Here is a 50,417-nt window from a genome sequence, read left to right on the forward strand (position 1 = left end):
CAGAAGCTGGACTTCGATAAACTCAACAACTCCGCCATTCTGCTTCGTTCGTTTCCGTCTATCTCGTCGGTATGGGTGCATTCTAGAGGATTTCAGAATCATTGCAACCCCCAATTCACTATATTTTTCACGTATGTCTTTTTTTTCTACAAAAATTACTGAAAAATCGCTTTTTTATCTAATTTTTAAGCGTTTTTATGCAATAAACCCACTAAACACGTCATTTTATTTTTATAACTGAAAATTCATTTAGACCTAAAAACTATCACAATAATATTTAAAACAGTATTTTTAGCCTTTTGACATTCAAATCTTATCTTTTATTTAAATTAGCTCATCAAAAGAAAACCAAAATTATTCTATCTCGTCCAATAAACTGATCTAAATCCTAGACTCCTCAATTGATGAGTTATTTTTTACGTACAAGGCTTTTATAAAAGCCTATTTTTAGGCTGCTATATAGCAGAGGTATTCATTTTTAGTTTTTCGAATCCCAAGACCATGCGTAGATCACTTATATATAGAAGATAAAGTCTGTTATTTTGCATTAAGCGACTTTTTCCTGCTGTTGCTGTCCACGCCAATGTTGCATGACCTCTACAGTCATGTCTTTCTTACCCTGATAATCCTCGGCAATAAAGAATAATTTCGCGCGTCGCGGTAACTGCTCTTCAATCAGGGAAAATAGAAAGTAATGCGCGGCCAGATCAAGCTGCATAAATAAAGTATAGACAGATCCATAGAGTTGCTGTTTTTGTTCGACCGGCTGGTATTCAAATAAGAACCGTAATATGCAATCGATTTGTTCATCAAAAATATTTTCTGTTGGAAAGCGATACATTCAATCACCTCTGCCTTAATTTTTTATGTTTTGCACTTTTCTTTTCGAGTCATTTTGGAGTCAATTGAAATGAACTCATTCTTAGGGTCATTCACCTAAGTTCAATTTACTGGTTAATTTTAAGTTTGATGGCTCAACGAGAAAAGCAGGCATGCAGATTTATATCTTGATTACGCAATAATAAAGAAAAAAGGAAGAGATCTCTCCCAAAATCTCCTCCTTAGAATTGAATCTTTACCCGATCCATTATGTCATTATTATAGTTATTCACATTATATTAACTTGTCTCTTTATTTAGAGACCTGATCAATTATGGAGTTGTCTGTTATTGATCATTACCCTCTAGATATGCTTTTCACGGAATCTCTAGACGAATAAATCTTATACACAAAAAACCAGAAATGCAAGCCAAATGGCAAAATTTAAATGTTGTTTTTATAAGGTTTTTTTTGAATTTCTATATTTATATAATTCATATACAACTTAAAAAATAAAAGCAGACCGAAGCCTGCTTTTATTTCAATAACTTATCCGTTTTTTAGTCAATAAAAGTGACTTTAGCGATTGCTTTTTTACTGGCCTGAACAATCAAAGTTACGTTCTCTTTCACAGAATAGGTCGTATCTACAGTCTGCCAATCCACTTTCACTGCACCACGGCCTAATGCATCCTTAGCCTGGGCTGCATTTTTGGTTAAGCCGGCTTCACGTAAAATCGAGGTAATAAAGATTTCCCCACCAAACTCGCCACGTGAAATAGTTACTTCTGGCGTACCTTCGGGTAATTCACCTTCAGTAATGATATTGCCCGCGCCTTTATGCGCATTGGCAGCCGCCTCTGCACCATGGAAACGCTCAACCAGCTCCAGTGCAAGAATCTTTTTGACTTCTTGCGGGTTACGGCCTTCTGCCACTTCTTTTAATAGTTGCTGAATTTCTTCAATGGTTTTGAAGCTCAGCAGATCAAAATAACGCTCAATCAATGCATCCGGCATTGAGAGCACTTTCTGGTACATCGCGCCCGGTGCATCAAATACACCAATATAGTTACCTAAAGATTTAGACATCTTGTTGACGCCATCTAAACCTTCAAGGATTGGCACTGTGATACAGACTTGAGCTTCTTGGTTATAGCGACCTTGTAAGGTACGACCCATCAACAAGTTAAAGGTTTGGTCTGTACCACCCAATTCAACATCTGCTTCCAACGCAACAGAGTCATAGCCTTGTACCAATGGGTACAAAAATTCATGAATCGCGATCGGTTGTTGATTGTTATAACGCTTGGTGAAGTCATCACGCTCAAGCATACGTGCAACCGTTTGCTGTGATGCCAATTGAATTAAATCAGCCGCAGTTTTTTGTGCAAACCACTCCGAGTTAAACACCACTTTGGTTTTGTTTGGATCAAGAATTTTAAATACTTGTTCTTGATATGTTTTAGCGTTCTCTAAAACCTGTTCACGTGACAATGGCGGACGTGTAGCACTTTTTCCGGTTGGGTCACCGATCATCGCAGTATAGTCACCAATCAGGAACAACACTTCATGACCCAAGTCTTGGAATACTTTTAACTTATTAATAAGAACTGTGTGGCCCAAGTGCAAATCAGGTGCAGTCGGGTCAAAACCCGCTTTAATTTTTAATGGACGATTCAATTTTAATTTCTTGAGAAGGTCTTCTTCAGAAATAATTTCGTGGGTGCCTCGTTGAATGAGGGCAAGTTGTTCTTCAGCCGGCAGGAAATTTGACATCACAAAATCCAATACATCAGTTACTCAATTTGTGCGATATACTAACACTTTTTCAGCATATTGCAGGCTTAAGAATAACCATGACAGCGATCTATATTGGGGTAATGACCGGCACGAGCATGGATGGTGTCGATATTGTTGCTGCTTCTTTTGATCCACTCCAGCTTCATGCCACACTCACTTTGGCATTTGATCCTGACCTTCGGGATGAGCTGATGGCACTGACCTTGCCAGATGACAATGAAATTGACCGCCTGGGCAAGGCTGATGTTGCACTGGCACAAATGATTGGTCATGGTATTAATGCGCTGATTGAAAAAAATAACCTGGATAAATCCAGAATTAAGGCGATTGGCTCGCATGGCCAGACTATCCGGCATCGTCCTGAACATGGCTTCACCCTGCAAATTGGTGACCCGAACATCATTACTGAAATTACTCAGATTCCGGTGATTTCAGATTTCCGTCGTCGTGATCTGGCGGCAGGTGGTCAGGGAGCACCTTTAGTTCCGGCATTTCATCAGGATATTTTCCAGCATGACAGCATTCACCGGGTAATTTTAAATCTGGGTGGCATTGCCAATGTCAGCCTGCTGCCTGCCGGGAAGCCTGAAGAGGTATATGGTTTTGATACCGGACCGGCCAATATCCTGATGGATGCTTGGTGTTCCCGTTATACTGGCCAGCCTTTTGATGAAAATGGTAACTGGGCAGCATATGGCACCCCGATTCGCAGTTTACTCGATCGCTTGCAGTCACACGAATTCTTCTCCAAAGAACCTCCGAAAAGTACTGGTCGTGAAGATTTCAATCTGGAATGGCTAGATGAACAGATTGCCGACTGGCGCAATGACCTACAATACGATGAACTGGAAGACACTCCGGAAAATGTACAGGCGACTTTATTAAAGCTCACCACCCGAGCCATTAAAAAAGCAATTTACCGCTCTGGCATGGATACCGGACAGGTTTTTGTTTGCGGTGGTGGTGCCTACAACTCACATTTACTGGAGCAGTTGCGCTGGCGCCTGCGCAAACATGAATGGAGCGTACAGACTACCGCCGATCTGGGCCTCAGTCCGACCTGGGTAGAAGCTACTGCCTTTGCCTGGCTGGCCATGCGTTTTATGAACCAGCTGAATGGTAACTTGCCTGCAGTCACTGGTGCCGCTGGCTATCGCGTCCTCGGCACCATTACTGCTGTTTAAATTCAGCGAATTACTATTATCTTGCATGACTATAATAGCTACTCAAAAACAGTCATCACAAAAGGTCTGCATGAATGCAGACCTTTTTTCGTTTTCAATATTTTTATTGCATCATGCGTTTGGCATTTTCATTTCTAAAAGCACGCAGAATCTGCTGACCGGCACGACCTGTAGGACTTAAGCCCAAACGCTGCTGTTCCTGACGAATCGCCTGACGGGTTTTATCTCCAATCAGACCATCCACTGCACCAATATCATAGCCACGGTTTAACAGAAATTGCTGGATCTCACGACGTTCTGCACGCGAAGTTCCCGGATCATCAGTAGGCCATGTGGCCATAAATGAACCTTTACCTTGCAGGCGATCGGATAAATGTGCAATCGCCAAGGCATAACTTTCTGCCGCGTTATAGCTATAAATGGCATCAAAATTTTTAAATACCAAAAATACTGGGCCACTCGGGCCTGCAGGTGCAAGTAATCCTGCTTGAGAGGATTGTGATAAATTCCCTTGAATTAATGCCGAACCATCGGCACGTACCACCCCTTGATTGTTCCAACTACTCAAGGATTTTTTATTTCTTCGGCTTTCACCGGAAACCGACATGCCTTGAGGGATCTTGACTTCAAAACCCCAAGGCTGTCCGCTCTGCCAGCCACGCTTGCTTAAAAAGTTGGCAGTTGATGCGAGTGCATCCGGAATGCTCGAAACTAGATCACGTCGGCCATCACCATCAAAATCAACTGCAAGCTCATCATAAGTCGATGGCATAAACTGGGTATGACCAAATGCGCCTGCCCAGGAACCCTTTAATTGTTCTTCACGCACATCGCCACGCTGTAACAGTTTCATAGTGGTAAAAAACTCACCACGGAAATAACTCTGGCGACGACCTTCACAGCTCAAAGTTCCTAAAGCCTGTAATAAAGGATATTTCCCCGAAATATCACCAAAATTACTTTCGACACCCCATACCGCAACTACCGTTTCTGCAGGTATACCATAGGTGGCAGCAACACGATTGAGCACCTCACGATGTTGCTGTAATTTTTGCCGGCCGAGCTGAACCCGTTCTTCATCCACCAAACCAGACAGATAATCCCAAATTGGGGTAGAAAATTCAGGCTGGTAATTCAGGCGTTCAATCACTGAATAATCAGGGCTTAAGTTTTGGGTATAACGATCATAGGTACTGCCGCTTACACCTCTAGCAACAGCTTGACTGCGCAAATTGGTGAGACAGTTTTGAAAATTATTTTGGGAGGCATAATTCGGGATATTTGAACTAGAGGTCAAATCAGTCGGCGTGACACGTTGACCATTAATAATAAGTTCAGCCTGTGCCTGTGAAGCAGCCAAGACCACAGAACCAATAAAAAGTGCAAGCCGTTGCATAAGACCCTTGAGTATTTAGATTTTGAATTATGTTTCTACCTTAGCAGCTCATGATGAAAATTAAAGCGCCAATGCGTAAATTTAAATCCATAATTCCTACACTTTTAAATTCATTTTGTAATCTTTAAATTTAAACATGAGTTATCCACAAGCCTGATTTAAATTCAAATCAGCGGGATTTTTAAATTCAAATTCAAAACACTTGCAATCAGTTTTAAATTTAAAAATTACTAGGGATAACTTGTTTCAGGAAAAGCGACTCTCGATCATCAACATGCTCTAATTACACTAGTTTTTCTTTTAAATTCATTTAAATAATGGGCTAATATTTTTAAATTCAAAACTTTGAATTTATTTATCCAGTTTTAAATTTGAATTCATATTTTTTTGAATTTAAAAGCGCAAGTTTAAATTCAAAGTCCGATTTAAATTCGAATTTGTTTTTATGAATTTAAATTCAAAACCACTTTCCAGTTTTAAATTCAAACTTTGATTTTAGGCTTATCCACAAATGAATATGACAAAATTCAGCGGTAAATAAGATTTTATTGAATTGGTATATTTATACTCAATTGATCAGTTTATAAGCAATTGATTTAAAAACTGATCCGACCAATGGCAGGTATTTTTGAAGAGGCGCAATCATGCCTGAAAGCAGACAAATAAAAAAGCGATCACCGAAGTGATCGCTTTTTTTATCAGCAAGTTAAAGCCTAGATGGTCATATCTTCGCTCAATGCCAATGGATTCGGTAAAATTTTCGCCAGTTGGCGGCAAAGTACAGACAATTGCGCGCTGTCATTTGGCATCAGGGTAATGTGACCAATCTTGCGGCCTTCGCGCTCTGACTTATTGTAAAGATGCAAATGTGCACCTTCCAGAGCAAGTACATCTGCAGATTTCGGATGCTGACCAATGATGTTCACCAAGACAGTTGGGCGGATCACTTCAGTTGAACCTAAAGGTAAACCTGCCACGGCACGCACATGGTTTTCAAACTGCGAACATACTGCACCTTCAATCGACCAGTGACCCGAGTTATGCACACGTGGTGCCATCTCGTTGGCATATAGGCCATTGTCTGTCACAAACAACTCAAGGGTCAGCACACCGACATAGTTCAGATGATTCAGCAGGCGAGTGATGTATTCTTGTGCTACCGGCTGCAAGTCAGTACTGTCCGGTGCTGGCACAATCGAGTGCGACAGAATGCCGTCATGATGATGATTTTCCGCCAATGGCCAGGTTTTAACATCACCATCTTGGCCGCGTACTGCAATGATTGAAACTTCACGCGAGAAGGTGACAAAGCTTTCTGCAATCAGCTCACCTGCAGGGCCCAATTCTGCCCAGGCCTGATCCATCTGATCGGTCGAACGTAAAACGAATTGGCCTTTACCATCATAACCGCCACGCGAGGTTTTCAGTACGATCGGCAAGCCCAGTTCAGCTACAGCAGCCTCTAAGCTTTCCAGTGAAGTGACCGCTTTGTACGGTGCAACCGGAATAGCCAGTTCATCAAACAAGGCTTTTTCAGACAGACGATGCTGGGCAATCGCCAAAGCCTGACGCGGCGGATGCAGTTGCTTGCTTTGCGTCAGTACATCAACATCTGTAAGTGGCGTATTTTCAAACTCAAGGCTAAATACATCTGCACTATTAATAAAGTCTTGCAGACCATTTTCAGCCTGGCTCGAAATCACCGGACCCAAAGCAGCAGAAGGACAGTCTGTGCTGGCTTCAAAAAATGTACATTGAATATTTAATGGAAGTGCCGCTTGCGCCATCATACGACCCAGCTGACCGCCACCAAAAATACCGATGGTTTTATCCATAATCTGTGTCTCGACTTAAGCTTGGCCTGGAATATTGTTACTTGCCACTTTATCTGTTTGCGCTGCACGGAAATCTGCAACATTTTTTGCGATTTCTGGACGGGTCAAACCCAGAATTTGCGCGGCCATAATGGCAGCATTGGTGGCACCGGCAGGACCGATGGCCAAGGTACCCACCGCAATACCGGCTGGCATTTGCACAATAGACAGCAATGAATCAACACCGTTTAAAATCGAAGATTTCACCGGTACACCCAAAACTGGAAGATCAGTTTTCGCTGCACACATACCCGGTAAATGCGCTGCGCCACCTGCACCGGCAATAATTACATGAATACCACGATCACGCGCTTGCTCGGCATATTCAAACAGGCGGTCTGGGGTACGGTGTGCAGAAACAACTTCGGCTTCAAATGGGACACCAAGCTGCTTGAGCATATTGGCAGTGTGTTCGAGAGTTGCCCAATCTGATTGAGAACCCATGATAATACCTACGAGAGGAGTATCTTGTGCAGCAGCCGCATTCATTGCAAATTTTCCAGAGATTAAAGTGAGATAAAGATAAATCTCGACGAGAGAGCCAAGCTTGAATAGGAGTGCGTATTATAGACTGAAAATTCAGCTTCATAAAATTTAACGGTCAAAGCAAGGCTCGATTTTTCTTGTTTTTTTATCGAATTTTCAAAAACTGTAATAAAAATAGGGTAGTAGTCACACTTGCAGCCATTCAGGAACTGCGGAATACAAAATAGACACATCCACACAGACATAAAGCAGCCCAGAGATAATCCAGTTTAAAGGGCTGTTTAAACATAAAAATCATAAAAGGAACAAAGACTAGTAAGGTCACGACTTCCTGGGTGATTTTCATTTGACCGACTGCCAGGCCTTGCTGCTCCAGTAATTTGGTCGCTGGAATCATCAGACTATATTCAAACAGGGCAATGGCCCAGCTGAACAAAATCGCTTGCCAGAGCGGTGCATCATGCGGCAAAAATTTTAAATGCCCATACCAGGCCAGGGTCATAAAACAGTTGGCAATTACCAGAAGAAATAAAGCCGGCAGCATTTGCATGCACTCTGCAAAAAAGTCGAACTTATTTTACGGTTTATTTGGCGAAAAGATATTGCATCGCTTTGAAATTTTCTTTGAATTTATCCGTGAAACAGGATTTAAAAAATCCCACAACAAGGCCAGAATTTTCACTATCTTTTCAGCTAAAGCCTTGCTATCGTTGCTTGCAAATTGAATAAATCATGACAACAGCACCAATATAAAGTGATGGGTCAGACAGGAACGGAGTAAAGTAGATGCATCTGCATATTTTGGGTATTTGTGGCACCTTTATGGGCTCGTTAGCGCTACTTGCACGCGATCTGGGCCACCAGGTAACAGGTTCAGACCTGAATGTGTATCCACCCATGTCGACCCAACTTGAAAATGCGGGCATCACTTTAATGCAGGGTTATGACCGCAGTCATTTACAGCCTCATCCGGATCTGGTGATCGTCGGCAATGCCATGAAGCGTGGTATTGATGCAGTCGAATATATGCTGAATGCAGGTCTGCCTTATATTTCAGGTCCGCAGTTCCTGGCTGATCATGTTCTGCAAGGTAAACACGTGCTGGGTGTCGCCGGAACACATGGTAAAACCACGACCACCACGATGCTGGCTTGGGTACTGGATCAAGCCGGTCTGGAGCCAGGTTTTCTGATTGGCGGTGTGCCATTGGGCTTTTCGGAAAGTGCGCGTCTCGGTGGTGGGAAATATTTCTGTGTCGAAGCCGATGAATACGATTCTGCTTTCTTCGACAAGCGTTCCAAGTTCGTGCATTACCATCCAAAAACCGCAATTTTAAATAACCTGGAATTTGACCATGCCGATATCTTTGATGATCTGGCCGCAATTCAAAAACAGTTTCATCATTTAGTTCGTACTATTCCAAGTGAAGGCCGGATTATCGCGCCGATTACTGAAAGCAATATTGATGAAGTGCTGGAGCAGGGCTGCTGGACGCCTGTAGTGCGCACCAGTCTAGATGCCAACGAAAAATCTGAACTTTATGCAGAACAATTGTCAGCAGATGGTTCACATTTCAAAGTCCTGCAACAGGGCGTAGTCAAAGGCGAAGTACAGTGGAATATGACCGGGCAGCATTCGGTGGCGAATGCCTTGGCCACCATTGCCGCTGCTGAACATGTCGGCGTATCGATTGAAACCGCCTGTGAAGCGCTGTCCAATTTTGGTGGTGTGAAACGCCGTATGGAACTGTTAGGCACAGTCCGTGGTATCGAGGTTTATGATGACTTCGCCCATCATCCAACCGCGATTGATACAACCTTAGAAGGCGCGCGCAAACGTCTGGGTGAACGCAAACTCTGGGCGATTATTGAACCGCGTTCCAATACCATGCGCATGGGCAGTCATAAAGATGGCTTGGCTCATTCAGCACGTCTGGCCGATGAAGTGATCTGGTATCAACCGGAAGGACTGGACTGGGATCTGCAACCTGTTATTGAGGCTGCGCCAAACAAGGCCAAAGTTGCACGTACACTGGATGACATCATTCAGACCGTGGTGGCAGAAGCAGGTGAGGGCGATGCCGTAGTAATTATGTCGAATGGCGGTTTTGGTGGTTTGCATCAGAAGCTGATCACTGTTTTACAAGCATAAAACAGATTTAAGTGAAGTGAAGAAGCCCGCCTAGCGGGCTTTTTTTAGCATATTAAAACCTTGCTTCAGCAAAAGTGAACAGTTGTTCTGATCCTGCAATCGTATGATTTAAACATTGACCCAAAGAGCAGATTTATCTCTAAACTATCTCGGATGATCTTTTGTTGCAATCTGTACACAAGACTGATTGCAGCGCCATATTACTCAAGGCACAATCGAGAAGAACACAGGTATCTATAGGCCTGAAAGCCAGATCATAAATCAGCCCATCGCTGTCACTGTATAAAAGCAATCGAGGCGTTCATTATTCTCGCTGAGTCAGGTCATTCTCATTCCTCACTCCATTAGGAGATGTGTCATGACAACGATGAAAGCGATGGTCTATTACGGCGCAAATGATATCCGCTTTGAAGACCGCCCGGTTCCCACCATTTTGCATCCCGGCGATGCCATCATTAAACTCGAAAAAGTCACCATTTGCGGTACCGATCTCGGGATCTGGAAAGGTAAAAACCCGGAAATTGAGCAAGAGGCCACGCGAAAAGAGGGCAGCTTTAAGGGGCGTATTTTAGGTCACGAAGGTATTGGCATTGTGGAAGAAGTCGGTTCCGCCGTTCAGAACTTCAAAAAGGGCGACCGGGTGATTATTTCCTGTGTCAGCCGCTGCGGAACCTGTGAAAACTGCCAGAAACAGCTGTATGCACATTGCCGCAACGAAGGCGGCTGGATCATGGGTTATATGATTGACGGCACCCATGCCGAATATGTACGTACGCCCTTTGCCGATACCTCACTTTATCATTTACCCGAGGGCCTGAATCAAGATGTAGCCGTATTCCTTTCAGATATCCTGCCAACTTCACATGAAATTGGCGTGCAATATGGCGATGTCAAACCGGGCGACAATGTCGCGATTGTCGGGGCAGGGCCAATCGGCATGAGCTGTCTGCTCACCGCACAGTTCTATTCACCTGCCAATATTATTATGGTGGATATGGATGATAACCGGCTGGAATTTGCCAAGACTGTCGGCGCGACGCATACCATCAACTCTGCCAAAGAAGATGCCATTCAAAAGATTCTAGAGATTACCGGTGGGCGCGGGGTCGACTGTGCCATTGAAGCAGTAGGTGTAGAACCTACCTGGAATATTTGCCAGCATGTTATGAAAGAGGGCGGGCATATTGCCAACGTCGGCGTGCATGGTAAACCGGTAAGTTTTGAACTGAACAAACTCTGGATTAAAAACCTGACCATCACCACCGGTCTGGTGAATGCCAATACCACAGGAATGCTGCTGAAAACCTGCTGTTCCGGAAAATTGCCCCTAGAAAAACTGGCGACCCATCATTTTAAATTTGCCGATTTTGAAAAAGCCTATGATGTCTTTAAACATGCCTCCGATGAAAAGGCCTTAAAAGTCATGATTGACATGAGCTAATCCACATCAGACAAAAAAAGTCCGCTATGCGGACTTTTTTATTTTCAGCATTTACCCCTCAGATCAGAAATAGGGGACATAACCACGCTGCTTATAGCCTTTTGGCGATGCCAGACTGGCCTGATTTTCTTCCAGGCGATACAGCACTTTGAGGAATTCGGCAATTCCTGACTGCTGCAAGGCATGTGGATCAAATTGCTTCAAACCTAAACGTGAAAATAAAGAAGAAATTTCACTGTGTTTATGCACATATTTCATTGACCATTCCGAGAAATGAGACTGCTCTACCATCGCATCTGCAAAACGCAAGATACTATGATGGCGGGCATCCTGACAAATGCTCTGAAATAAACTTTCCACTACTTCAGCCTGACCTTCAAGGCACTGGAAAAATTTGCCATGGGAATAATACAACACCCCATGAATCTGATGCTGAAGGTTAAACTTCCGGGCAGTGGCCAAAATATCGCTCAAATCTTGTAACAACTCTTGTTCAGATTCTATGCGTTCACTGGCATAGCAAAGCTGTAGCATCATGCCATCTCTCTAGAGGGAAGAATTAAAAACACAATTTAATCAATAATTTTAAATTAAGTCGACTATTTTTTAAGCAAATATCCGTTTTTGCTTACACGGTTTTCAGTTTGCATTTCTGGATTAAACTTTTAACAATAGTGCCTAAATTATTAAACGAATATTTTCATACACCTACCATGAACATGAGGATCACTTGATGTTAAAAGATCTGATTTTAACCCTCGCCTTGTTATGTGTGTGTTTTATCCTGATCATCACTTTAAATAATTGGCAATTCAGCGCTCAAACCAATCTGCTGATCAGTTCAATTTTTATTAGCTGGACGATCTTGAAATTTGTTGGGCATCGCATTTATTTTCATGCCAGTTATCTGCTGATCATGGCAATTTTAGTAATGCTGCAACAGTTTGAAGAAATTTTCTGGGGCATGACCGGCGTGATGGCAGGTTTCGGTTTATATACCCTGTTACAGGTTATATTGATTCCTGCCTTGAAAGAAAAACTGCATTTATCTTTCGGGAAATCCCCTTGGATGGTTAAATAGTCGTTGCTGCGACATCGGCCAGACTTCGGTCACGTTTAAACATGACATCCACATAGGAACATTGCGGGATAATGGTTAAACTTTTTTCACGGGCAAAATCGACCAGTACATCTAGCATTTTCCGGGCAATACCCTGGCCACGCAGGGAATCATCGACCCAGGTATGATCGGCAATGATGACGGCATCGCCCCGCCATTGATAAGTGATCTCCGCCAGGCGGCGTCCTTGAGCTTCCATAAAAAATACACCACCACGTTTTGAATCTTGATATTTAATTTCCATACGAATCTAAACCTTTGTTGTCATTTTAAAATTATAAAACATCATTAAAGCGAGGCTCTCGCTCGAACACGGATTTGGCAAAAGGGCATTTTGGAATAATCCTGATGCCGTGTTCACGGGCAAAATTCACAGCGGCCTCGACCAGATAATACCCGACGTGCTGTCCGCGTAGGCTGTCATCGACCCAGGTGTGTTCAATCGCTAATTGATCTTCATTTACTCTTGAATAACTCATTTCTGCCAGACGTTTTTCATTTGGCTCTACAAACCATAAACCTCCAGTGTCCTGTTGCTGATGCTCGATCAACATGCCGATCCTCTCCTTGTTTTTAAGCCAGACTGACATATTTTTCCCTGCTCTATTGTTAGATTTCTTTTAAAGGATTGTGAATCTGTCCTTCTGACCAATACCGCATTCTGCTCAACAGGTTTAAACTGCGAGCCGGTTCTTTTTATCAGATATGTATGTCCAGCTTTTCTTCCACCTCCTCGGTGACGCGTCAATGGGTCTGTGTGATTGCTTTAGCCTCTGCTGCCTTTATTTTCAATACCACCGAATTTATCCCGGTGGCGCTATTAAGTGATATTGGTACCAGTTTTGCCATGTCACCGACTCAGGTCGGGTGGATGCTGACAATTTATGCCTGGGTTGTGGCGCTGTTGTCTTTGCCAATGATGTTACTGACCAAGAATATTGAACGGCGCTTTCTGCTGATGGTTTTATTTGCGGTGTTTATTTTCAGTCATGTGCTGTCCTATTTTTCCTGGAGCTTTAGCATTCTGGTGCTGAGCCGAATTGGTATTGCCGTGGCACATGCACTGTTCTGGTCAATTACGGCATCGCTTGCTGTGCGGGTTGCGCCAAAGGGCAAAGAATTTCAGGCATTGGGCTTATTGGCTACCGGTACCGCCATGGCGATGGTCCTGGGAATTCCCTTTGGCCGGATGATCGGGGAGGCCTATGGCTGGCGCAATAGTTTTGCCTTGATTGGGATTGTGGCGAGCGTGGTGTGCGTATTGCTGGCCAAAACCTTGCCTTTATTGCCAAGTGTCAATTCAGGTTCACTCAGCAGTTTAAAAAGCTTACTAAAACGTCCCAGCCTGATGCTGGTCTTTGCGCTTACCGTGCTTGTGATTAGTGCGCAATTTACCGCCTATAGTTATATTGAACCCTTTGCGCTGAATATTGCACAATTCAGCTCTGCGCAGACCACCAGCTTATTGCTAATTTATGGCGGTGCGGGCCTGATCGGGTCTTATGTATTTGGTCGTTTTGCACCACATTTTCCCCGACTCACCATTCCACTATTTACACTGGGGCTAGGGATCTCGCTGCTGTTATTGCTGCCACTGTCTCAGGGTGTATTTCAACTTAATAGCCTGGCGTTAATCTGGGGCATCAGCATTATTGGGTTTAGTCTGGCCCTACAAGCCAAGACCTTAAATCTGGCCTCCGATGCGACTGATGTCGCCATGGCAATTTTTTCAGGTCTGTACAATGTCGGGATTGGTGGCGGTGCCTTACTCGGCGGTCTGGTAACGGCACATATCGGATTACATAGTATTGGCTGGGTAGGAGCAATCCTGGCCAGCTTGGGTTTTCTGATCAGCTTATACCTGATTCAGCGTCCGGATTTCTTAGGTAAGAAAGCGCCTTGAAGCATGATTTTTGTAAATGAAATTGTAGTCTTAGCAAAAATCTGTCATGCTTGCTGCACATTGAGCTACCGCTCAAATAAAATTTAGTTTGAACAAGGGGAGTAGCCTCCTCCAAGCGTTTAAGAATGAAATTTCAATTTTTAAACGTGTCAGAATATCGTCATTACACTTTGCAAAAAGTCGGTATCTGAGCATCTTGAAGTCACACTTTATATAAAAAAGTGGAACAGTAAGATGTAGGCAAGACCTTGATCATGTTGTTATAGATGTTTTTCATCTGGCAACTGGTCAAGGTTTTTTTATGGCTAGTTGTCCGATGTGGAGAATTCACATGGAAACCATTGGTACACTCTGGCTGTATCTCGTCTTTTTCGCGATTGTCGCAGTCATGCTGATAATCGATTTTGTCGGCTTTAAGCATCAGCATGGTCAGGAAGTTAAAGTCCGTACTGCTGCCTACTGGAGTATTGCCTGGGTCAGTGTCGCGACTTTATTTGGTGGCGGCTTATGGCTGTATCTGGAGCAGACCGCAGGCACGGCAATTGCCAATGCCAAGGTCATGGAATACTTTGCCGGTTATCTGCTGGAAAAATCCCTGGCGATTGATAACGTCTTTGTCTGGCTGATGATCTTCGCGGCCTTCGCCATTCCACCCGCACTGCAACGCAAGCTGCTGTTATATGGCGTACTGGGTGCGATTGTGCTCAGAACTATCTTTATTTTTATTGGCGCGTGGTTCGTGCAGGAATTCTCCTGGATTCTATATATCTTCGGTGCGTTCCTGGTGTATACCGGCTTCAAATTCCTGCGTGGTCAGCATGAAGAAGACAGCAATATTGAAGATATGGCGATTCTAAAATGGCTGCGTAAACATATGCGTATTACCCCGCAACTTCAGGGCGACAAATTCTTTGTCCGTCAAAATGGTTTGCTCTGGGCAACGCCGTTGTTCCTGGTCCTGATCCTGGTTGAAGCCTCTGATGTCATCTTTGCCGTCGATTCTATTCCGGCTATTTTTGCCGTCACCACCGATCCCTTCATTGTCCTCACTGCAAACCTGATGGCGATTTTAGGCCTGCGCGCAATGTTCTTCCTGCTCTCGGGCGCAGCCTCAAAAATGCATTATCTGCCTTATGGCCTCGGGATCATTCTAGTCTTTATCGGCTTTAAGATGCTGATGCTAGATGTGTTCCATATGCCGATCTGGATTTCTTTGAGCTTTATTGTGATTGTCCTGACTGTGACCGCGATCTTGTCGATTCGTCATAGCAAGAAATATAACGAAACCACCCTGTAAAAAGTAATCATCAAAAAAGCCTGCATCAGCAGGCTTTTTTTTATTGTTCTATCAGGGATAATTTGGGCCATTTTTGCAAAAACTGTTTGCTCAGCATGCGTTGTTCGAACACGGCATAACTGACTAAATTCGGATTCCAACGCAGCTTTAACTCAAATAAATCTGCTAAACCGAAAGGGGCAATCAACTCCAACTCATCATCTTTCAGGCGCAGTGCCAAGGCCGTGACAGTTTCTGGCCATAATGACAGCGCATGACTAATTGAAGTTAAAGGCTCAATACTTTCATTTTGATCGGTACGATACCACTCATGTACAAAGGCTTGATTGGTCACATCCCAACAGATATCTGGAAAATAGTCTTTTAACTGATCTGCAAGTTGCTGTTCTATAGCGCGAGCCTGCTTATTTTCGTCATAGAAAATTACATCGACCTCAGTATGATTCATTTCATATTCCCAGTCATGTAAATGCGCCCAGATCACATGACGTAACACACCCGCTGCGACATAAGCTTCAGAGTGCAATTGTGCTAACTGATGCAAGATGCGCATTAAGGTCGGCTGCGCACGCACGATCTGTTGAAATTGATCATGATAATTGGATGGGGTCATAAAAGAATCTGGATCACTATTTAAATATGAATGTTCATACAAACATGGCAATTTTTTCAGCTACAATCAATCGAAAAAATCAAAAAGCGTAGGTTTAAAATGTCTTCTGTAATTGCAACGACAGCGATCCGTGGTCGCTTCCTCGACATTCAGAATACAGTTGCCCAAGCACGTGATATACACGACCAAGTGCGATATGTAGAAGATGGTTTAGTCATCATTCACGAAGGTAAGATCCAGTGGTTTGGTCCTTGGCAAGAAGGGCAGTCACGACTTCCTACCGACCTTGAATTACAACACTATCCAGATCAACTGATTGTTCCCGGATTTATCGACACCCATATTCATTTCCCGCAAACGGAAATGGTCGGGGCTTATGGTGAACAACTGCTGGAATGGTTAAATACCTATACATTCCCCACTGAAATCCAGTTTCAAGATGCATCCTATAGCGAAAAAATTGCCGAATTTTTCGTGCAGGAATTGCTTAAAAATGGCACCACCACTGCACTGGTCTTTTGTACCGTTCATCCTGAATCCGTAGATGCTTTATTTAATGCGGCAACCATGCGCAATATGCGTCTGATCGCGGGTAAAGTCTTGATGGATCGTCATGCTCCGGAAGCACTAACAGATACAGCAGAAACAGCTTATACAGATTCTAAAGCGCTGATTGAAAAATGGCACGGACAGGGGCGGAACCTGTATGCGATTACCCCACGCTTTGCACCAACCTCAACACCTGAACAACTACAAAAAGCCGGACAGCTCAAAGCCGAATATCCGGATGTCTATGTACATACCCATTTAAGTGAAAATAAAAATGAAATTGCTTGGGTAAAAGAACTCTTTCCTGAACGTGAAAGTTATTTGGATGTTTATCATCATTATGGTTTAACCGGCAGTAAATCCGTCTTCGCGCATTGCGTGCATCTGGAAGATGAGGAGTGGGATTGTATGCATCAGACCGACTCCGCCATTGCTTTCTGTCCGACCTCAAATCTATTCCTTGGCAGTGGCTTATTTCCCCTGAAAAAAACTTGGGACAAAGGGGTCAAAGTCGGCTTAGGCACAGACATTGGAGCAGGAACATCATTTAATCAGCTGCAAACCCTGAATGAAGCCTATAAGGTGCAGCAGTTGCAGGGCGAAAAACTCTCCGCCTTTGAGGCCTTGTATCATGCCACTTTAGGCGGTGCCAAAGCCTTGAGTCTGGATGATCGCCTAGGGAACTTTAATATTGGCAAAGAAGCCGACTTTGTGGTGCTGAATCTCAATGCCACTGCCTTACAGCAGTTACGCCAGAGCAGAGCTAAAAATATTGAAGATGCATTTTTTGCACTGACCATGCTTGGCGATGACCGTAATATTGCAGCCACCTATGTCTATGGAGTAGCCGTCTATGTCAAAGCAGCAGCCAGTGAATAAAGCGACAAAACCCCGCCATCGTCAATACTTGCTCCTGTCTGCAATGGCGCTGGGCTGTGTTTTTTTACTGAAACGCGATTCAGCCGCGGCTAAAAAATGATTACATTTACAGCCAGCAAAACAGGTGCATCTCTACTAGGGATGTATTAAAATTGCGACGTATTCAGGTGTTGCAGGTCAACACCTTTTTTATTTTGCTATTTTTACTTTTTAGGTATCTACCCATGACCGTCCAAATGAGCGTAATGATTTCCGCTGAAGAAATTCAAGCTAAAGTCAAAGAGCTTGGTGCTCAAATCAATGCACACTATGCCAATAGTGACAAAGAACTTGTGCTCATCGGTTTATTACGTGGTTCAGTGATTTTTATGGCTGATTTATGTCGTGTGATTTCAAAACCGCATGAATTGGATTTCATGACTGTGTCCAGTTATGGCGGTGGCACGGTATCGTCACGTGATGTAAAAATCCTGAAAGATTTAGACGGTGAAATCCGTGGTAAAGATGTGTTAGTCGTTGAAGATATTATTGACTCAGGCAACACCTTAAGCAAGGTACTCGAAATCCTGCAAACCCGTGAACCTAACTCGATTCAACTGTGTACTTTGGTAAGTAAACCATCGCGTCGTGAAATCGATTTGAAGGTCGAATTTATGGGCTTTGAGGTTGAAGATAAATTTATCGTGGGTTATGGCCTAGACTATGACCAGAAGTACCGTCACCTGCCATTTATTGGTGAAATCGGTCTTTAAAATCAGGTTGAAAAAAGTGGCATAAGCCACTTTTTTTATACCTCAAATAGACAGAAAATCGGGAACAAAAAATAACATCTCGTTTCAGGATTCAACTTTTTATGATCCTGACTTTGTTTCAAGATGATTAAACAGATGTGAAAACAAAGACATGATAAGAAGGAGTATGCATATGTGGACAATTATTGTGGCGATCGTCATTGGTTTTGTAGCAGGTCTGATTGCACGTGCCATTCACCCGGGTAATGACAAGGCAGGTTTTATCATGACCACCTTGCTGGGTATTGCCGGCTCCTTATTGGCGACTTTTGGTGGCCGTATGCTCGGTCTGTATTCGGCAGATTCCGCAGCAGGTCTGATTGCTTCCGTGATTGGTGCTGTGATTATTCTGTTTATTTATAATATGGTGACCAAACGCCGCACGGTCTAAATCAAGCTGATGCTGACTGAATCACCTTAATAAAAAAGCACCCAATGAGGTGCTTTTTTTATATTGAACGACTGATATCATTATTTAATTTTTATAAATCGAATTCTTTAAAAATCTGCTCAATCTGCTCTGCTGGATAGGCGCCCATTACCTTAAAACCATTGGAAAAAATAATTGCAGGTGTCCCATTCACACCAATAGACTGAGCCAGTTTTTTATTCCGCTCAATCGGATTGGTACAAGTTTTTTTCGATTTAGGTTGAATCCCTTGAGCAATCAGATCTTCCCATGCCTGAGCTGGATTAGACTCGCAATACACCTGTTTTGAAGGAGCAACCGACTGGGGTTTTAAAGGAAGAATAAAGATATAAATGGTCAAGTCATTCAGTTTTTTCAGCTCTAGCTCAAGCTTTTTACAATACGGGCAATTTGGGTCAGAAAAGATCGCAATCTGACGTTTACCCGTACCTCTTACACTTTTCACAGCATCCTGAAGCGGTAATTTTTTCCAGTCGATACTATTTTGCTTCAACATTAAATCACGGGTCAGATTATGTTGATCCTGAATCCGCAGCATCGGACCGGCAATCAGATGTTTGGCATATTCATTTAGATAAACCACCTGGCCCTGCATGGAACCGCTATAGATGCCTTTCATCTCGGTGGTCTGAATATTTTCAATTTTTAAATCGGGACTGTTTTTTGCCAAATTAGCTTGTACCGTATCAATATTGGCAAATGCGAAGCTTGATACGAATGTACTTAAACTAATGATCAGTGTTTTTTTTAACATGAATGTTCTACATGAATTGGATAAGAATATGACTTGATTCTAATCGCTCTGCTTTTAAATTTCTCAAACATTTATGTTACTGTTTACACCCAGTTAAATATGCTCATAATGTTTCACGTGGAACATAATGCATAGAATTATATTTAACTTCAACATATCTAAAAATAACACCAATATTCATAATAAATAATTGTTTTATATAATTAAAATATCTTAAATGATAAACATCTTACTAATTCAACCTTGACCGATTTTCTGTATCCACTCTAAACTGCAGACACTTTCTATTTTCCTCGCTACGCCCTGACATGGATTGGCCAAGGATCAACACTATAACGGCATTTTCATGACAATAACGACCAGCTGGCGACCGTTCTTGATGGTCAGCCTGGCTTTAATGATGGGAACGATTGGCACCGCTTTGGCCAGTCCGCTTTATCCGATTTATCAACAGCTCTGGCATTTGCTGCCCAGCCAGATCACCTACATTTTTGTCGCCTATATGTTTGGCTGTCTCTCGACCCTGTTGTTTTTGGGCAGGACCAGTAACAGCATCGGATTTTTACGGACCCTGCAAATTGGTCTGGCACTGATCACGTTAGGTCTCATCATTTCCGTTTTTGCCCAGAATGCACTGATCCTCTCGATTGGCCGTTTTATTATTGGGATTGCATCGGGCCTGATGACCACTTCTGCCATGATGGGTTTGATGCATACTATCCCAGAAAGCCATAAACACACTGCACCACAATTGATTTCAATCATCACCGCAATGGGTTTTGGTTTGGGACCCTTGGTCGGTGGTGTGATTGCGCAGTTTTCCGCTGCCCCTTTGGTGATGCCATATTTACCGATTATTCTGGGTGCCGTGCTGTGTCTGATTGGCCTGTCCTGGATCAAAGCACCCAAGTTTGAGGCGCAGCCCTTTAGCATGGCGCCTAAACTGCAACAACCTGAAGTGCAGTTTCATCGTGTGTTTATGATTATTGCAGTGACGGCTTTTAGTGCCTTTGCCGCTTTTAGCCTGTTTGCTTCACTGTCGCCGTCCTTTGTCCGCAATATTTTACCTTGGCATGGCCCTCTGGTCAGCGGACTGGCCATTACCAGTATCTTAGTGGTTTCAGTGATCGTGCAATTTATGGCTAAAGCCGTCGCAGCCTCTAAATGTCTGAATATCGGTCTGATGATGATGTGCTTGAGCCTGATGATTTTGGCGCTATGTATGTATTCGAAAATCAGCCTGCTATTTTTTATCAGTGATATTTTCTTTGGAATTGGCCATGGTTTTGCCCTGATGGGTGCTTTTGCCCTGATTCATCAAATGACCAGCTTAGACAACCGTGCAGCAGTCATGTCGACCTATCTATTTATTGCCTATCTGGGCACTATTGTCCCCATCATTGCCGTGGGTTATCTGGCCGATCACTGGGGGCTGGATTTCGCCGTAATCAGCTTTTGTATCGCGATCAGTCTATTGTGTTTTGCGCTGTGGTGGGCTTATCAAAAATCCCGCCTACCAGCCTAAAAAAAGCCCTCAGTTGAGGGCTTTTTTGATGTTTTATTAAATAATTATTTACCAATACAAAATGAACCGAAGATCTTGCCCAGCAGGTCATCTGCACTGAAATCACCCGTGATCTCACCCAAAGCATTTTGCGCCAGACGTAAGGATTCCGCTACCAGTTCACCGGCGTTATACACCACCAGTTGCTCACGCGCTTCAGCCAGATAGAGCTGAGTGCGCTTCATTGCGTCTAAATGACGGGTACGTGCGATAAAGGTGTCTTCCTCAGGCTGGAAGCCTGCATGCGCTGTAATCGCCTCTATGAGCGCTTGAACACCGGTTTCCTGCTTGGCAGAGACTGCGATATGCCGGAAACCATTTAAATCGCCAATCACGGCTTCAGCACCGGTCAGGTCGCATTTATTGCCAATCAGCATCAAACGTTTTGGCTCGATATGTTCGGCAAAATATTCTTGGGCGAGTTGTAGCGGATCTTCACCCTGGCTTAAGTCATAAACCAACAGTAATAAATCTGCCTGTTCAATTTCCTTAATCGCGCGGCGAATCCCTTCCTTTTCCACGATATCACCGGTTTCACGCAGACCAGCCGTATCGGTCAGGGTAATCGGTAAGCCATTTAAGGTGATTTTCTCATGCAGCACATCACGGGTGGTGCCAGCAATATCGGTCACAATCGCGCGTTCAATTCCGGCCAGCGCATTCAGTAGAGAGGATTTACCGGCATTCGGTTTACCTGCAATTACGACTTGCAAGCCTTCACGTAGAAGCTGTCCTTGGCGTGCGGATTGCTGGACTTGAGTGACTGCACTGGATACGCCATCCAGCAGATTTAAAATCTTGCCATCTGCCAGAAAGTCGATTTCTTCTTCCGGAAAATCAATCGCGGCTTCCACATGCAGACGCAGATGAATCAGCTGCTCAAGGACTGCATTGACTTTGGTCGAGAAAGCTCCTTGCAGTGAACGCACCGCAGAACGTGCAGCCGCTTGCGAAGTTGCATCAATCAGGTCGGCAATTGCTTCAGCCTGCACCAGATCCAGCTTGCCATTTTCAAAGGCACGCATCGAGAATTCACCCGCTTTGGCTGCAGTGGCGCCCAGTTCCAGCAAACGGCCAAGCAGGGCATTCTGAATCACCGGACCGCCATGACCTTGTAGCTCCACTACATCTTCACCGGTAAACGAGTTTGGATTCGGGAAGCAAATCGCCAGTCCTTCATCCATGACTTCACCTGCTGCATCGTAGAACTGGCGGAAACCGGCAAAACGGGCTTTGGGCAACTCTTTTTGCGTCAGTTGCTGGGCAATTTCATAGGATTTCGGACCTGACAGGCGAATCACCCCAACGCCGCCACGTCCTGGTGGAGTTGCAATCGCAGCAATAGTTGTGGTTCGGTTGAGCATAAAATTCACCTGCAAAGACTCAAAAGTACAGCCAAAAAAATCCGCCTAAGATTACCATCTTAAGCGGATTTATTCAGCCTATCCGTACAACTTAGTTGACTGGAGTAGCCTCATCACGTTTCGCGCGATCTTTGGCAACAGACTTGTTAATCAAAGTTTGTTGCAGAATCGTGATCAAGTTGTTGACGATCCAGTACAGAACCAAGCCTGCCGGGAAGAACAACAAGAATACGGTAAAGATGATCGGCATAAACTTGAAGACTTTCGCCTGCATTGGATCAGTTGGTTGTGGATTTAACGACTGTTGGATATACATCGTCAAGCCCATCAACAACGGCAGAATGAACCAAGGATCCATTGAAGACAAATCCTGAATCCACAGCATCCATGGCGCATGACGCAGTTCCACAGATTCCATCAATACCCAGTACAAGGCCAGGAAAATCGGCATTTGTAATAACAGTGGTAAACAGCCGGCAAGCGGATTGACCTGTTCACGTTTGTATAATGCCATCATTTCTTGAGAGAAGCGCATGCGATCTTCACCGAACTCTTCTTTCATGCGTTGCATTTCTGGCGCAATCACACGCATTTTCGCCATCGAGCGATAGCTCTTCGACGACAATGGCCACAGGATTACTTTTACCAAGATAGTCAACAGAATAATTGCCCAGCCCCAGTTACCCACCAGACCATGGAAGAATTCAAGACCGACAAACAGTAATTTCGCAATTGGCCATAACCAGCCATAATCAACGGTCTGGTTTAAACCCGCAGCCAAATCTTTCAGTTCTGACTGGATTTTTGGACCTGAATAGAAAGTCGCATCAATTTCAGCCACTGTACCTGCAGGCACATTGAACGTCGGTGAGGTAAAACCGATGATGTTCATGTTATCGGTTGATTTACGTGATTCAAGCTTGGCGCTATAAGCTTCGCCATTGCCTTGAGTCAACTTCAGCTGACCTGGAACCCATGCACTAACAAAGTAGTGCTGTACCATTGCCACCCAACCACCTGTCGCTTCAGTACTGACTTTTTCTTCAACAAAGTTGTCGAATTTAAGCTTGTTGTACTGCTCGTCCGGGGTACCCCATGCACCGCCGAGGAATGTTCCCAGCGTGAAGATCCCCTGATCAGATTTGCCTGGATCTTCCGAGTTATCCCGTTTGATCTGACCGAACATCTGACCTTGCCAAGTCTGGCCACTGCGGTTAACCACTTTGTGATTTACCACGACCGGATATTCACCTTCAGTGAAATTGAAGGTCTTGATAATCTCGATCCCGTCAGCGGTTTTAAACACTAGCGGTACAGACAATACTTTCAGGTTTTCACCATCTTTGGATTTGACTGTTTTCGCATCTGCCAGAGTATAAGCCGTTTTTTCCAGCTCATACATTGGACGGCCGTTACGGCTGCTGTCCGGTCCATTCAGACCGATCAGGCCAGACTGGGCGACATAAGTACGTTTCGCATCGCTTTCCAGCATCACGAACGGTTCATCGCTGTCTTTGTTCTTGTCATGATTGAGTAATTCAATACGAACAATATCACCACCCTTAGGATTGATCCAAAGGTGATAAAGGTCAGTTTGTACTGAAATAAGCTGCTGACTTACAGGTGCTGTGGCATCCGTGGCTTGCTGTGCTGGCACATTTGCTTGTGGCAGATCAGAGGCAACTGTAGCCGTCTGACCATTTGGCAAATCTGCAGATACGTCATGCGAAACAACAGCAGTTTCCTGCTGCGGTTTTGTTTCAGCATTTCCATAATCTTTTTGCCACGCCAAAATGAGCAAATATGCGACAACAAACATGGCTCCGAGAATTGCAATCCTGGCCCATTGTTGCATATGTATTACCCCAAGTGGTGAGAGTGATTTTGGTTCAATAAACGATCACGAAAGGGTACAGCAACGTGAAGCGTTTGAGAATCTATTTGCTGAAATGAAATAAAACGAATCGCTTTTGAGGGAACAGGATCATATCCCCAGCCCCCCCACGGATGACAACGGCAAATACGCTTAGTAGCCAGCCACACTCCACGCCCAGCGCCATGCATCTGGACTGCTTCCAAGGAATATTGAGAACAAGTTGGAATATAACGACAGCGCGGTCCAAGAAGAGGACTAATCGCAATCTGATAGAAACGGATCAACCAATGCAGTAAACGTACCATTGGCCAACTCTACTTTTGTGGGGAGGGGGCTATTTTTGAATGCTTTTTGGCAAGACGGTTAAGTTTCTGCCAGGCAAATTGTAATTGCTGGTGCAATTCTGCATTAGGCACTGCTTCAACACCCATTTTCGGCATAATTACAATGTCTAAGTCATCTAATTGCTGTTGATGCAGGCGAAAACTTTCGCGAGCAAGTCGTTTTACTCGATTTCTTTCGTGTGCGCGTCGCACTTTCTTCTTGGCAACAACTAAACCCAAACGGCTATTTGGCAGTTCGGAATGTTTTGCAAGAAATAAGAAATGGGGTTGATGCACTTTAAAAAGCGCACCATCAAAGACACCTTTATAATCGGCAGCACAGCGTAATCGCAACTCTGTGCCAAAACTATAAAGTTTTGTCATAACACCCAAAATCGTCTTAGCGTAACTGATTAAACAGTTAAGCTATGACGACCTTTTGCACGACGGCGAGCTAATACTTGACGACCAGCTTTAGTAGCCATACGAGCACGGAAACCATGAACACGCTTACGCTTTAATTCAGACGGTTGGAATGTACGTTTCATATTGAAACTCCAAAAAATGATCTTTCTATGAAGGTCCGCGATTTTAGTGCTCATTGCTTGAGCTGTCAATGCAAAAGCAGTTTTCTTTTCAAATAAGATCAAAAAAGATAAAGCCCCTGTTTTTTCGGAGAACTTAATAAAAAATAGTTCAATTCAAGTTAATCACAAATTAAGTTATTGTTATATAAATATATATAAGTTATAAACAACTCTATCAACAAAGTTATCCACATGTTATCCAGAGTTTAAATTTAACCTGTAGTTTTGAATTTAAATTTGAAGTTTTTTGAGTTATCCACAAAAAACAGTGATCTTATAAATAAATTCAAATTTATAAATTTAAATTTATTACTATTAGGGAGCACTTTTTCTATGGATAAGCCACTTTTTATTTAATTAAACATAAACTTATGTTGTGGATAAAACTGTTTCTATTAATTTTATACTTTGTGGATAACTTTATGGTATATTTTATCCACAGCTTGCGGATAAACTTATCCACACTGGGTTTTAAATTTAAATTTATGCAGGGTGATTTCTTTTTGCACAGTTTTTGTAGAGATTGCCATGACAGATGTGGATAACTTGGTTAGAATGGCGACCCGCTTTTGGTCGCGGTCATCTTTTTTGAATGAACAATGGAATGAATAGGGGATTCACATGCTTTGGACGGACTGCTTAAATCGCCTGCGACAAGAGCTCTCTGGAAATGTCTTTACAATGTGGATTCGCCCATTGGTTGCAGAAGAGCTGGAAGACAGCTTGCGTTTGTATGCACCTAATCCTTACTGGACGCGTTACATTCAGGAACATCATCTGGAACTGATTACGATTCTGGCAGAACAGTTGTCTGAAGGACGGGTACGCAAGGTCGAGATTTTGGTCGATTCACGTCCAGGGGCGATTTTATCTGCCAGTGAACAACCGGCGACCACGACTGCGGCATTGACCTCGACACCGATGCCAGTGCCGAAGCCGAAGAAAGAAAAAGAAGACAGCGGCAAAAATAGCCGTAGACGTCAGTTGAATCCATTGTTTACCTTCTCGCTGTTTGTGGAAGGCCGATCTAACCAGATGGCGGCAGAAACCTGTCGCAAGGTACTGACCCAGCTGGGTGCTTCACAGCACAACCCCTTATTTTTATATGGTCCGACCGGTCTGGGTAAAACCCACTTGATGCAGGCGGTCGGTAATGCATTGTTGCAGGCCAAACCGAATGCACGCGTCATGTACATGACCGCAGAAAGTTTTGTACAGGACTTTGTCAGCTCGTTGCAGCAGGGTAAAGTCGAAGAGTTTAAGAAAAACTGCCGTTCTCTGGATCTGTTACTGGTCGATGATATTCACTTGCTGGCCGGTAAAGAGGCCAGTCTGGTCGAATTTTTCTACACCTTTAACGCACTTCTGGATGAGTCCAAGCAAATTATTTTGACTTCGGATCGTTATCCTAAAGAGCTGACAGAGCTGGATCCACGTCTGGTTTCACGTTTTTCCTGGGGGTTGTCGGTCGGGGTTGAACCGCCAGATATTGAAACCCGAATTGAAATTCTGCTGAAAAAAGCAGAAAGCAACCAGGTCGATTTACCACGTAACTGTGCGCTGTTTATTGCCCAGCAGGTGGTGGCTAACGTGCGTGAGCTGGAAGGTGCGCTGAACAAAGTGGTGGCGATTTCACGTTTTAAAGGCACGCCAATTGATCTGGATGTGGTGCGTGAATCTTTAAAAGATGTGCTGGCAATTCGTGCCCGTACCATCAGTACTGAAAATATTCAGCGAGTGGTCAGTGAATATTTCCGGATTCCGCTGAAAGAACTGGTCGGTCCAAAACGTACCCGGATTTATGCCCGTCCACGTCAACTGGCGATGGGTCTGGCACGTGAATTAACCGGCGACAGTTTTCCGGAAATTGGCATGGCTTTTGGCGGTCGTGATCACAGTACCGTGATGCATGCTTGCGAGAAAGTACAAAGCCTGCGTGAAGAAGATCCGATCTTTAACGAAGACTATAAAAACCTGCAACGTCTGTTGCAAAGTTGACCTAAATCGCTCAAATTCTATTCTTGCTATGCGGCTGCTTTTGCCGCATAGTAAACCGTCAAAAAAATCACTTTTTCTATATTAATCTTCAGCTTTAGAGGAATGCACCGTGCGTTTAAAAATCGCGAAAGAAAGCTTACTGAATGTTCTCTCACATGTCGTAGGAGCGGTTGAACGTCGCCATACCTTGAATATCCTGTCTAACCTGAAAATTCAGGTGACTACGCAAGCATTGACCGTGACCGGTTCCGACCTGGAAGTCGAACTGGTGGCGAGTACAGCACTGGCTGAAGGTGCATGTTTGCAGGAAGGCGAGACCACAGTTCCTGCACGTAAGCTGATTGATATCTGTAAGTCACTTCCTTCAGCGGCATTGGTGGATTTGCATATTACTGAAGATCAGCGCTGCATCCTTAAATCAGGCAACAGCCGTTTTGTACTGGGTACCTTGCCTGCTGATGATTATCCATTACTGAACACTGAAAACACCCAAGGCACGCAAGTGACGGTGACACAGCGTGAACTTAAACGCCTGTTCGAAAAAACCGCCTTTGCCATGGCAGTTCAGGATGTGCGTTTTTACCTGACCGGTACTTTGCTTGAAATTGATGCCAATCAGCTACGTGCTGTGACCACCGATGGCCACCGCCTAGCACTGTGTGAAACAGCAGCACAATCCACTGCAGCACAGCCGATTCAGGCAATTGTGCCACGTAAGGCCGTTGCAGAATTACAGCGCCTGCTCAGCGTTGAAGATGAGCAATTATCTCTATTGATTGGTCGTGAACTGCTCAATGTGACCATCAATATGCCAAGCCGTGACAAGGAACAGGCGAACATTACCGTGCGTTTCACTACCAAGCTGATTGATGGTAAGTTCCCGGACTACCGCCGTGTGATTCCACGTGGGGGCGACAAAGTCGTGATGATCGCACATGACGTGTTCAAGCAGTCTTTGCAGCGTGTGGCGATTTTAAGTAATGAAAAACTTCGCGGTGTGTTTCTGAACTTCAATGCTGATTCTTTGCAACTTCGTGCCAATAACCCGGAGCAGGATGAAGCGATTGAAGACCTGGCGATTCAATATGCCGATTCACCGCTAGAAATGTCCTTCAATGCGCAGTATCTGATTGAAGTCCTCGGTGTGCTGGATGGCGATGATGTATCAATGACTATGACTGAAGCGAATCAGTCTGTCTTAGTACAAGACCCGGCGCATACTGATCAGACTTATGTCGTCATGCCGATGCGTGTTTAAGCCGCGGCTTCTGATATTCATATAAGACATGCATATTACGCGTTTACATATTGAGCGTGTGCGGAATTTAAAGACGGTTGCTCTCCACGGATTGCAGCCGTTTAATGTTTTTTATGGGCAAAATGGTTCAGGTAAAACCTCGATTTTAGAGGCGATTCATTTACTGGCTGCCGGTCGTTCCTTCCGTACTCATATTCCCAAAAATTATATCCAGCATGGCGCGCAGGATGCGATTGTATTTGCACAGTCTGCGACTGAAAAAATTGGCATGCAAAAAATGGCCAGCGGGGAGCAACTGATCAAGGTCAATGGTGATCTGGTCGCAACCCAGGGACAGCTGGCCAAACTGTTGCCCTTGCAGCTGATTGATCCGCAAAGCACCGATATTATCGATCATGGTGCTAAACCACGACGCCAACTCCTTGACTGGTTAATGTTCCACGTGGAACCAGAGTTTTATCATGCCTGGCAATATTATTCTCGTGCGCTGAAACAGCGAAATAGTCTGCTCAAAAGCAAACGCTTTCTCAGTCTGTCTGATCTGGAACCGTGGAACCAGATGCTGAGTGAATATGGTGAAATCCTGCACTCGCAACGTGTCGGGATTGTGGAACAATGGAAGCCATTTTTTGAAGATGATCTGAAACAGTTATTACCTGAATTGCAAGTCAGTCTGGAATACAGTCCGGGCTTTCATAGTGAAACCGGCCTGCTAAATGATCTGACCAACCAGCATGAAAAAGACTGTGAGCGACGCTATACCGAATATGGCCCACATCGCGCAGATTTGCGTTTAAAGACCCCGATGGGGGATGCTGATGTGATCCTGTCGCGCGGGCAGAAAAAGCTGCTGATGATCGCACTAAAACTGTCGCAAATCGCAATGCTACATTCTTGTAATAAGGAAACTGTGGTATTATTAGATGATGTGACAGCAGAATTAGATTTAACCGCACAACAACGTTTAATTGAGCGATTGAGCCAACTTGGTAGTCAAGTTTTTATTACCACCTTAGACCATGAATCAGTACAAAAGCACTTACATGATTTGTCTATCTCATATCAGTTATTCAGTGTTGAAAACGGTACAGTTCAAGTTGTGCAATAATATTTTTTGAGTTTTACCCATCTTTGGATAGACCTATTTTTCACTAGGGAGAAACCATGAGTTCAGAAGATCAAGCTGCTTCTCAAACAGAACAAACCATTGAAAAGGCTTATGATTCCTCTAGCATCAAGGTATTACGTGGTTTAGACGCAGTCCGTAAGCGTCCGGGCATGTACATTGGTGATACAGACGATGGTACGGGCCTGCACCACATGGTGTTTGAAGTAGTCGACAACTCGATTGATGAAGCCTTGGCAGGCCACTGTGATGAAATTATAGTGACGATCCATGAAGATGAATCGGTTTCAGTTTCTGATAATGGTCGTGGTATTCCGACCGACATTCACCCTGAAGAAGGTGTGTCTGCAGCAGAGGTGATTTTAACCATTCTGCATGCCGGTGGTAAGTTCGACGACAACAGTTATAAAGTGTCTGGCGGTCTGCATGGTGTCGGTGTTTCCGTAGTCAACGCACTGTCTGAAAAACTCGAATTGACCATTCACCGTGCCGGTAAAATTCATGAACAAGAATACCGTCATGGCGATTCTCAATATCCATTAAAAGTAGTAGGCGATACCGATAGAACCGGTACTCGTGTCCGTTTCTGGCCAAGTGCCGAGACGTTTAGTCAGACCATTTTTAATGTTGATATTTTGGCGCGTCGTTTGCGTGAACTGTCGTTCCTGAACGCAGGTGTGCGTATTGTGCTGCGTGACGAACGCATTAATGCCGAGCATGTCTTTGATTATGAAGGTGGTCTGTCTGAGTTCGTTAAATATATTAACGAAGGCAAAACTCACCTGAATGATATTTTCCATTTCACTGCTGCACAGGCCGATAACGGTATTACGGTAGAAGTCGCATTGCAGTGGAATGATTCTTATCAGGAAAATGTACGTTGCTTTACCAACAACATCCCGCAAAAGGATGGTGGTACGCATTTGGCTGGTTTCCGTGCTGCGTTGACCCGTGGTTTAAACAACTACATGGACAGCGAAAATATCCTGAAAAAGGAAAAAGTTGCGGTATCGGGTGATGATGCGCGTGAAGGCCTGACTGCCATCGTGTCAGTCAAAGTACCTGATCCAAAATTCTCTTCACAGACCAAAGAAAAACTGGTATCGAGTGAAGTAAAAACCGCTGTTGAACAGGCCATGAACAAGGCATTTTCTGAATATTTATTGGAAAATCCACAAGCAGCCAAAGCGATTGCTGGCAAGATCATTGATGCAGCACGTGCGCGTGATGCAGCGCGTAAAGCACGTGAAATGACACGTCGTAAGAGTGCGCTGGATATTGCCGGTCTTCCAGGTAAACTGGCCGATTGTCAGGAAAAAGATCCAGCTTTGTCTGAACTGTACCTGGTCGAGGGTGATTCTGCAGGTGGTTCAGCCAAGCAAGGTCGTAACCGTAAAATGCAGGCGATTTTACCGCTGAAAGGTAAGATCCTTAACGTGGAACGTGCCCGTTTTGACCGCATGATTTCCTCTGCTGAAGTTGGTACGCTGATTACCGCACTCGGCTGTGGTATTGGTCGTGAGGAATATAATCCGGACAAACTGCGTTATCATAAAATCATCATCATGACCGATGCTGACGTCGATGGTTCACACATCCGTACGCTGCTGTTGACCTTCTTCTTCCGTCAAATGCCAGAACTTGTGGAACGTGGTCATATCTATATTGCCCAGCCACCACTGTACAAGCTGAAAAAAGGCAAGCAGGAACAGTACATCAAGGACAATGATGCACTGGAAACTTACCTAATTTCGAATGCGATTGATGAGCTGGAACTGCATATCAGTGCAGAAGCGCCTGCGATTCGTGGTGAAGCACTGGCGAATGTGATTGCTGATTATCAGACTTCCCAGAAGAGCTTGGCACGTTTGACCCAGCGTTATCCTGCGAGTCTGCTTGATGCACTACTTTCACTGGAAGGTTTTAAGCTGGATCAGCTGGAAGACAAAACCTATGTGGAAACATGGGGTGAGAATCTGCGTGCAGCGATTGAAGCCATTCAGCCAACATTACGTCCAGAATTAACCCTGGAGCGTTTTGAAAAAGAACTGGCAGATGGTCAAAAAACTGCAAGCTGGTTGCCACGTATCACGATCTATGTACATAACTTGCCACATAGCTACCTGTTAGACTCAGTACTGTTAGGTTCAAGTGAATATGCACGTTTATTAAAGAATTCAAAGAGCTGGTTTAGTCTGCTTGAAGATGGTGCATATTTGCAAAAAGGCGATCGCAAGATTCAGGTCAGCAATTTCCATCAGGTTTGGCAACATATCTTGCAGGACTCACGTCGTGGCATGATGATCCAGCGCTATAAAGGTCTGGGCGAGATGAATGCGGAACAGTTATGGGAAACCACCATGGATCCAGACAACCGTAACATGCTGCAAGTGACAGTTACCGATGCGATTGAAGCGGATCGTATGTTCTCTTGCTTGATGGGCGATGACGTAGAACCACGTCGTGCTTTCATTGAAGAAAATGCCTTGAATGCAGATATTGATGCATAACCCTTCAGGATAAAATCAGATATAAAAAAGCGCCTTTCGAGGCGCTTTTTTTAGACCAATTTTTTTACTCATATCCTGTGAGCTAGGCAAAATAAAGTAATTTTGGACCGATTTTTAGATATGGAACGGGTTCATTTAGGTTTTAAAAAGCCAAGTTGAGTAAGCCAAATCGACTCTAAGAAAGGGTTTATGTATAGAGATTACCAACTCGGGAGAATACCTGAAATCTGGAGTGAATCTATCGTTATAAAAATGATCTGCATCAGAACTTCTAAAATAATTTTTGAATAGGAAAGTGAGGTAGAAAGACGTTCTTTATACGATGAGAAGTTTGCATGCAGTTCACGACACTAGGTGAAAACTGGATCAGTCAAAGTGGTATTTAAAGATGCGTGTAATAAAAATAGATCGAATACTTTAGGTGGATTCGACTAAAAAATAATAAATCGCCTATTCAGAAGATCCAATATCTCAAAAATAAATAAAAAGCTGCTAAAACTAAATTTTAAATTTTCAATAGCTTATAAGAAACTTGGTCTAATACGCTAAATAATACGTGAATAATATTGCTTCAAGCATCTAGAAAGCCTGATCAGAGATGGTGGATAACTCTAAAGTTATCCATAATTTTTATGTGAATAAGATAGTATTTTTCCGCAAGCTTTAATCCACGTATTAATTCTTTATTTTAAATTCAAATTTGAAATCGATTATCTTGTGGATAAGTGTTTTTAAATTTAAAATAGCATTTTAAATTTAAAGCTAGATTTGGCGATATATTGCTAGTATGACCAGACTATTCCTTGGATTGGCTTTAAAATAAAAAAATATTATAAATTAAATACTTGTAAATATAGTGTAGTTTCTCTAATCATTACCGTGGAACATATTGTTAACTAAAAACTCAAGATGTAGCTAAACTACATAATTGATTTAATAATCAAGTGAACTTTCATTTTTATTTAAAATCATACTTTTATCGATTTTTGCTTAACTTTTTTATTTCTCATTTTTGAGTTATTTCTTGATTTCATTATTGAAAATCGGGCATTTCTTTTATTACTCGATAGAAAAGAGGGAGGGAATCGCTGAAATGATATTGATTAGGAAAAAGAAAAAGAGGATTGATAAAATGACGATAAAAAATAAAAAAGCGCCTGACGGCGCTTTTTTTTAATCATATTTATGGTGTTAGAATGACTTTACGACAGTCTTCTTCCTTTTTATCAAAAATACGGTAACCTTCCGCAGCATCTTCCAGTTTCATGCGATGGGTAATAATCAGATCTGGAGACAGATCTCCATTTTCAATATGTTCTAGCAACTGCGGCAAGTAGTTATGCACATGGGTTTGTCCCATTTTAAAGGTTAAACCTTTGTCAAAGGCATCACCAAACAGGAAGCCATGAATTGGACCAGCATAAACTCCAGGTACACTCACCACACCGCCGCGGCGGACCGCTGCAATACATTGTCTTAGCGCTGAACCACTCGAACCTTCTAATTTCAGGTTGGTCATTACGGTTTCCAGCATGCTGCCTTTGGCTTCAAAACCGACCGCATCAATGACGGCATCAACTCCACGATAACCCGTGGTATTTTGAATGATAAATTCAGCGGCATCGACTTCATCAAAATTGACCGGAATTACTCCATAGGTTTGATGCGCGAAACGCAAACGGTAAGGATGGTGATCGACCATAAAGATCTGCTCGGCACCCAGCATCCGTGCACAGGCAGCAGCCAGCAGACCCACCGGGCCAGCGCCATAAATGGCGACACTGGAACCTCGACTGACTTGGGCATTATTCACTGCTTGCCAGGCGGTTGGCAGAATATCAGTCAGGAATAATACTTTTTCATCAGGCAGGGAACCTGGCACTTTAAATGGTCCGACATTGCCCTTGGGAATCCGCACATATTCTGCCTGACCACCCGGCACACCACCATACAGATGGCTAAAGCCAAATAAAGCTGCCCCTGGTGGGATCTGTTTTTTATTGAGAATTGCACCACGGCCGGTATTGGTATTTTCACAGGCAGCCATGAGTTCATGTTCACAGAAAAAACAGTGACCGCATGCAATGACAAAGGGAATAATCACCCGGTCACCTTTTTTGACTTCGGTTACTTCTGGGCCGACTTCTTCTACAATTCCCATAAATTCATGGCCGAAAATATCACCGTCTTCAGTGGCCGGAATTTTCCCCCGGTATAAATGCAGATCTGAGCCACAGATGGCGGTGGCTGTCACCCTTAAAATAACGTCATCTGGTTCCTGAATCACTGGATCTGGAACGGATTCAACTCGTACATCCCGAGCACCATGATAGGTAAGAGCACGCATGCGGATTTCCTCTCTCTAGTTCAACATTAAACAGACTCGTAGCAAGACTGCCAAAAATTAAAAAACACTTGTATTAGAGCCTTAGGATGAAACAGCGCGCTGTAAATTAATGTATGAAATAAGGCATCCAACTGTTTAAAAAATAAACTTATATAGGGTTTGTGTAATTCATGACCTTATGTGTCGAATGAATAGAAAAGAACAGAATTAAAGAAACATCTAGACGTAGATGAAAAAATACAGGGGGGAAAATGGAAGAGAAAACATTAAAAATAGTGAATAAAAAAGAGATGAACAACGTTGGTCATTCATCTCTTATCTTAAATCTTACTAAAAGAGCTTTAGAACGTCTGTTCCAGACTTTCCAGTTCCATCATCAGTTCTAGCATTTGCTCTTCGGCTGTTTCCAGTTTGGCTTTTAGCTCGGTTTGCTCATTCATCAGTTTCAGCAAATCATTTTTACGTGATGCTTCGTATAAAGCACTGTCACCCAGCAGGTTTTCAATTTCAATCAGTCGCGGCTGTAGTTTGGCCATCTGTGCTTCGCATTTTTCAATATTCTTGCGAATCGGACGACTTAGTTCCCGCTGGCGAGCAGCTTCCTTACGTTGTGCTTCCTTGTCCAGTTTGGAAATAGTCGGTTTGACTTCGACTTGGGATTTCACCGGTTCTGCTGGCTTTTGCCCATTTTTAATCATCTCAATACGGGCTTGGCGTAACCAGTCAGCATAGGCAGTAAGATCACCATCAAACTCACGGCATTGACCATTATGTACCAGTAGCAGTTCATCACAGACGCTGGCGATGAGCTGACGTTCATGCGAAACTAGAACTACCGCGCCCTGAAAATCTTGTAAAGCCATAGTCAGTGCATGACGCATATCCAGGTCTAAATGGTTGGTCGGCTCATCCAGAATCAGTACATTCGGACGCTGCCAAACAATCAGTGCTAGGGCCAAACGTGCACGTTCACCGCCTGAGAAGCTTTCGCTTGGCGTATCCATACGTTCGCCACTAAAACCGAAACTACCCAAGAAGGAGCGTAGACTGGCTTCACTGATTTTTTTATCTGCGATACGTGCCAGCTGTAACATTGGGCTGGCATTACCATCCAGTGCATCCATTTGATGCTGGGCAAAATAACCAATATTCAGTAATTCTGAATCTTTCCGCAGACCCTGAATCAGTTTCAGGTCACCGACCAGCGATTTAATCAGCGTGGATTTACCGGCACCATTCATCCCAAGCAAACCGATCCGGCTGTTTGGCGTGATCTGTAAATTTACATTGGTGACAATCAGCTTGTCGCCATAACCAATATCGGCATGTTCCAGTTGCAATAACGGCGAACTCATTTTGGTCGGTTCACGGAAACTGAAGGTAAATGGCGTATCGACATGGGCTGCAGATAGTTCCTGCATTCGTTCCAGCTGTTTGATCCGGCTCTGTGCCTGTTTGGCTTTGGTCGCTTGCGCTTTAAAACGGTCAATATATTTTTGCAGATGCGCGCGGGTTTCCAGCTGCTTTTCATACGCCTGTTGCTGCTGCGCTAAACGCTCACTACGGGTGCGCTCAAAAGTCGAATAGTTACCGGTATATAAAATCAGTTCCTGATTTTCGATATGTAAAATGTGATCGGTAATCGCATCGAGGAAGTCCCGGTCATGCGAAATCAGTACCAGCGTACCTTCATAGGCTTTCAGCCAGTCTTCGAGCCAGAGAATTGCGTCCAAGTCCAGATGGTTGGTTGGTTCATCGAGGAGCAGTAAGTCTGATCGGCTCATCAGGGTACGTGCCAGATTCAAACGCATACGCCAGCCACCGGAAAAACTTGAAACATCCAGCTGTGATTGATGTTCAAAGAAGCCCAGACCAGCCATCAGTTGTGAAGCTTTGGCAGGAGCAGAATAACCTGAAATTTCATCAAAACGGCCATATAAATGAGCCAGTTCTGCATCATCCAGTTGATCCGGTTGATCGAGTTTCTGCTGAATATCCCAGTATTCTTCATCGCCCGACAAGACGAAATCAATGGCTTTCATATTCAGTGCTTTGATTTCCTGAGCCATATGCGCTACGGTCCATACCGCAGGTCGGGTCAGCGAACCGGTGTCCGATTCCATGCCGCCGAGCAAGGCTGAAAACAGGGTTGATTTTCCAGCACCATTGACACCGGTTAGGCCAATTTTCCATCCTGGGTGTAACTGCATCGACGCTTTTTGAAATAAAACACGTCCACCGCGACGTATAGATAACTGGTCTAACTGAATCATTGAGAAATCAAAGCTAAGAAATAAGATGCGCCTATTCTAAAGGAAAGCCCTGTGAAAATGAAAAATCTTACCGTTTTTGCTGAAATAAGTGTGCTTTTCACCTCTGTCAATTGATCTAGGGTGGACGCATAAGTTGAGTAAAAGCTCTATTTTATGCATGAACAGTGGTTTATAGTTCAGGCTGATGGAGCAAAAAATATCATAGAGTCAAATAAAAATGAAAAAGGGATGTTTAATTTTATCGGCACTGGGCATTTTGGTGTCGACTTCAACTCAAGCCAGAGTGAATGTCTGTGTTTTTGATTTACTGGGGAAATCTGGTGAGTCTTACAAACTGCTGGAGGAATGGGCGCTGGCAGCAAAAGGCTGGGGTGCCGAAATTCAGCTAAGCGCTTATCAGGATGAAGCCAAGGTCGATCAGGACGTCAAAGCCGGAAAATGTGATGCCTTCTATATGACCTCAATGCGTGCCCGGGCTTATAACAAATTTGCTGGATCGATTGATGCAATTGGCGGCGTGCCGAATAATGACATTGCCATGAAAGCCATCAGCTATGTACTGGATAAACGCAATAGCAAACGCCTGATCACCCAGATTGGCAAAGAAAAATTCGAAGTGGCGGGTATTGGTCAGATTGGCCCAGCCTATATTTTTGTTCGTGATCGTACTCTAAATAAACTGGAACAGGTCAAAGGCAAGAAATTTGCCGTGCTGCATTATGACTATGCGCAAAAAATCATGGTCGACCGGATTGAAGCAGTACCGGTCATGTCGGAAATTTCCAATTTTATTCGCAAGTTTAATCAGGGCGAAGTGGATATTGTCGCTGCACCGGCTTATGCATTTAAACCGCTGGAATTACAGAAAGGACTAGGCCGTCAAGGCGCAATGATTAATTTTCCGGTGATTAATGTCACTGCTGATCTGATTATTCGTCAGGAAAAGTTTCCGGCAAGCTTTGCCGCACAATCCCGAAACTGGTTTGTGAAACAGTTACCGCGCAGCTTTGCCATGGTCAAGCGCATGGAAGCTGAGATTCCAAGCAAATATATTCTGAATCTAAGCCGTGAAGATCGTGTGGCCTACCAAAAGATTCTGCGTGATGGGCGGATCGATTTAACCAAACAGGGGATTTATGATCAGGGCATGATGAACGTATTGAAACGCGCGCGTTGTACGGTAGAAAGAACCAATTTTGAATGTTCGATTGGTGGCGAATAAATCTGAAATCATGTATATCTTTGTAACTATATCTGGGTAAATGTAATTATAAGAAAGCAGTTTTAAATATTAAGATATTGATATTTAAATATATATTTAAAAATAACTTAGGCAACTATTGCTGATTTATCTTTATAGGCCAAAATGCCGGTTTTAAATGGAGTAAATGCTCTATTTTTTTTAATTAAACTTGCTTAATATTTGTCCCGTGTACGGACACTCAGCGAATAACAAGATTTCAAAGGATCACTACAATGAAAAAAACACTCTTATCATTGGCTGCATTCTCTGCATTTGGTTTTGCAAGTGCGGCGCATGCAGAAAAAGTCGATATCTGTGTGTTTGACTTACTGGGTAAATCCGGTGAGTCTTTCCAGATGGCGCAAGAATGGGCACTGGCTGCAAAAGGCTGGGGCGCAGAAATCAATCTGATTGCCCGTCAGGATGAAGCGGTTGCCGACAATGACTTCAAGGCCGGTAAATGTGATGGTGTGTTTATGACAGCCATGCGTGCCCGTCAATACAATAAATTTGCCGGTTCTATTGATGCACTGGGCGGTGCACCAAGTAATGCCATTGCCCAGCGTGCGATCAGTTTTGCTCTGGACAAACGTAATGCAGCGAAAATGGTCAGTAATATGGGCGGCAAAAAATACGAAATTGCCGGTATTTCACCGTTGGGTTCAGCATTTATTTTTGTTCGTGACAAGAATATCAATTCGATTGAAAAAGCCGCAGGGAAGAAATTCGCCGTACTCGGCTATGACGATGCCCAGAAAATCATGGTACAGCGCGTCGGTGCGCAGGCAGTGATCTCCGATGTTTCTAACTTTGTCGCCAAATTTAACAATGGTCAGGTGGATATGGTCGGTGCACCTGCTTATGCCTACAAGCCATTAGAAATCTATAAAGGTCTGGGTAATAACGGCGCAATGTTTAATTTCCCGGTACTGCATGTCACCTCTGATTTTGTGATTCGTCCGGAAAAATTCCCCGCAGGTTTTGGACAGAAATCGCGTGACTGGTTTATCAAAAACCTGCCAAAGAGCATGGGGATGATCAGCCGTCTGGAAGCGGGTATTCCGTCGAAATATAAAATGAATCTGAGCGCTGAAGATAAAACCAAGTATCAGAAAATGTTACGTGATGGCCGGATGGATATGACCAAACGCGGAATCTATGATGCCAGCATGATGTCGGTCTTAAAACGTGCACGCTGTTCTGTCGATAAGGCCAACTTTGAATGTTCAATTGCTGGCGAATAATCTGATTTTTAAAGAAAAAAGCTTAGATTGATCTAGGCTTTTTTTATGGCTGAACCAGGTCAGATCTGCCATTGTGCAGCGAATAAAATAGCTTAAGCTTGAGCTAAATATTAAATTCGCATGTTTTATATAAAAAACAATCACATGTGACTAAAACTGCAATAACAAAAACAAGCGATAAGGAAATGAGGATGATGCATAGAGGATGGAAAGCACTGGCATTGGCTACGGCGACACTGGCTGTTTCAGGTCTGGCGCAAGCTAAACAGGTGATTTGCGTATTTGATCTGGTTGGTAAAAACGGTGATGTCTATAGTGTGATGAGAGACTATCAGTTGGCGGCCAAAAATTGGGGTGCAGATGTCGAACTGCGGGTGAATACCAATGAAGCGGTGGTTGCAGAAGATTTTAAAGCTGGAAAATGTGACGGCATTAGTGTGACCGGGATGCGTGGCCGTCAGTTCAATAATTTTACCGGTTCACTCGATGCTATTGGCGCGATTCCAGATCTGAATCTGGCAGTTAAAGTAATGCAGGGACTGGCCAGTCCGACCTTTGCCAAACATATGCTGCAAGGTAAATATGAGGTAGTCGGTGTCATTCCTGTGGGTGATGCTTTCCTGCTGGTGAACGACCGCAGTATTAATACCGTTGCTAAAGCCGCTGGTAAAAAAATTGCCGTACTTGATTATGATGAAGCACAAAAAATCATGGTACAGCAGGTCGGCGCACAGGCGGTGAGTGCCGATGTCACCAATTTTGGTGCCAAGTTTAACAATGGCCAGGTGGATATTATTGGTGCACCAGCAGCAGTATTTAAACCGCTGGAATTACATAAAGGCTTGGGGAGTAAAGGTGCGATTGTGAATTATCCAGTGTTGCAGGTCACAGGCAATATCATTATCCGTCCAGATAAATTTCCGGCAGGTTACGGACAAAAATCACGTGAATGGGTGAGAAGTCAGTTACCGCGTGCCTTTGGTATTTTGGGGAAAATGAAAGCGGACATTCCAGCAAAATACTGGATGGATATTCCTGCTGCAGACAAACCGGGTTACCAGAAAATGATGCGGGATTCCCGAATTGACCTGACCAAACGCGGTGTTTATGACAAACGTATGATGAAATTGTTATGGCAATTCCGCTGCAAACAGAACCCGAAAAACTTTGAATGTGCCTTACAGGATGAGAACTACAAATAATCCTGATAAAATTACTCTGATTTGACTTTTAATCTGTAGAGACTGACCATATATTGAGTGTGCTATACTTAAATATGGTCTTTTCTTTTTAAAGACATTCCATTCAACAGAGGAATCCGCCATGAATGCCCAAGCGCTTGTGCTCACCGACAATGCCGCAAATAAAGTACGCCAGTTGCGTGACAGTGAAGGTAACCAAGACTTAATGCTCCGTGTCTATGTGACCGGTGGCGGCTGTTCAGGTTTCTCTTATGGCTTTAACTTTGCGGAAAGCCAGAATGAAGATGATGCAGAATTTGCCAATGGTGATGTTAAAGTCTTAGTCGATTCATTGAGTTATCAATATCTGGTCGGTTCAGTTGTAGATTATTTAGAAGGTCTGGAAGGTTCACGTTTCGTGGTACAAAACCCGAATGCGACCACGACCTGTGGTTGTGGATCTTCATTCTCGATCTAAATCCATGCACAAAAAAAGTCCTCTCAATGAGGACTTTTTTATATCTGGAGGAAAGTTTAGCTATCCAGTTTTACCGCTTCAAGCAGATCAAAGATTACAGTAGTAACATCCTGACTCAACTCGCGGTTATTGAAAATTTCATAGGCGCTAATGGTAATGTCGGTATCGCTTGGCAACAGACGCTGTTCTTCTTCGATCAGGTCATTGATCGGCAATAAAGTCTGTTTGATTTCCAGATGCAGAATATCTTTATATTCCAGATTTTCATCGTCGAGTTCAATCAGTTGTTCATTGAAATAAGGCAGCAAAATCGAATGAAGATAGGGTTGGATGTCCTCGATATCAAAGATCTCGATATCACGGGTTTCATCAATCGTACTAATGTGGTCATTTACTTCAATTAAAATATGGTAGTAACTCACACGAATCTCCAAAGATGGCCTGAACAATGTAGCCAATCACAATAACATGAAATCAGAATAGAGTGTTTTTTATAATACTTATACACTTAATTTAATTAAGGGATTTGAGCTGATCACTTAACGGTTATAAAGCAAGGTCTTGTCTGCAGGTCGTAGCTGAAAATGTTGCAGATTCTGTTTACCCAGCACCGGATACATCAGTGCTTCCGGGTCATTATGGTGATACAGACCCAAGGCATGTCCGAGTTCATGTGCCAGAGTCAGGCGGAGGTCATCTTCTGCATCAAACTGATAAATCTGAATTTGATTGCCCATAAACACGCCTTTATGAAATTCGCGGGCAGGGAAACGCTGTTGGGCTTGAATGATATTCTGTTGATGGTTTTGCAGACCATGTTGATGTATGGAAACATTCATATTAAAGGAACTTTGCTGTTCCTGCAGGTACTGAAGTTCCCGTTGAAAACTTTCCGATTTGCGCTGTAAAGCCAAAACCTCATATTCAATCTGCTCATGTTCATAAGCAGATAAATTTGGCTGACGGCGTCGTTGCTGTAAGGCCTGAAATTCACTATTCATCTGATCTCTTTGCTGGATCAGGCGTTGCTGCTGACTTTCCAGATGCTGATGGGATGCTTCCAGATTTTTGACCTGACGTTGATACTTGGCGTCATCTGCCAGCAACTGTTTTTCGACTTTCTTCAAGGCATCATAGTCTTGCTGGCGTTGATCATAGATCAGGTGAATACTCAGCCTGGCATTTTCATCATAGACCATCAAATCATCACGATTGCTTCCCTGATGCCAGATTTCGATCGCTTCCTTGCTCAGTTGAATGACCTGATCTTTACTTAGTCCAAAGCCTGAATCGACCTGATCAATCCGGAAACGTAAGCGTGTATCGAAAGGATGCGTCAAGCGATCAGCCAGCGAGTTATAGCGCAGTTGAGGATGGGTTTGGGCCTGCATATGTAGATAGGCAGACATGATCAATCCCACTACGAGCAGACAGAGCAGAAGACGCATATTTTTTATTTAAATGTCTATTTTTTAAAAATATAGCTTAATTTTAATGCCTTTCCCATGCTTATTTGCATCATCCTTCAGCTTTTGGATAAAGCCCTAATTCGGCCAAAGCCTGCTGCAAAATTTCAAGGCGGATCGCCGGATCTATACCATTTTGCATCTGCATATTGAGTGAAAATGCCACGATTTCAGCCTGCGGTGTTTCAACCCAGCCGGTGAGCCAGCCGACTTGCGGTTCCACATCCATGCCCCAACCGGATTTGACATATAGTCGATAAGCTTTCCGCTCCTGTAAAAATAACATGGCTTTGACTTGTTGCTGGACTTGAGGATCAAAGGCCAGTTGCTCTCGGGCCAACACAGAAACAAATTGGACTTCCTGTTTTGGAGTAACTTTCAAAGGGCCTACCAACCAGAAGTTATCGACCTGTTGACCAATCTGCTGATTACCAAATTGGATGCGTTGTACTTCCTGTTGCATCAGTTCAAGGCCAATACGACGTGCCAGTTCCTGATAAACGGGTACAGCAGACGCTTGCATGGCTTGGCCGAGAGTCATGTCTTTTTCCCAAGCTGAAAAACTGCGTTTCTTGCCATCCCATTTAAAAATTTCATTGGTTGTAGCTTTGCCATGTTGCAGGCCAATCAGGGCATTGAGCATTTTAAAAGTAGAAGCAGGAACATATTCGGTATTTGCACGACTTAAATCATTACCATAGACCTGTATCTGTTGACCACGCTGAATCCCTAAAACGCCAGAGCTTTGCGCCTGATCAAATAATTGGGCAATGGTTTGGGTAGATTGAGTTGAAGTGATCTGAGATGGGGAAGATGAAACGGGCAGGCTACACGCTGTCAGGCTCAAGCAACTCAGTAAAGGCAGAAAAATCAGAATTTTCATGAGTTTAGGGTATTTTAATGTTTGATTTAACTTAAACAGCTTTTCCTGAAAATACGATCAAATTTTGGTAATTTTTATTTTATTCCTTCAAGTTGAGACATAAAAAAACCGCGCTTTCGCGCGGTTTTTTCAGTTAAAGCGACAAATTATTTCTTGTCATCTTTTACTTCAGTGAACTCAGCATCTACAACGCCGTCGTCCGCTTTTTGAGATTGACCTTCGCCACCTTGGAATGCATTCGGGTCAAAACCTTGCGCACCGCCTTGGCCTTGAGCTGCTTCATATGCACGTTGTGTAATTGGCATGATGATGTTTTGCAGCGCTTCAGTTTTCGCTTTGATGTCTTCAACGTCATTTTCTTTGGTTGAAGCTTCAAGCTCAGAAACCGCAGTTTCGATTGCAGTTTTTTCGTCTGCAGTCACTTGTTCACCAAGATCTTTCACTGCTTTTTGTGAAGAAGCAACTAAAGCATCCGCTTCGTTACGTGCTTTTGCAAGCTCTTCAAACTTACGGTCTTCTTCAGCATTTGCTTCAGCATCTTTGATCATTGCTTCGATTTCAGCATCAGACAAACCTGAGTTTGCTTTAATCTGGATCGATTGCTCTTTACCAGTGCTCTTGTCTTTCGCAGATACTTTCAAGATACCATCAGCGTTGATGTCGAAAGACACTTCAATTTGTGGCACACCACGTGGAGCAGGTGGAATGTCACCTAACTGGAAGTTACCCAACAGTTTGTTTTGCTGCGCCATTTTACGTTCACCTTGGTAAACTGAAATGTCTACAGCAGGCTGGTTGTCCGCAGCGGTTGAGAACACTTGAGATTTCTTCGCAGGAATCGTGGTGTTTTTCTCGATGATTGCAGTCAACACGCCGCCCATGGTTTCAATACCAAGTGTCAACGGAGTTACGTCAAGTAGAAGTACGTCAGTTTTGTCACCTGAAAGTACCGCACCTTGAATCGCAGCACCCATGGCGACTGCTTCGTCAGGGTTTACGTCTTTACGTGGCTCTTTACCGAAGAACTCTTGAACCTTCTGTTGAACCATTGGCATACGTGATTGACCACCCACTAGGATCACGTCAGAGATGTCAGAAGTCGAAAGACCAGCATCTTTAAGCGCAATACGGCAAGGCTCAATGGTACGCGCAACCAGGTCAGCAACCAGACCTTCTAATTTTGCACGTGTTACGTTGATCACTAAGTGTTTAGGACCAGTCGCATCAGCAGTGATGTATGGAAGGTTGATTTCAGTTGCATTTGAAGATGAAAGTTCGATCTTCGCTTTCTCAGCAGCTTCTTTTAAACGCTGTAACGCCAGTGGATCTTGTTTCAGGTTAAAGTTTTGTTCTTTCTTGAACTCTTCAACCAGGAACTCGATTAACGCGTTATCGAAGTCTTCACCACCTAGGAATGTGTCACCGTTAGTCGACAATACTTCGATTTGCTGGTCACCATCAAGGTCAGCAATTTCAATGATTGAAACGTCGAAAGTACCACCACCCAAGTCGTAAACCGCGATTTTACGGTCGCCTTCTTTTTTGTCCATACCGAACGCAAGTGCTGCAGCAGTTGGCTCGTTGATGATACGTTTAACTTCTAAACCTGCAATTTTACCTGCATCTTTAGTTGCTTGACGTTGTGCATCGTTGAAGTAAGCAGGAACAGTAATAACAGCTTCAGTTACGGTTTCGCCCAGGTAATCTTCAGCAGTTTTCTTCATCTTTTTCAAGATTTCAGCAGAAACCTGTTGTGGCGCCAATTTTTTGTCGTTGACATCAACCCAAGCATCACCGTTGTCTGCTTTGATGATTTTGTAAGGAACTAAACCGATATCTTTTTGTACCGCTTGGTCTTCATAACGACGACCGATGAGACGTTTGATCGCGAACAATGTGTTTTTCGGATTTGTTACTGCTTGACGCTTTGCAGATTGACCTACCAGAATTTCGCCATCTTTATAGGCAATAATAGATGGAGTGGTACGTGCGCCTTCAGCGTTTTCGATTACTTTAACTTTGTCGCCTTCAAGTACTGCAACACATGAGTTTGTAGTACCTAAGTCAATACCAATGATTTTAGCCATTTGGATGTTTCCTCTAAAATTTTTTTGTGATTTACACTTGTTATCCGATATGAGAGCCGTTCGATTTTTTTCAAGTAAATTTTTTGAAAAATTTCACAAACTCCCGAAATTATTTGGCTTAAGCGCCGACCATCACCATAGCAGGACGCAATAAGCGACTGTTGAGCGTGTAGCCCTTTTGCAAAACAGTCCCAATTTCATTGGCTTTGGCATTTGGATCAATCCCGACTGCCTGGTGCAGGTCAGCATTGAAACCGTTGTTGGTGTCTACTGCCACAACCCCAAATTTTTCTAAAGTATGCAATAAAGATTTAAGGGTCAGTTCAACGCCTTCACGCAATGGTGTTTGCTCTTCACCTGCAGCCACAATGGCACGCTCCAGATTGTCGACTGTTTCTAGAAGCTCTTTAGAGAACTTTTCTAGAACCGTATCTTTATGCTTTTCAGATTCACGCTGAATACGTTCCACACTCTTTTGTGCTTCGTATACTGCATTGGCGGTACGGGCTTTTTCTAACTTCAAGTCACCTTCAAGCTGCGCAATCTGCTCTTGTAAAGACTCAACGGAAACTTCAGCCTGCTCGGTTTCAGCTTGAGTTTGCGCTGTATCTTGTTCCGCTTGCTCTTGCTCAAGTTGTTGAGCTTGCTCGTTTTGCTCAGTCGCCATTGATTTACTCCGTTTAAATGGGTTCTTAAACATGTACAGTCCTTAGGCCTCAGTGTTCACTGCGTTTATGCTGAACTGCCATGGTTGTGAAGTTCTTGATTACCTAAAGAAATCGGGGCTGGGTGTAAAAATTCAAGCGTCGACCCAGATTAAATTTAAGATTTATGCAAAATACTGAATCCAGCGGACAGCAGAACGAGCTATTCAAAACATAACAGCAGGATGGGATGAGAATAAAATACACTGGTATCAGCAGGGATCAATCCAGATTTTGAGCTGAATAGATTTAATTTTCGACTAAATCCAAGAATTAATTATTTGAAAATCAATATAAAAAATGAGTAATCGTATTTTTGAATTAAATTAATAATTTTAATCCGTTTTAAGTATGGGTAAAAAAAATGCATCATACTTCTATTAACAGCGACCTTGTTCAGAGGAGAGAGCCGAACCGGGTTGCTGTTGCCCTATTTTAAAGTTGCTTTTTTCAAGCTGAGTATCCCCAAAACTCAGCTTTTTTTTGCCTGTTTATTTATTAGACATAAAAACGATTAATATCTAAGCAATAAAGTCTTTCACAATAGATGAACTTTTGATTAATATTTATTCCAGATTCTATCGCTGTAGTTTCTTCTTATTTTGAAATGTGTTTTCGTGGCTTATCCTGTTCTCTAGATAAGCCTTTTTTTTGTCCAGAATTTACCTTTTTTGAATTTGTTTGAATCAGTTGTCTCTATTTTAGCGTTTTGTAAGATAAAACTTACAGCTTGGATAGTGAATGTCGGCTTCATGAGAATAAGTTGATCCGATAGGATAACTTATATAGAGAACAGGATGTTCTGGTTGAATTGCTGAGAAGCATAAGCGAAGTGGAAGTTCGTTTAACATAACCCTCTGCAAAGGCCCTAAAGAAAATTTCTTTAGGGCCTTTGTCTATCTGGAAGCTATCTTTTTCTATTAAAAAAGCCCACTCTGGGCTTTTAATAAAGAAGATGATTCAAGTCTTAATCACGACGATCGCGTGAACGTTGTTCCTGATGGCGTCGGTTGTCATTCCAGCGTTGATTAGAACGGTTTTGCTGGACTTTTTTACTGCGCTGATCTGTTACACGTTTACGCTCCAGATCCTGACGACGCTTGCGTTCTGCCTCTGCCTGTTTTTGCCGTTGCGTCATGATATTTTTACGCTGCTGCTCATGGCGCTGCCGTTCCAGTTGACTTTTACGCCGATCCAGCTCTAACTGTCTTTTACGGTCCTGCTCCCAATTGCGACGTTGTAATTCCTGTTTACGTCGATCCAGTTCAAGACGTTTGCGTTGCTGTTCGTATTCCCAGCGTTGCCGCTCATAGCGACGATCTTGTTCATAACGCCGGTCCAGTTCATAGCGACGATCATAACGCTGATCATAGCGGCCGTCATAATAGCCACCATCTTCAGGAAATGCGACGCAGCCTACAGCTAAAAATGCAGTCGCCAAAGACAAAGCTATAATTTTGCTAGCCATAGGCATTCTCCTGATTTGTAATAAAAAATATACTTAAGCTCGCAAAAGTACGTCAAAAATAACCTTTAAACGGTCAATGACATCTTCTATAAATGAGGGTAACGTATCGGACAGAAGCTATATGTACATTGATATTAAGACTTATATAAGAATATGGTCACTGAAACGCTAATCGTGTAGAAACTATGAAGAATTAAGAGAATAAGGACTAAAAATAATGACTGTGAATCCTCCGGTTCTGAAAAGTGTGATGGAAAAAGGACAAGGGACGGCAGCGCGTATGCTGGACCGCTTACCTGGCATTGCAAAGGAAGCATTGGTTAAGGCCCTGGATTATCCTCATGTCTATCCTGATTTAGACCCTTTGGTTAAATGCCTGATGGCCATCCAGATAAAACAGGGGCATAGCAGTTTTATCAGTGAGGATCTCGCACATTCGCGCACATTGTTTGATGCACGTATGAAAGCCATCCGGGCTAGACCGACCGCGGTCAAATTTGTCGAAGAGCTTCGCCTTCCTCTACAGAGTGGCAGCATCTTTGCCCGGCATTATCATCCAGCTCCACAAAAGAAGTTGCCGATGGTGATTTTTTATCATGGCGGTGCATTTATGGTGGGCGGTCTGGATACTCACGATGAATTCTGTCGCTTGCTGGCAGTACATGCCAAAGTACAGGTGCTAAGCGTGGCTTATCCGCTGACGCCAGAATTTAGTCCCTTGCAGATGGTACAAGTCTGTGAAGATGCCTTGGCTTGGGCACATCAGCATAGCAAGCAGCTAAAAGTCTATAAAAACCGTATTGCCGTGGCAGGGGACAGTGCGGGTGGGAATCTGGCTACTGTCGTGGCACAGCGCAGTGCCGGTAAATCTTATGCCGCACGAGCACAGCTTTTGCTTTATCCGGCGCTCGACTTTAAAAGTCGCCATCCTTCTTTTTATGCCTATAAAGATGGACTGGTACTTTCGGAGCAGGATATTGATCTGGTGACCTTCATGTATGCCCAAACTCATCAGATTGAACTGGATGACCCACTGATTTCGCCGACCTATGGTGAATTGCAGAACTTGCCGCCGAGCTATGTAATTACTGCACGTCATGATGTTCTGCATGATGAAGGTTCAATCTATGCACATAAACTACGTCAGAATGGCGTGAGTGTTCATTATGATGAATATACCGATCAGGCACATGGTTTTATCAATCTGACGCCGATCTCCCGCCGTGCCAAAAAATATGTGATTGAGATCAGCAAAAACTTCCGCAAATTCTGGGACAAAAATAGTTAAATCGAAAGCATGAATGCAAAAAGGTGTTTCTCATGAAACACCTTTTTTTATAGCTAAGTTTTTATCAGTCTTTACACTTTGCTACTGATCTGCGCTTCAGGAAAGATCAGATTGAATTTGGGGACATAAAAGCTTTGCAGCAATTTGGCTTTGGAAAAATCTGGAAATATATTCTCGGCATCTTTCCACTCTACTTGTGAGAGTTTGGAGAGATGACCGCGGAACTGTGGACTAAACTGAAAACGCTGCCCTTTCCAGGCTTGCTGGATTTTCAACATAGACGCTGGAATATGATGACTATTAATATAGAACTGGCGTGCAGATTTAGTTTTCTTCAATCGAATCGTCATATGCTGGTTCTGGTGCTGAATCTGACACAGTACTTCCTGATCCTTTTCCTGCCATTCAAACTGCGCATGTTCTTTGGGAATGCCCCATAAATGCTGACCATGTACCACAGACTCATGGGTAGATACATAAATTTTAGGAATCGAGCTGAGGCGCCGTTTACTAATTAAAGGATGGTCCAGAATCAGTAACTCATCATAAGGGCCAATCGGCGAGGTGTGATAACGCACCAATAAGACTTGAATCATACGACCCAGTGGAGAAGGGGCAATACGGAACTGTTTTGCTTGCTCAATAAAGCTGGGGGTCAGCCAATAATTCAGAATAAAACCCTCACCCTGCAAACGCCACGGTGGAAACTGGTGGATATTTTGCTCCTGTAATAATGCATGCTTCATTCTTATTCTCTTGTCTTTAGTCGGCAGGTCACTGCATTATGAGTTATAAAAGATTAATATATAGTCATTCACAACCATTACTTCTAAGTAGATGAGTTAATAAATGTTAAAGAAATCATTATGTGTCATCGCACTTGCTGCGGTCAGTCTGCCTAGCTTTGCTGCAAATACAATTATTGAGATGAAGACTTCATCTGGAAATATTGAAATTGAACTCTTCAATGACAAAGCCCCAATCTCGGCAAAGAACTTCGAAAGCTATGTAAAGAGCAACTTCTATAAGGACACGATCTTTCACCGCGTCATTCCAGGCTTTATGGTGCAGGGCGGTGGCTTTGATGTGAACATGCAGGAAAAAGCCAATACCAAAGCACCTATTAAAAACGAATCGTCGAATGGTCTGCAAAATAAACGCGGTACTTTAGCCATGGCCCGTACCAATCAGCCGGATTCTGCCCGAGCACAATTCTTTGTGAACCTGGTCGATAATGATTTCTTGGATCGTTCTGCTAGAAATGCCGGCTATGCGGTATTTGGTAAGGTCACTAAAGGCATGGATATCGTCGATCAGATTGCCAAAGTACCGACCCGAAACTATGGAATGCATCAAAATGTGCCGGTGAACCCTGTAAAAATCACCAGTGTGATGATTAAAGCACCAGTCGTGAAAAACTAGGCATAGAATAAAGCAGAAATATTTAATTTATATTTCTGTTTTAAAAATATGTACTTATGTAATGTATTGTATGGAATTGAACCAATTTGGTGCATAAAAATAAAACACTCGTGATTCCTGTGCGTTAAAAGCGCTTGCACGTGTAAGAAATTGCCCTATAATGAGCACATACCGACGAGATAGACGGAAACGAACGAAGCAGAATGGCGGAGTTGTTGAGTTTATCGAAGTCCAGCTTCTA

45 protein-coding genes are annotated in these 50,417 nt (G+C 43.5%); 20 read left to right on the top strand and 25 right to left on the bottom strand.

The genetic code is table 11. From position 1 onward, the window contains the following. Positions 1–547: 547 nt before the first annotated feature. On the bottom strand, positions 548–841 hold the full coding sequence (locus tag NI455_RS12210; protein ID WP_004281895.1) for a hypothetical protein: 294 nt from the start codon (positions 839–841) through the stop codon (positions 548–550). 538 nt (positions 842–1,379) lie between these two features. Then, positions 1,380–2,594: a tyrosine--tRNA ligase gene (gene tyrS, locus NI455_RS12215; RefSeq protein ID WP_005245575.1), complete on the bottom strand. Its 1,215-nt coding sequence runs from the start codon at positions 2,592–2,594 to the stop codon at positions 1,380–1,382. Positions 2,595–2,674: 80 nt separating this feature from the next. Between tyrS and NI455_RS12220 the strand changes: the two genes are divergently transcribed. Then, positions 2,675–3,802 (top strand): anhydro-N-acetylmuramic acid kinase, encoded by a 1,128-nt coding sequence (locus tag NI455_RS12220; RefSeq protein ID WP_071851273.1) that lies wholly within the window; start codon positions 2,675–2,677, stop codon positions 3,800–3,802. Between the two features lie 103 nt (positions 3,803–3,905). Here the strand turns inward: NI455_RS12220 and NI455_RS12225 are convergent, their stop codons facing one another. The 4 genes from NI455_RS12225 to NI455_RS12240 form a co-directional block, all read right to left on the bottom strand. Next, complete coding sequence (locus tag NI455_RS12225) at positions 3,906–5,198, bottom strand: lytic murein transglycosylase (protein ID WP_253114422.1); 1,293 nt, start codon at positions 5,196–5,198, stop codon at positions 3,906–3,908. Between the two features lie 713 nt (positions 5,199–5,911). Further along, complete coding sequence (locus NI455_RS12230; RefSeq protein WP_005094872.1) at positions 5,912–7,033, bottom strand: 5-(carboxyamino)imidazole ribonucleotide synthase; 1,122 nt, start codon at positions 7,031–7,033, stop codon at positions 5,912–5,914. A gap of 15 nt (positions 7,034–7,048) precedes the next feature. Next, the gene (purE, locus tag NI455_RS12235) at positions 7,049–7,561 is read right to left on the bottom strand and encodes a 5-(carboxyamino)imidazole ribonucleotide mutase (RefSeq protein WP_005094870.1); all 513 of its coding nucleotides are present in this window, start codon (positions 7,559–7,561) and stop codon (positions 7,049–7,051) included. A 199-nt stretch (positions 7,562–7,760) separates the two neighbouring features. Continuing rightward, positions 7,761–8,102: a DMT family protein gene (locus NI455_RS12240; protein WP_253114445.1), complete on the bottom strand. Its 342-nt coding sequence runs from the start codon at positions 8,100–8,102 to the stop codon at positions 7,761–7,763. A gap of 242 nt (positions 8,103–8,344) precedes the next feature. Between NI455_RS12240 and mpl the strand changes: the two genes are divergently transcribed. Both mpl and NI455_RS12250 read left to right on the top strand, forming a co-directional pair. Beyond that, positions 8,345–9,709, top strand: a complete 1,365-nt coding sequence (gene mpl / locus NI455_RS12245; protein ID WP_005252988.1) for a UDP-N-acetylmuramate:L-alanyl-gamma-D-glutamyl-meso-diaminopimelate ligase — start codon at positions 8,345–8,347, stop codon at positions 9,707–9,709. A gap of 358 nt (positions 9,710–10,067) precedes the next feature. Next, the gene (locus tag NI455_RS12250; RefSeq protein WP_253114425.1) at positions 10,068–11,150 is read left to right on the top strand and encodes a zinc-dependent alcohol dehydrogenase family protein; all 1,083 of its coding nucleotides are present in this window, start codon (positions 10,068–10,070) and stop codon (positions 11,148–11,150) included. A gap of 63 nt (positions 11,151–11,213) precedes the next feature. Here the strand turns inward: NI455_RS12250 and NI455_RS12255 are convergent, their stop codons facing one another. After that, positions 11,214–11,687, bottom strand: coding sequence for a BLUF domain-containing protein (locus NI455_RS12255; RefSeq protein ID WP_191112715.1), 474 nt, complete (start codon positions 11,685–11,687; stop codon positions 11,214–11,216). 196 nt (positions 11,688–11,883) lie between these two features. Between NI455_RS12255 and NI455_RS12260 the strand changes: the two genes are divergently transcribed. Then, positions 11,884–12,231, top strand: coding sequence for a hypothetical protein (locus NI455_RS12260; RefSeq protein WP_253114427.1), 348 nt, complete (start codon positions 11,884–11,886; stop codon positions 12,229–12,231). Here NI455_RS12260 and NI455_RS12265 read toward each other — a convergent pair. Both NI455_RS12265 and NI455_RS12270 read right to left on the bottom strand, forming a co-directional pair. Then, on the bottom strand, positions 12,224–12,514 hold the full coding sequence (locus tag NI455_RS12265) for a GNAT family N-acetyltransferase (protein WP_191112714.1): 291 nt from the start codon (positions 12,512–12,514) through the stop codon (positions 12,224–12,226). The genes NI455_RS12260 and NI455_RS12265 overlap by 8 nt on opposite strands. Positions 12,515–12,545: 31 nt before the next feature. Then, positions 12,546–12,824 carry a GNAT family N-acetyltransferase gene (locus NI455_RS12270; protein ID WP_253114429.1) on the bottom strand — a complete coding sequence of 93 codons (279 nt, stop codon included), beginning with the start codon at positions 12,822–12,824 and terminating at the stop codon, positions 12,546–12,548. A 155-nt stretch (positions 12,825–12,979) separates the two neighbouring features. Between NI455_RS12270 and NI455_RS12275 the strand changes: the two genes are divergently transcribed. Both NI455_RS12275 and NI455_RS12280 read left to right on the top strand, forming a co-directional pair. Continuing rightward, positions 12,980–14,173 carry a sugar transporter gene (locus NI455_RS12275; RefSeq protein WP_253114431.1) on the top strand — a complete coding sequence of 398 codons (1,194 nt, stop codon included), beginning with the start codon at positions 12,980–12,982 and terminating at the stop codon, positions 14,171–14,173. A gap of 331 nt (positions 14,174–14,504) precedes the next feature. Further along, positions 14,505–15,470 (top strand): TerC family protein, encoded by a 966-nt coding sequence (locus NI455_RS12280; RefSeq protein WP_004728997.1) that lies wholly within the window; start codon positions 14,505–14,507, stop codon positions 15,468–15,470. A 40-nt stretch (positions 15,471–15,510) separates the two neighbouring features. Here the strand turns inward: NI455_RS12280 and NI455_RS12285 are convergent, their stop codons facing one another. Next, positions 15,511–16,083: a nucleotidyltransferase family protein gene (locus NI455_RS12285; protein ID WP_253114433.1), complete on the bottom strand. Its 573-nt coding sequence runs from the start codon at positions 16,081–16,083 to the stop codon at positions 15,511–15,513. A 99-nt stretch (positions 16,084–16,182) separates the two neighbouring features. On the opposite strand from NI455_RS12285, the gene guaD reads away from it, so the two are divergent. The 3 genes from guaD (at position 16,183) to NI455_RS12300 (ending at position 18,693) form a co-directional block, all read left to right on the top strand. Further along, positions 16,183–17,511 carry a guanine deaminase gene (gene guaD, locus NI455_RS12290; protein ID WP_253114435.1) on the top strand — a complete coding sequence of 443 codons (1,329 nt, stop codon included), beginning with the start codon at positions 16,183–16,185 and terminating at the stop codon, positions 17,509–17,511. A 224-nt stretch (positions 17,512–17,735) separates the two neighbouring features. Beyond that, positions 17,736–18,263: a hypoxanthine phosphoribosyltransferase gene (gene hpt / locus NI455_RS12295; RefSeq protein ID WP_004647133.1), complete on the top strand. Its 528-nt coding sequence runs from the start codon at positions 17,736–17,738 to the stop codon at positions 18,261–18,263. A gap of 172 nt (positions 18,264–18,435) precedes the next feature. Next, positions 18,436–18,693, top strand: coding sequence for a GlsB/YeaQ/YmgE family stress response membrane protein (locus NI455_RS12300; protein ID WP_004281926.1), 258 nt, complete (start codon positions 18,436–18,438; stop codon positions 18,691–18,693). A gap of 91 nt (positions 18,694–18,784) precedes the next feature. On the opposite strand, the gene NI455_RS12305 is transcribed toward NI455_RS12300, so the two are convergent. Further along, positions 18,785–19,486: a DsbC family protein gene (locus NI455_RS12305; protein ID WP_253114436.1), complete on the bottom strand. Its 702-nt coding sequence runs from the start codon at positions 19,484–19,486 to the stop codon at positions 18,785–18,787. A 346-nt stretch (positions 19,487–19,832) separates the two neighbouring features. Here NI455_RS12305 and NI455_RS12310 point away from each other — a divergent pair, with 346 nt between their 5' ends. After that, positions 19,833–21,011: an MFS transporter gene (locus NI455_RS12310; RefSeq protein ID WP_435574934.1), complete on the top strand. Its 1,179-nt coding sequence runs from the start codon at positions 19,833–19,835 to the stop codon at positions 21,009–21,011. 44 nt (positions 21,012–21,055) lie between these two features. Here the strand turns inward: NI455_RS12310 and mnmE are convergent, their stop codons facing one another. The 5 genes from mnmE to rpmH form a co-directional block, all read right to left on the bottom strand. Beyond that, the gene (mnmE, locus tag NI455_RS12315; RefSeq protein WP_004647130.1) at positions 21,056–22,414 is read right to left on the bottom strand and encodes a tRNA uridine-5-carboxymethylaminomethyl(34) synthesis GTPase MnmE; all 1,359 of its coding nucleotides are present in this window, start codon (positions 22,412–22,414) and stop codon (positions 21,056–21,058) included. 91 nt (positions 22,415–22,505) lie between these two features. Then, positions 22,506–24,269, bottom strand: coding sequence for a membrane protein insertase YidC (gene yidC, locus NI455_RS12320; protein WP_005245552.1), 1,764 nt, complete (start codon positions 24,267–24,269; stop codon positions 22,506–22,508). Between the two features lie 5 nt (positions 24,270–24,274). Next, positions 24,275–24,595 carry a membrane protein insertion efficiency factor YidD gene (gene yidD / locus NI455_RS12325; protein ID WP_005245550.1) on the bottom strand — a complete coding sequence of 107 codons (321 nt, stop codon included), beginning with the start codon at positions 24,593–24,595 and terminating at the stop codon, positions 24,275–24,277. A 9-nt stretch (positions 24,596–24,604) separates the two neighbouring features. Beyond that, positions 24,605–24,997, bottom strand: coding sequence for a ribonuclease P protein component (gene rnpA, locus NI455_RS12330; protein WP_004281932.1), 393 nt, complete (start codon positions 24,995–24,997; stop codon positions 24,605–24,607). 29 nt (positions 24,998–25,026) lie between these two features. Next, entirely contained in the window at positions 25,027–25,161 is a 135-nt protein-coding gene (gene rpmH, locus NI455_RS12335) for a 50S ribosomal protein L34 (protein ID WP_000831329.1), read from the bottom strand. 660 nt (positions 25,162–25,821) lie between these two features. Here rpmH and dnaA point away from each other — a divergent pair. From dnaA to gyrB, 4 genes are all read left to right on the top strand, one after another. Next, entirely contained in the window at positions 25,822–27,198 is a 1,377-nt protein-coding gene (gene dnaA, locus NI455_RS12340) for a chromosomal replication initiator protein DnaA (protein ID WP_004281934.1), read from the top strand. 109 nt (positions 27,199–27,307) lie between these two features. After that, positions 27,308–28,456 carry a DNA polymerase III subunit beta gene (dnaN, locus tag NI455_RS12345; RefSeq protein ID WP_004647129.1) on the top strand — a complete coding sequence of 383 codons (1,149 nt, stop codon included), beginning with the start codon at positions 27,308–27,310 and terminating at the stop codon, positions 28,454–28,456. 28 nt (positions 28,457–28,484) lie between these two features. Further along, positions 28,485–29,564, top strand: a complete 1,080-nt coding sequence (recF, locus tag NI455_RS12350; protein ID WP_114541696.1) for a DNA replication/repair protein RecF — start codon at positions 28,485–28,487, stop codon at positions 29,562–29,564. A gap of 56 nt (positions 29,565–29,620) precedes the next feature. Next, positions 29,621–32,092, top strand: coding sequence for a DNA topoisomerase (ATP-hydrolyzing) subunit B (gene gyrB / locus NI455_RS12355; RefSeq protein WP_148335201.1), 2,472 nt, complete (start codon positions 29,621–29,623; stop codon positions 32,090–32,092). A 1,183-nt stretch (positions 32,093–33,275) separates the two neighbouring features. Here gyrB and NI455_RS12360 read toward each other — a convergent pair. Together NI455_RS12360 and NI455_RS12365 are read right to left on the bottom strand one after the other, a co-directional pair. Further along, positions 33,276–34,439, bottom strand: coding sequence for a zinc-dependent alcohol dehydrogenase (locus NI455_RS12360; RefSeq protein WP_253114437.1), 1,164 nt, complete (start codon positions 34,437–34,439; stop codon positions 33,276–33,278). Between the two features lie 341 nt (positions 34,440–34,780). Next, positions 34,781–36,712, bottom strand: coding sequence for an ATP-binding cassette domain-containing protein (locus tag NI455_RS12365; RefSeq protein WP_004281940.1), 1,932 nt, complete (start codon positions 36,710–36,712; stop codon positions 34,781–34,783). A 217-nt stretch (positions 36,713–36,929) separates the two neighbouring features. Between NI455_RS12365 and NI455_RS12370 the strand changes: the two genes are divergently transcribed. The 4 genes from NI455_RS12370 to erpA all read left to right on the top strand — a co-directional run bounded on the left by NI455_RS12370 (position 36,930) and on the right by erpA (position 40,858). After that, positions 36,930–37,934: a putative solute-binding protein gene (locus NI455_RS12370; RefSeq protein WP_005094847.1), complete on the top strand. Its 1,005-nt coding sequence runs from the start codon at positions 36,930–36,932 to the stop codon at positions 37,932–37,934. A 254-nt stretch (positions 37,935–38,188) separates the two neighbouring features. After that, on the top strand, positions 38,189–39,199 hold the full coding sequence (locus NI455_RS12375; RefSeq protein ID WP_005094844.1) for a putative solute-binding protein: 1,011 nt from the start codon (positions 38,189–38,191) through the stop codon (positions 39,197–39,199). A gap of 194 nt (positions 39,200–39,393) precedes the next feature. Beyond that, positions 39,394–40,401 carry a putative solute-binding protein gene (locus NI455_RS12380; protein ID WP_253114449.1) on the top strand — a complete coding sequence of 336 codons (1,008 nt, stop codon included), beginning with the start codon at positions 39,394–39,396 and terminating at the stop codon, positions 40,399–40,401. 121 nt (positions 40,402–40,522) lie between these two features. Then, positions 40,523–40,858 (top strand): iron-sulfur cluster insertion protein ErpA, encoded by a 336-nt coding sequence (gene erpA, locus NI455_RS12385; protein ID WP_004281944.1) that lies wholly within the window; start codon positions 40,523–40,525, stop codon positions 40,856–40,858. A gap of 56 nt (positions 40,859–40,914) precedes the next feature. On the opposite strand, the gene NI455_RS12390 is transcribed toward erpA, so the two are convergent. From NI455_RS12390 to NI455_RS12415, 6 genes are all read right to left on the bottom strand, one after another. Further along, positions 40,915–41,292 carry a hypothetical protein gene (locus NI455_RS12390; protein WP_016806936.1) on the bottom strand — a complete coding sequence of 126 codons (378 nt, stop codon included), beginning with the start codon at positions 41,290–41,292 and terminating at the stop codon, positions 40,915–40,917. Between the two features lie 105 nt (positions 41,293–41,397). Then, positions 41,398–42,306: a matrixin family metalloprotease gene (locus NI455_RS12395; RefSeq protein WP_216986455.1), complete on the bottom strand. Its 909-nt coding sequence runs from the start codon at positions 42,304–42,306 to the stop codon at positions 41,398–41,400. A gap of 70 nt (positions 42,307–42,376) precedes the next feature. Beyond that, complete coding sequence (locus tag NI455_RS12400) at positions 42,377–43,207, bottom strand: OXA-134 family carbapenem-hydrolyzing class D beta-lactamase OXA-1110 (RefSeq protein WP_253114439.1); 831 nt, start codon at positions 43,205–43,207, stop codon at positions 42,377–42,379. 146 nt (positions 43,208–43,353) lie between these two features. Further along, a complete protein-coding gene (dnaK, locus tag NI455_RS12405; RefSeq protein ID WP_004281948.1) occupies positions 43,354–45,294 on the bottom strand; it encodes a molecular chaperone DnaK in 1,941 nt (646 codons plus the stop codon). Between the two features lie 118 nt (positions 45,295–45,412). Then, entirely contained in the window at positions 45,413–45,961 is a 549-nt protein-coding gene (grpE, locus tag NI455_RS12410; RefSeq protein WP_004647116.1) for a nucleotide exchange factor GrpE, read from the bottom strand. A 1,004-nt stretch (positions 45,962–46,965) separates the two neighbouring features. Then, positions 46,966–47,466: a hypothetical protein gene (locus NI455_RS12415; RefSeq protein WP_253114441.1), complete on the bottom strand. Its 501-nt coding sequence runs from the start codon at positions 47,464–47,466 to the stop codon at positions 46,966–46,968. A gap of 217 nt (positions 47,467–47,683) precedes the next feature. Here NI455_RS12415 and NI455_RS12420 point away from each other — a divergent pair, with 217 nt between their 5' ends. Then, positions 47,684–48,754 (top strand): alpha/beta hydrolase, encoded by a 1,071-nt coding sequence (locus tag NI455_RS12420; protein WP_253114443.1) that lies wholly within the window; start codon positions 47,684–47,686, stop codon positions 48,752–48,754. Positions 48,755–48,825: 71 nt separating this feature from the next. Here NI455_RS12420 and NI455_RS12425 read toward each other — a convergent pair whose 3' ends face one another. Further along, a complete protein-coding gene (locus tag NI455_RS12425; RefSeq protein ID WP_005268228.1) occupies positions 48,826–49,500 on the bottom strand; it encodes an acetoacetate decarboxylase family protein in 675 nt (224 codons plus the stop codon). 103 nt (positions 49,501–49,603) lie between these two features. On the opposite strand from NI455_RS12425, the gene NI455_RS12430 reads away from it, so the two are divergent. Beyond that, entirely contained in the window at positions 49,604–50,176 is a 573-nt protein-coding gene (locus tag NI455_RS12430; RefSeq protein WP_129718026.1) for a peptidylprolyl isomerase, read from the top strand. Positions 50,177–50,417: the final 241 nt, after the last annotated feature.

Origin of the sequence: Acinetobacter lwoffii (assembly GCF_024129435.1) — a bacterium.
Classification (GTDB): Bacteria; Pseudomonadota; Gammaproteobacteria; order Pseudomonadales; family Moraxellaceae; genus Acinetobacter; species Acinetobacter lwoffii_F.

Excerpts from the sequence above, each read along its gene's own strand:
- NI455_RS12225 (WP_253114422.1), bottom strand. The coding sequence starts at position 5,198 with ATGCAACGGCTTGCACTTTTTATTGGTTCTGTGGTCTTGGCTGCTTCA.
- mnmE (WP_004647130.1), bottom strand. The coding sequence starts at position 22,414 with ATGCTCAACCGAACCACAACTATTGCTGCGATTGCAACTCCACCAGGA.
- grpE (WP_004647116.1), bottom strand. The coding sequence starts at position 45,961 with ATGGCGACTGAGCAAAACGAGCAAGCTCAACAACTTGAGCAAGAGCAA.
- NI455_RS12300 (WP_004281926.1), top strand. The coding sequence starts at position 18,436 with ATGTGGACAATTATTGTGGCGATCGTCATTGGTTTTGTAGCAGGTCTG.
- dnaA (WP_004281934.1), top strand. The coding sequence starts at position 25,822 with ATGCTTTGGACGGACTGCTTAAATCGCCTGCGACAAGAGCTCTCTGGA.
- NI455_RS12270 (WP_253114429.1), bottom strand. The coding sequence starts at position 12,824 with ATGTTGATCGAGCATCAGCAACAGGACACTGGAGGTTTATGGTTTGTA.
- recF (WP_114541696.1), top strand. The coding sequence starts at position 28,485 with ATGCATATTACGCGTTTACATATTGAGCGTGTGCGGAATTTAAAGACG.
- erpA (WP_004281944.1), top strand. The coding sequence starts at position 40,523 with ATGAATGCCCAAGCGCTTGTGCTCACCGACAATGCCGCAAATAAAGTA.
- NI455_RS12255 (WP_191112715.1), bottom strand. The coding sequence starts at position 11,687 with ATGATGCTACAGCTTTGCTATGCCAGTGAACGCATAGAATCTGAACAA.
- NI455_RS12280 (WP_004728997.1), top strand. The coding sequence starts at position 14,505 with ATGGAAACCATTGGTACACTCTGGCTGTATCTCGTCTTTTTCGCGATT.
- NI455_RS12310 (WP_435574934.1), top strand. The coding sequence starts at position 19,833 with ATGACAATAACGACCAGCTGGCGACCGTTCTTGATGGTCAGCCTGGCT.
- NI455_RS12370 (WP_005094847.1), top strand. The coding sequence starts at position 36,930 with ATGAAAAAGGGATGTTTAATTTTATCGGCACTGGGCATTTTGGTGTCG.
- purE (WP_005094870.1), bottom strand. The coding sequence starts at position 7,561 with ATGAATGCGGCTGCTGCACAAGATACTCCTCTCGTAGGTATTATCATG.
- tyrS (WP_005245575.1), bottom strand. The coding sequence starts at position 2,594 with ATGTCAAATTTCCTGCCGGCTGAAGAACAACTTGCCCTCATTCAACGA.
- NI455_RS12420 (WP_253114443.1), top strand. The coding sequence starts at position 47,684 with ATGACTGTGAATCCTCCGGTTCTGAAAAGTGTGATGGAAAAAGGACAA.
- NI455_RS12265 (WP_191112714.1), bottom strand. The coding sequence starts at position 12,514 with ATGGAAATTAAATATCAAGATTCAAAACGTGGTGGTGTATTTTTTATG.
- NI455_RS12415 (WP_253114441.1), bottom strand. The coding sequence starts at position 47,466 with ATGGCTAGCAAAATTATAGCTTTGTCTTTGGCGACTGCATTTTTAGCT.
- NI455_RS12305 (WP_253114436.1), bottom strand. The coding sequence starts at position 19,486 with ATGTTAAAAAAAACACTGATCATTAGTTTAAGTACATTCGTATCAAGC.
- NI455_RS12425 (WP_005268228.1), bottom strand. The coding sequence starts at position 49,500 with ATGAAGCATGCATTATTACAGGAGCAAAATATCCACCAGTTTCCACCG.
- hpt (WP_004647133.1), top strand. The coding sequence starts at position 17,736 with ATGACCGTCCAAATGAGCGTAATGATTTCCGCTGAAGAAATTCAAGCT.
- NI455_RS12220 (WP_071851273.1), top strand. The coding sequence starts at position 2,675 with ATGACAGCGATCTATATTGGGGTAATGACCGGCACGAGCATGGATGGT.
- NI455_RS12250 (WP_253114425.1), top strand. The coding sequence starts at position 10,068 with ATGACAACGATGAAAGCGATGGTCTATTACGGCGCAAATGATATCCGC.
- NI455_RS12210 (WP_004281895.1), bottom strand. The coding sequence starts at position 841 with ATGTATCGCTTTCCAACAGAAAATATTTTTGATGAACAAATCGATTGC.
- rnpA (WP_004281932.1), bottom strand. The coding sequence starts at position 24,997 with ATGACAAAACTTTATAGTTTTGGCACAGAGTTGCGATTACGCTGTGCT.
- rpmH (WP_000831329.1), bottom strand. The coding sequence starts at position 25,161 with ATGAAACGTACATTCCAACCGTCTGAATTAAAGCGTAAGCGTGTTCAT.
- NI455_RS12395 (WP_216986455.1), bottom strand. The coding sequence starts at position 42,306 with ATGCGTCTTCTGCTCTGTCTGCTCGTAGTGGGATTGATCATGTCTGCC.
- NI455_RS12230 (WP_005094872.1), bottom strand. The coding sequence starts at position 7,033 with ATGGATAAAACCATCGGTATTTTTGGTGGCGGTCAGCTGGGTCGTATG.
- NI455_RS12380 (WP_253114449.1), top strand. The coding sequence starts at position 39,394 with ATGCATAGAGGATGGAAAGCACTGGCATTGGCTACGGCGACACTGGCT.
- yidC (WP_005245552.1), bottom strand. The coding sequence starts at position 24,269 with ATGCAACAATGGGCCAGGATTGCAATTCTCGGAGCCATGTTTGTTGTC.
- NI455_RS12365 (WP_004281940.1), bottom strand. The coding sequence starts at position 36,712 with ATGATTCAGTTAGACCAGTTATCTATACGTCGCGGTGGACGTGTTTTA.
- NI455_RS12285 (WP_253114433.1), bottom strand. The coding sequence starts at position 16,083 with ATGACCCCATCCAATTATCATGATCAATTTCAACAGATCGTGCGTGCG.
- NI455_RS12275 (WP_253114431.1), top strand. The coding sequence starts at position 12,980 with ATGTCCAGCTTTTCTTCCACCTCCTCGGTGACGCGTCAATGGGTCTGT.
- guaD (WP_253114435.1), top strand. The coding sequence starts at position 16,183 with ATGTCTTCTGTAATTGCAACGACAGCGATCCGTGGTCGCTTCCTCGAC.
- NI455_RS12240 (WP_253114445.1), bottom strand. The coding sequence starts at position 8,102 with ATGCTGCCGGCTTTATTTCTTCTGGTAATTGCCAACTGTTTTATGACC.
- NI455_RS12375 (WP_005094844.1), top strand. The coding sequence starts at position 38,189 with ATGAAAAAAACACTCTTATCATTGGCTGCATTCTCTGCATTTGGTTTT.
- NI455_RS12430 (WP_129718026.1), top strand. The coding sequence starts at position 49,604 with ATGTTAAAGAAATCATTATGTGTCATCGCACTTGCTGCGGTCAGTCTG.
- NI455_RS12260 (WP_253114427.1), top strand. The coding sequence starts at position 11,884 with ATGTTAAAAGATCTGATTTTAACCCTCGCCTTGTTATGTGTGTGTTTT.
- NI455_RS12360 (WP_253114437.1), bottom strand. The coding sequence starts at position 34,439 with ATGCGTGCTCTTACCTATCATGGTGCTCGGGATGTACGAGTTGAATCC.
- mpl (WP_005252988.1), top strand. The coding sequence starts at position 8,345 with ATGCATCTGCATATTTTGGGTATTTGTGGCACCTTTATGGGCTCGTTA.
- NI455_RS12400 (WP_253114439.1), bottom strand. The coding sequence starts at position 43,207 with ATGAAAATTCTGATTTTTCTGCCTTTACTGAGTTGCTTGAGCCTGACA.
- dnaK (WP_004281948.1), bottom strand. The coding sequence starts at position 45,294 with ATGGCTAAAATCATTGGTATTGACTTAGGTACTACAAACTCATGTGTT.
- gyrB (WP_148335201.1), top strand. The coding sequence starts at position 29,621 with ATGAGTTCAGAAGATCAAGCTGCTTCTCAAACAGAACAAACCATTGAA.
- yidD (WP_005245550.1), bottom strand. The coding sequence starts at position 24,595 with ATGGTACGTTTACTGCATTGGTTGATCCGTTTCTATCAGATTGCGATT.